Source organism: Allolucifera butyrica (assembly GCF_900476375.1).
GTDB classification, from domain to species: Bacteria; Bacillota; Negativicutes; order Sporomusales; family UPPP01; genus Lucifera; species Lucifera butyrica.
In genome coordinates, this window is record NZ_UPPP01000052.1 from 57,672 (window position 1) to 115,342 (window position 57,671).

46 protein-coding genes and 1 other annotated feature (2 of these 47 cut by a window edge) are annotated in these 57,671 nt (G+C 48.4%); of the genes, 13 read left to right on the plus strand and 33 right to left on the minus strand.

The features are described from left to right. The 5 genes from glgB to LUCIF_RS01250 all read right to left on the minus strand — a co-directional run. A protein-coding gene (gene glgB / locus LUCIF_RS01230; RefSeq protein WP_122626055.1) for a 1,4-alpha-glucan branching protein GlgB crosses the window boundary here: on the minus strand, positions 1 to 1,383 show its 5' portion. It extends 603 nt beyond the left edge of the window; 1,383 of the gene's 1,986 nt are visible here — the first part of the coding sequence; the start codon lies at positions 1,381 to 1,383; the stop codon falls past the left edge of the window. A gap of 139 nt (positions 1,384 to 1,522) precedes the next feature. Then, positions 1,523 to 3,982 (minus strand): glycogen/starch/alpha-glucan phosphorylase, encoded by a 2,460-nt coding sequence (locus LUCIF_RS01235; RefSeq protein WP_122626056.1) that lies wholly within the window; start codon positions 3,980 to 3,982, stop codon positions 1,523 to 1,525. Positions 3,983 to 4,004: 22 nt separating this feature from the next. After that, positions 4,005 to 5,123 (minus strand): glucose-1-phosphate adenylyltransferase subunit GlgD, encoded by a 1,119-nt coding sequence (gene glgD, locus LUCIF_RS01240; protein ID WP_122626057.1) that lies wholly within the window; start codon positions 5,121 to 5,123, stop codon positions 4,005 to 4,007. Beyond that, positions 5,120 to 6,277 (minus strand): glucose-1-phosphate adenylyltransferase, encoded by a 1,158-nt coding sequence (locus tag LUCIF_RS01245; RefSeq protein WP_122626058.1) that lies wholly within the window; start codon positions 6,275 to 6,277, stop codon positions 5,120 to 5,122. The genes glgD and LUCIF_RS01245 overlap by 4 nt, the downstream gene beginning before the upstream one ends. A 207-nt stretch (positions 6,278 to 6,484) precedes the next feature. Then, on the minus strand, positions 6,485 to 7,543 hold the full coding sequence (locus LUCIF_RS01250) for a M48 family metallopeptidase (RefSeq protein ID WP_207856798.1): 1,059 nt from the start codon (positions 7,541 to 7,543) through the stop codon (positions 6,485 to 6,487). A 228-nt stretch (positions 7,544 to 7,771) separates the two neighbouring features. Here LUCIF_RS01250 and LUCIF_RS01255 point away from each other — a divergent pair, with 228 nt between their 5' ends. From LUCIF_RS01255 to LUCIF_RS01265, 3 genes are all read left to right on the plus strand, one after another. After that, positions 7,772 to 8,626, plus strand: coding sequence for a pyruvate, water dikinase regulatory protein (locus tag LUCIF_RS01255; RefSeq protein WP_122626059.1), 855 nt, complete (start codon positions 7,772 to 7,774; stop codon positions 8,624 to 8,626). After that, positions 8,619 to 11,279 (plus strand): pyruvate, phosphate dikinase, encoded by a 2,661-nt coding sequence (ppdK, locus tag LUCIF_RS01260; protein ID WP_122626060.1) that lies wholly within the window; start codon positions 8,619 to 8,621, stop codon positions 11,277 to 11,279. The genes LUCIF_RS01255 and ppdK overlap by 8 nt, the downstream gene beginning before the upstream one ends. Before the next feature lie 236 nt (positions 11,280 to 11,515). After that, entirely contained in the window at positions 11,516 to 13,312 is a 1,797-nt protein-coding gene (locus tag LUCIF_RS01265; RefSeq protein ID WP_165865836.1) for a diguanylate cyclase domain-containing protein, read from the plus strand. 44 nt (positions 13,313 to 13,356) lie between these two features. Here the strand turns inward: LUCIF_RS01265 and addA are convergent, their stop codons facing one another. From addA to LUCIF_RS01285, 4 genes are all read right to left on the minus strand, one after another. Continuing rightward, positions 13,357 to 17,091: a helicase-exonuclease AddAB subunit AddA gene (addA, locus tag LUCIF_RS01270; RefSeq protein WP_122626062.1), complete on the minus strand. Its 3,735-nt coding sequence runs from the start codon at positions 17,089 to 17,091 to the stop codon at positions 13,357 to 13,359. Then, entirely contained in the window at positions 17,088 to 20,546 is a 3,459-nt protein-coding gene (gene addB / locus LUCIF_RS01275) for a helicase-exonuclease AddAB subunit AddB (RefSeq protein WP_122626063.1), read from the minus strand. Before addB ends, addA begins: the two co-directional genes overlap by 4 nt. Before the next feature lie 264 nt (positions 20,547 to 20,810). After that, positions 20,811 to 21,878 carry an HD-GYP domain-containing protein gene (locus LUCIF_RS01280; protein ID WP_126720556.1) on the minus strand — a complete coding sequence of 356 codons (1,068 nt, stop codon included), beginning with the start codon at positions 21,876 to 21,878 and terminating at the stop codon, positions 20,811 to 20,813. A gap of 278 nt (positions 21,879 to 22,156) precedes the next feature. Next, positions 22,157 to 23,839 carry a hypothetical protein gene (locus tag LUCIF_RS01285; RefSeq protein WP_122626065.1) on the minus strand — a complete coding sequence of 561 codons (1,683 nt, stop codon included), beginning with the start codon at positions 23,837 to 23,839 and terminating at the stop codon, positions 22,157 to 22,159. 199 nt (positions 23,840 to 24,038) lie between these two features. Between LUCIF_RS01285 and LUCIF_RS01290 the strand changes: the two genes are divergently transcribed. Both LUCIF_RS01290 and LUCIF_RS25900 read left to right on the plus strand, forming a co-directional pair. Next, positions 24,039 to 24,392: a DUF4870 domain-containing protein gene (locus LUCIF_RS01290; protein WP_122626066.1), complete on the plus strand. Its 354-nt coding sequence runs from the start codon at positions 24,039 to 24,041 to the stop codon at positions 24,390 to 24,392. Positions 24,393 to 24,529: 137 nt separating this feature from the next. Next, entirely contained in the window at positions 24,530 to 24,676 is a 147-nt protein-coding gene (locus LUCIF_RS25900) for a hypothetical protein (RefSeq protein ID WP_165865837.1), read from the plus strand. Between the two features lie 106 nt (positions 24,677 to 24,782). Here LUCIF_RS25900 and LUCIF_RS01295 read toward each other — a convergent pair whose 3' ends face one another. From LUCIF_RS01295 to LUCIF_RS01310, 4 genes are all read right to left on the minus strand, one after another. Continuing rightward, positions 24,783 to 25,085 carry an STAS domain-containing protein gene (locus LUCIF_RS01295; RefSeq protein ID WP_122626067.1) on the minus strand — a complete coding sequence of 101 codons (303 nt, stop codon included), beginning with the start codon at positions 25,083 to 25,085 and terminating at the stop codon, positions 24,783 to 24,785. Positions 25,086 to 25,102: 17 nt separating this feature from the next. Then, positions 25,103 to 26,827, minus strand: coding sequence for a methyl-accepting chemotaxis protein (locus LUCIF_RS01300; RefSeq protein WP_122626068.1), 1,725 nt, complete (start codon positions 26,825 to 26,827; stop codon positions 25,103 to 25,105). Positions 26,828 to 26,992: 165 nt separating this feature from the next. Next, positions 26,993 to 27,406 (minus strand): hypothetical protein, encoded by a 414-nt coding sequence (locus LUCIF_RS01305; RefSeq protein WP_165865832.1) that lies wholly within the window; start codon positions 27,404 to 27,406, stop codon positions 26,993 to 26,995. 136 nt (positions 27,407 to 27,542) lie between these two features. Beyond that, entirely contained in the window at positions 27,543 to 28,898 is a 1,356-nt protein-coding gene (locus LUCIF_RS01310; protein ID WP_165865838.1) for a TrpB-like pyridoxal phosphate-dependent enzyme, read from the minus strand. Positions 28,899 to 28,942: 44 nt separating this feature from the next. Then, positions 28,943 to 29,198 (minus strand) — a binding site (T-box leader). 123 nt (positions 29,199 to 29,321) lie between these two features. On the opposite strand from LUCIF_RS01310, the gene LUCIF_RS01315 reads away from it, so the two are divergent. The 3 genes from LUCIF_RS01315 to LUCIF_RS01325 all read left to right on the plus strand — a co-directional run bounded on the left by LUCIF_RS01315 (position 29,322) and on the right by LUCIF_RS01325 (position 32,730). Beyond that, positions 29,322 to 29,954 carry a TetR/AcrR family transcriptional regulator gene (locus tag LUCIF_RS01315; RefSeq protein ID WP_243638636.1) on the plus strand — a complete coding sequence of 211 codons (633 nt, stop codon included), beginning with the start codon at positions 29,322 to 29,324 and terminating at the stop codon, positions 29,952 to 29,954. Between the two features lie 40 nt (positions 29,955 to 29,994). Continuing rightward, a complete protein-coding gene (locus tag LUCIF_RS01320) occupies positions 29,995 to 31,011 on the plus strand; it encodes an HlyD family secretion protein (protein ID WP_122626072.1) in 1,017 nt (338 codons plus the stop codon). 153 nt (positions 31,012 to 31,164) lie between these two features. Next, positions 31,165 to 32,730, plus strand: a complete 1,566-nt coding sequence (locus tag LUCIF_RS01325) for a DHA2 family efflux MFS transporter permease subunit (protein ID WP_122626073.1) — start codon at positions 31,165 to 31,167, stop codon at positions 32,728 to 32,730. A gap of 71 nt (positions 32,731 to 32,801) precedes the next feature. Here the strand turns inward: LUCIF_RS01325 and LUCIF_RS01330 are convergent, their stop codons facing one another. The 6 genes from LUCIF_RS01330 to ilvD all read right to left on the minus strand — a co-directional run bounded on the left by LUCIF_RS01330 (position 32,802) and on the right by ilvD (position 39,802). Beyond that, positions 32,802 to 33,242 (minus strand): hypothetical protein, encoded by a 441-nt coding sequence (locus LUCIF_RS01330; protein ID WP_122626074.1) that lies wholly within the window; start codon positions 33,240 to 33,242, stop codon positions 32,802 to 32,804. Between the two features lie 85 nt (positions 33,243 to 33,327). Then, entirely contained in the window at positions 33,328 to 33,999 is a 672-nt protein-coding gene (locus tag LUCIF_RS01335; protein WP_122626075.1) for a TMEM165/GDT1 family protein, read from the minus strand. 535 nt (positions 34,000 to 34,534) lie between these two features. Beyond that, positions 34,535 to 35,815, minus strand: coding sequence for an MFS transporter (locus tag LUCIF_RS01340; protein WP_122626076.1), 1,281 nt, complete (start codon positions 35,813 to 35,815; stop codon positions 34,535 to 34,537). Positions 35,816 to 35,900: 85 nt separating this feature from the next. Then, positions 35,901 to 36,542 carry a bifunctional 2-keto-4-hydroxyglutarate aldolase/2-keto-3-deoxy-6-phosphogluconate aldolase gene (locus LUCIF_RS01345; protein ID WP_122626077.1) on the minus strand — a complete coding sequence of 214 codons (642 nt, stop codon included), beginning with the start codon at positions 36,540 to 36,542 and terminating at the stop codon, positions 35,901 to 35,903. A gap of 21 nt (positions 36,543 to 36,563) precedes the next feature. Continuing rightward, a complete protein-coding gene (locus LUCIF_RS01350; protein ID WP_122626078.1) occupies positions 36,564 to 38,102 on the minus strand; it encodes a gluconokinase in 1,539 nt (512 codons plus the stop codon). A 56-nt stretch (positions 38,103 to 38,158) separates the two neighbouring features. Continuing rightward, the gene (ilvD, locus tag LUCIF_RS01355; protein WP_122626116.1) at positions 38,159 to 39,802 is read right to left on the minus strand and encodes a dihydroxy-acid dehydratase; all 1,644 of its coding nucleotides are present in this window, start codon (positions 39,800 to 39,802) and stop codon (positions 38,159 to 38,161) included. A 255-nt stretch (positions 39,803 to 40,057) separates the two neighbouring features. Between ilvD and LUCIF_RS01360 the strand changes: the two genes are divergently transcribed. Further along, positions 40,058 to 40,918: a MurR/RpiR family transcriptional regulator gene (locus tag LUCIF_RS01360; RefSeq protein WP_207856800.1), complete on the plus strand. Its 861-nt coding sequence runs from the start codon at positions 40,058 to 40,060 to the stop codon at positions 40,916 to 40,918. 147 nt (positions 40,919 to 41,065) lie between these two features. On the opposite strand, the gene LUCIF_RS25905 is transcribed toward LUCIF_RS01360, so the two are convergent. After that, positions 41,066 to 41,236, minus strand: coding sequence for a hypothetical protein (locus tag LUCIF_RS25905; protein WP_165865839.1), 171 nt, complete (start codon positions 41,234 to 41,236; stop codon positions 41,066 to 41,068). Positions 41,237 to 41,430: 194 nt separating this feature from the next. Between LUCIF_RS25905 and LUCIF_RS25910 the strand changes: the two genes are divergently transcribed. Continuing rightward, positions 41,431 to 41,586, plus strand: a complete 156-nt coding sequence (locus LUCIF_RS25910; RefSeq protein WP_165865840.1) for a hypothetical protein — start codon at positions 41,431 to 41,433, stop codon at positions 41,584 to 41,586. A 58-nt stretch (positions 41,587 to 41,644) separates the two neighbouring features. On the opposite strand, the gene LUCIF_RS01365 is transcribed toward LUCIF_RS25910, so the two are convergent. From LUCIF_RS01365 to speD, 7 genes are all read right to left on the minus strand, one after another. Further along, positions 41,645 to 42,997 carry a sn-glycerol-1-phosphate dehydrogenase gene (locus LUCIF_RS01365; protein WP_122626080.1) on the minus strand — a complete coding sequence of 451 codons (1,353 nt, stop codon included), beginning with the start codon at positions 42,995 to 42,997 and terminating at the stop codon, positions 41,645 to 41,647. Further along, on the minus strand, positions 42,994 to 43,833 hold the full coding sequence (locus tag LUCIF_RS01370) for an HAD-IIA family hydrolase (protein WP_122626081.1): 840 nt from the start codon (positions 43,831 to 43,833) through the stop codon (positions 42,994 to 42,996). Before LUCIF_RS01370 ends, LUCIF_RS01365 begins: the two co-directional genes overlap by 4 nt. 222 nt (positions 43,834 to 44,055) lie before the next feature. Beyond that, positions 44,056 to 45,477, minus strand: a complete 1,422-nt coding sequence (locus LUCIF_RS01375; protein WP_122626082.1) for a PTS galactitol transporter subunit IIC — start codon at positions 45,475 to 45,477, stop codon at positions 44,056 to 44,058. A 2-nt stretch (positions 45,478 to 45,479) separates the two neighbouring features. After that, positions 45,480 to 45,797, minus strand: a complete 318-nt coding sequence (locus LUCIF_RS01380; RefSeq protein ID WP_122626083.1) for a PTS sugar transporter subunit IIB — start codon at positions 45,795 to 45,797, stop codon at positions 45,480 to 45,482. A 51-nt stretch (positions 45,798 to 45,848) separates the two neighbouring features. Beyond that, a complete protein-coding gene (locus LUCIF_RS01385) occupies positions 45,849 to 46,298 on the minus strand; it encodes a PTS sugar transporter subunit IIA (RefSeq protein ID WP_122626084.1) in 450 nt (149 codons plus the stop codon). Positions 46,299 to 46,318: 20 nt separating this feature from the next. Continuing rightward, positions 46,319 to 49,192 carry a sigma 54-interacting transcriptional regulator gene (locus tag LUCIF_RS01390; protein WP_122626085.1) on the minus strand — a complete coding sequence of 958 codons (2,874 nt, stop codon included), beginning with the start codon at positions 49,190 to 49,192 and terminating at the stop codon, positions 46,319 to 46,321. Between the two features lie 257 nt (positions 49,193 to 49,449). After that, positions 49,450 to 50,253 carry an adenosylmethionine decarboxylase gene (speD, locus tag LUCIF_RS01395; RefSeq protein WP_122626086.1) on the minus strand — a complete coding sequence of 268 codons (804 nt, stop codon included), beginning with the start codon at positions 50,251 to 50,253 and terminating at the stop codon, positions 49,450 to 49,452. 192 nt (positions 50,254 to 50,445) lie between these two features. Between speD and LUCIF_RS01400 the strand changes: the two genes are divergently transcribed. Continuing rightward, positions 50,446 to 50,808 carry a winged helix-turn-helix transcriptional regulator gene (locus LUCIF_RS01400; RefSeq protein WP_122626087.1) on the plus strand — a complete coding sequence of 121 codons (363 nt, stop codon included), beginning with the start codon at positions 50,446 to 50,448 and terminating at the stop codon, positions 50,806 to 50,808. 81 nt (positions 50,809 to 50,889) lie between these two features. On the opposite strand, the gene LUCIF_RS01405 is transcribed toward LUCIF_RS01400, so the two are convergent. The 3 genes from LUCIF_RS01405 to LUCIF_RS01415 all read right to left on the minus strand — a co-directional run bounded on the left by LUCIF_RS01405 (position 50,890) and on the right by LUCIF_RS01415 (position 54,484). Then, positions 50,890 to 51,546, minus strand: coding sequence for a potassium channel family protein (locus LUCIF_RS01405; RefSeq protein WP_122626088.1), 657 nt, complete (start codon positions 51,544 to 51,546; stop codon positions 50,890 to 50,892). An 11-nt stretch (positions 51,547 to 51,557) separates the two neighbouring features. After that, a complete protein-coding gene (locus LUCIF_RS01410; protein WP_207856802.1) occupies positions 51,558 to 52,919 on the minus strand; it encodes a TrkH family potassium uptake protein in 1,362 nt (453 codons plus the stop codon). A gap of 365 nt (positions 52,920 to 53,284) precedes the next feature. After that, on the minus strand, positions 53,285 to 54,484 hold the full coding sequence (locus tag LUCIF_RS01415) for an SAM-dependent methyltransferase (RefSeq protein ID WP_122626089.1): 1,200 nt from the start codon (positions 54,482 to 54,484) through the stop codon (positions 53,285 to 53,287). Positions 54,485 to 54,809: 325 nt separating this feature from the next. Here LUCIF_RS01415 and LUCIF_RS01420 point away from each other — a divergent pair, with 325 nt between their 5' ends. Then, positions 54,810 to 55,139, plus strand: coding sequence for a hypothetical protein (locus LUCIF_RS01420; RefSeq protein ID WP_122626090.1), 330 nt, complete (start codon positions 54,810 to 54,812; stop codon positions 55,137 to 55,139). Between the two features lie 92 nt (positions 55,140 to 55,231). Here LUCIF_RS01420 and LUCIF_RS01425 read toward each other — a convergent pair whose 3' ends face one another. The 3 genes from LUCIF_RS01425 to LUCIF_RS01435 all read right to left on the minus strand — a co-directional run bounded on the left by LUCIF_RS01425 (position 55,232) and on the right by LUCIF_RS01435 (position 56,994). Beyond that, positions 55,232 to 55,465 (minus strand): hypothetical protein, encoded by a 234-nt coding sequence (locus tag LUCIF_RS01425; protein ID WP_122626091.1) that lies wholly within the window; start codon positions 55,463 to 55,465, stop codon positions 55,232 to 55,234. After that, a complete protein-coding gene (locus LUCIF_RS01430; RefSeq protein WP_207856804.1) occupies positions 55,452 to 56,108 on the minus strand; it encodes a hypothetical protein in 657 nt (218 codons plus the stop codon). Before LUCIF_RS01430 ends, LUCIF_RS01425 begins: the two co-directional genes overlap by 14 nt. A gap of 154 nt (positions 56,109 to 56,262) precedes the next feature. Further along, entirely contained in the window at positions 56,263 to 56,994 is a 732-nt protein-coding gene (locus LUCIF_RS01435) for a hypothetical protein (RefSeq protein WP_165865841.1), read from the minus strand. A gap of 228 nt (positions 56,995 to 57,222) precedes the next feature. Here LUCIF_RS01435 and LUCIF_RS01440 point away from each other — a divergent pair, with 228 nt between their 5' ends. After that, positions 57,223 to 57,671 carry the 5' portion of a hypothetical protein gene (locus LUCIF_RS01440; RefSeq protein ID WP_122626093.1) on the plus strand. Its footprint extends 1 nt past the window's final position, so 449 of the gene's 450 nt are visible here — the first part of the coding sequence; it begins with the start codon at positions 57,223 to 57,225; the stop codon is cut by the window's right edge — 2 of its three bases fall inside, at positions 57,670 to 57,671.

Below are 57,671 nucleotides of genomic sequence, written 5' to 3' on the forward strand. Positions count from 1 at the left end.
CGGATGCGCCATCATATATGCGTAAAAAGTGCGTACCCCGGCAAATTTCTGCCAGTAATCGCCCGGCATTTTATCCAGCAGTGACCTTTTGCCGTGAACCACTTCATCATGGGATAACGGCAGGATAAAATTTTCAGAAAAAGCATACAAAAAGGAAAATGTCAGCAAATTGTGATGCCATTGACGGAATAGCGGATCCATCTCCATATACTTCAGCACATCATTCATCCAGCCCATATTCCATTTATAATTAAAGCCTAGTCCACCCAGATAGGTAGGACGGCTGACAAGCGGCCAGGCCGTTGACTCCTCGGCAATCATCAGGGCTTGCGGGTAATTTTCGAACACCCTTTCATTCAATTTACGGAGAAAGTCAATGGCCTCAATATTTTCCCGGCCGCCGTACTGATTGGAAAACCAGCATTGATCCTTCCGGCCGTAATCCAGATACAACATGGACGCTACCGCATCCACCCTGAGCCCGTCAATATGATACACATCAAACCAAAACAGGGCATTGGAAATAAGAAAACTTTGCACTTCATAGCGGCCAAGATTAAAATTGGCCGTTCCCCACTCGTTTTCGCCCCGGCGGCAATCCTCATGTTCGTACAGTGCCGTACCGTCAAACCGCCTGAGTCCTTGATCGTCCTTGCAAAAGTGGCCGGGTACCCAGTCCAGAATCACACCAATCCCCCGTTGATGGCACCGGTCCACAAAATAGCGAAAATCATCCGGTGTGCCGTAACGGCTGGTAACAGCATAATAGCCGGTTGCCTGATAGCCCCACGAACCGTCAAAGGGGTGCTCGGCCAAAGGCAGAAACTCAATATGGGTATAGCCCATATCGGCCACATAATCGACTAATTGTTCGGCCAGTTCCCGGTAAGTCAACGGCTGGCGCTTCTCCGTAAACCGCCACGACCCCGCGTGTACTTCGTAGATAAGCATTGGCTGCTCGTAGCTGGGATTTTGCTGCTGATAATGCTGCCACTTTTTATCCTGCCAGACATAGTGGTCCAACTCATAGACGACGGAAGCGGTTCCCGGACGGACTTCGGCAAAAAAGCCGTACGGATCGGCTTTTAATTGCAATCCGCCCCCGGCGGTGCGAATCTCGAATTTATAAACTTCTCCCGGCGCCAGCCCGGGAACGAACGAAGACCATATACCGGACTGTCCAATTAGTTGTAAAGGATGACGGTTCCCATCCCAATGGTTAAAATCACCAACTACACTGACTGCCGCCGCATTCGGCGCCCATACCGCAAAGCGGACCCCAGTCCGTCCGCCTTCCCGCCGGCAATGCGCCCCCATAAAACGGTAAGCGCGAAACTGGGTTCCTTCATTAAACAAAAAAAGATCCGTATCTGTTATATGCATGAATATTCTAGCCCATTCCTTATTAGTATCTTCATTTCATATTCTGTACACTCAAACACTACTTTATGTCATATTTTTAACCAAAACAAAATTTTTGCCATTCAAAAATTAAGAAAGACCGCTGCTGCGGTCTTTCGCCTTATTTTTTATTCCACAAATCGATATCATCCCAGTCCACAATAATGACCGGTTTAATTTTCCATATACCAATAGCATACTCCGATATGGTGCGGTCACTGGAAAAACGGCCGGCCTGAGCCGTATTGGAAATTGCCATAGACAGCCATTCCCGACGCCTTTGAAATAAACTGTCCACCTTGGATTGAGCCGCCGCATAGGCGGGAAAATCTTTCAGGACAAAATATTCATCGTTGTAGTACAGCAGGGAGTCATAAATATCTTTAAATTCTTCCGGACCGGCTGATAATCCGCAGGCCAGCTGGTCGACCACCGTCCGGATGCGGGGATTGGACAAATACTCATCCTGGGATTTATAGCCGCCGTTTTGATAATAAGCAAGAACCTGATCCGCCGTGAGACCAAAAATAATTATATTATTTTCGCCCATTTCCGCCCGCATTTCAATATTGGCTCCATCCAAGGTACCGATGGTAACTGCGCCATTCAGCATGAACTTCATATTGCCGGTTCCCGAGGCTTCCCGGCTGGCGGCGGATATCTGCTCGCTAACGTCGGCCGCCGGAATAATCATCTCCGCCAAAGATACGCTGTAGTTTTCCAAAAATACTACTTTTAGCTTATCACCAATGCCTGGGTCATTATTTACCACAGCCGCCAGGGTGGTAATCAGCTTAATGATTTGTTTCGCGTAAATATAGCCGGGAGCCGCCTTGCCGGCAAAAATAAAGGTCCGCGGCACAATATCAAGATTCGGATTGACCTTTAGCCGGTTATATAAATCCATAATGTGAAGCACATTCAGTACCTGCCGTTTATAGGCATGAATGCGTTTTACCTGTACATCAAAAATCGAGGCGGGATCGACAGCCACCCCCAGCTTTTCCCGGATAAACCGTCCCAGATCTTCTTTATTCTTCTTCTTGATTCCGGCAAACTGTTCCTGAAACAGGCTGTCACCGGCATACTTTTGCAACTGCCCCAGATCGGTGGGATGATAAATCCAGCTTGGTCCGATGGCTTCGGTGATTAATCCCGCCAATTGCGGATTGGCATTTAAAAGCCACCGCCGGTGAGTTACCCCGTTGGTCTTATTATTAAATTTGCGAGGATAAAATTCGTGAAAATGACGCATAACCTGTTTTTTTAATATTTCCGTATGAATTTTAGCTACGCCATTGACACTGTAACTGCCGGCGACGGCCAAATGCGCCATATGGACATAACCGTAGGAGATAATGGCCATCGAGGCGATCTTGCTCCAATCCCCGGGATACCGCTCCCACAATTTACGGCAAAAGCGCTCGTTGATTTCATTTACAAGCAGATAAATGCGCGGCAATAAGGCTTTAAACATATCTACGGGCCATTTTTCCAGCGCCTCGGGCAAAATCGTGTGATTGGTATATGACATGGTGTTGCTCGTTATTTCCCAGGCCTCATCCCAATCCATTCCCTCTTCATCAATCAGGATGCGCAGCATTTCCGGAATGGCCAACGCCGGATGGGTATCATTAATGTGTATCGCCACCTTATCGGCGAAATCACTTAAAGTCCCGTGCCTGGCCTTGTAATGGCGAATGATTCGCTGCAGCCCTGCCGAAACAAAAAAATATTCCTGCTTTAACCGGAGAACCATGCCGCCTGGATAGCGGTCGTCGGGATACAAAATATGCGATATGGACTCCACTGCCGACTTGTATTCCACCGTCTTCAAATAATCGCCCCGGTTAAAGGAGGAATAATCAGAACCGGCATTAATCGATTCCGCACTCCACAAGCACAGGGTATTTACCGTGTCGTTCTGGTAGCCGGCTATGGGAATATCATAAGGAACGGCCAAAACGGGCTCGTAATTTTCATGAAAATAAGTTAGTCTTCCCTTGATTGTTTCCGTTCGCACCTGCCCGCCAAAACGGACTTCCACCGACCGGTCGGCCTTGCGGATTTCCCAGGCATAACCGTCCTTCAGCCAATTATCAGGTAATTCCACTTGATGCCCATCGATAATTTTTTGTTCGAATAGCCCATATTTGTACCGGATACCGCAGCCATGCCCCGGCAGATGGCGCGAGGCCATAGAATCAAGGAAACAGGCGGCCAGTCTTCCCAGCCCCCCGTTTCCCAGGCCGGCGTCAGGTTCCATATTTTCCAATTCACCCAGGTTGATGCCTAATTCGCCCAGCGCTTCCCGGCAGCGTTCCCGGATGTTCAGATTCAGTAAATTGGAACTCAGCAGCCGCCCCAGTAAAAACTCTATGGAAAAATAATAAATCTGCTTTTCACTGCGGGCCTCATACTGTTGATTGGTCAGAATCCATTTCTTACACATATAATCCCGGACCACACTGCACAACGTCGTGTACCGATCCAGGGAAGAAGCTCCTTCAATGCTTTTGCCGTACATGGTTTGCAGCTTCTCAATAAATGCTTGTTTAAATGCCTCTTTATCCAGATTCACAAAACCCCTCCCGTATGCTGTCCTATACCACCATTCCTTTGCGGACTACCAGGGGAAAATTAATTTCTCCCCGTAGCTTTTTGCCGGCTGTTATATACACTTCCTTATCGCAGATCATGTTTTCCAGAGCGGCATTTTCACCGACATCCACCTTTTGCATAAGAATGCTGTTTCTGATTACTGCCCCCTTATGGACTTTTACCGCCCGGAATAAAATACTGTTCTCGACTTGCCCTTCAATAACACTGCCGTCGGCAATCAAGGATTTTTTAACGCGGGAAGTATCCTTGTATCTAGCCGGCGCCTCATCCTTCACCTTGGTGTAAATCAGTCCGGGGCGAGTAAATAAATTACGCCAGATATCGGTCTCCAGGAGGGCCATACTCTGCTGATAATAACTCCGTACCGAGTGGATGCGGGCCATATAGCCTTCGTGGGCATACCCGAGAACTTTAAATTGGTCCAGATTCCGCATAATTCCGTCGCGGACAAAATCACTGCCGCCGCGGGAAATGGCGGCATCGATCAGATTTAGCAGCACAGCCTTCTCCATAATATACATTCCCATGGCAATGTTGTGACTGATAATTCGCAAAGGGTGCAGTTCCATGCCGGTAACCCTGCCGTCCGCCGCAATCTTAACGGATGTGCAGTTCATAAAATCAGCATCCGGCAGCATTGTTTTATACAGCAGAGTCACATCCGCCTTTTGTTGCAAATGATACTGAAATACGGGCCGGAAATCCATATTGGCAATCATATTGCTGGAACCGATAATCACATACTTCTGCCGGCTTTTTTGAATATAATCAAAATGAGTATAAAAATGACGCAGATCACCCGGCATAATCCCGCTGTTAGAGTGGGAATGGCCGGGCGGCAACAAAAATAAACCGTCCCGCTTCCTGGCCAGGTCCCATTCCTTGCCTGAACGAAGGTGGTCCATCAGCGAACGGTCATTTTCCTTTTTCACAAGGATCCCTACATTAGGAATACCGGAATTGATCATATTGGATAAAATAAAATCGATTAAGCGGTAGCGGCCGCCAAACGGTACGGCGGCTACCGGCCGATGCTCGGTCAACTCCCGGAAAAATTCTTCTTCCTCATTAAGATTAATAATACCCATGACGTCTTTCACGCTTCCCTGCTCCCTTCCCGGCAAATCCTGGCACCTTCCTCAATGACCGCGATAGGCATGGCAGCAATTTCCGAACCCACCCTACATCCTTCTTCCACAACGCTCCTGCGTCCCACAATGGCCCGGATCACCTGCGCGCCGGCACCAATGCGGGCATATGGCATTACTACCGAATCTTTAACCGTAGCTTCCGGACCGATTTGTACGCCGGGAAACAATACCGAGCGCTCCACTGTCCCCTGCACCAGGCAGCCTTCACCAATCAATGAACAAGCGATCTTAGCGGTTTCGGCTACAAAATGGGGCGGACGGGCTGAATTGACGGAATAAATAGGCCAGGCAGGGTCATAAAGATCCAATTGAGATTCATCCTTTAACAGGTCCATATTGGCCTCCCAAAAGCTCTCCACCGTCCCCACGTCTTTCCAGTAGCCGTCGAAATGATAGGCGTTCAAAACTCTTCCGTCGAAAAGCATTTTGGGAATTATGTTCTTGCCAAAATCGTGGCTCGACTGTTTGTCCTGGACATCTTCCTGCAAATAATGCCGCAAAACGTCCCAGGTAAAAATATATACCCCCATTGACGCCAGATTGCTTTGGGGGCTTTGGGGCTTTTCCGCAAATTCCCTGATTCTTCCGTCCGGCCCGGCATTCATAATTCCAAAACGGGATGCTTCCTCCCAGGGCACTTCAATTACGGCAATCGTCGCCTCTGCCCGGCTTTCCTTATGGTAATCCAGCATAAGGGAATAATCCATCTTGTAAATGTGGTCCCCGGACAAAACCAGTACATACTCAGGCCGAAATAATTCGAGAAAATTCATGTTTTGACAGATGGCATCGGCAGTGCCGCGGTACCACTCACCCCCTTTATCTTTTAAATAAGGAGGCAATACAAAAACACCGCCGTTCTTCCGGTCCAGATCCCAGGAAGTACCGATTCCAATATAAGAATGCAGCGTCAACGGCTGATACTGGGTCAATACGCCAACCGTATCAAGGCCCGAATTGTAACAATTACTCAGGGCAAAATCAATAATCCGGTATTTACCGCCAAACGGCACGGCCGGTTTCGCCAGTCTCCGGGTAAGACATCCCAGTCTGCTGCCTTGACCGCCTGCCAATAACATAGCCACACACTCTTTTCTGAGCATACCGCTCCCTTTTCCCCTTTCTCATGGTTGGAATTGTTACTATCATGCATATTCCGTTAAGTAGTAAAAAAGACGTCCCCCTTAAAAAAAAACAAAAATCCCATCTGTACATACGGGGTAAACCAGACAACTACTTGAAACACATCTAACTAAGAAACCTTATTATGAAAAAAACAGCCTCCCAACTTAAGGAGACTGTCTAATCTGTTATTGCGCCGTTTTTTGCCGGGCCGCCCATTCTTTCAGTTTTTGTATGTAAGTATCACCAAGTTCCATCAGGCCCGTACCGGCAGCTGCCGCATCCTGATCGGTCAGGGTACCGATGGCCTGGTCATCGTAATAAATGGTCAAAGTTCCAACGCCATCCGAATCCAAAATTAATTCATCAGGGTTCAAATCGGGCAACTGGGTCAGGCGATACAACCGGCCGGCAATCAGCTCTGCCCGATAAAGCGCCTTATAACCGCCGTAATCCGTCGTCAGCGGCGGCAAGCTCCAATTACCGTCCACAATTTGCGCCCCTTGGTCGGTTTGGACTACCATGGGGTGGATGTTTGCCTCCTTCATGTAACCCGCCACCAGCGCGATCCTGGCTTTGCCCTCGGGGTGGTCCGAAAACAGATCGTAATGATACTTTTGATCCATTTCGGACAACTTTTGCAGACCAATCATCATACTATAAGGATTATAGCCGGCTTTAAACGACTGGAGAAACCCCAGGCGGTCGGCTTCCCGTTCGTCTTCGCGGCTGTAACCGGCGGTAATGGCCTGCATAACCAGGCTTTGCAGAAAAACGCCGCGGTCACCGAAGGCTGCGATAAATAAAAGGTTCATACCCAGACTTTTTTCAATCTGTTTTACCACATGCCGCTTGACCGCATGCCCCAGTTCGTGGCCCAACACTCCGGCCAATTCATCGTCGGAAGGCATCAAATCCACTAACCCTTTAAATACGTAAATGAAACCGCCCGGCAGCGACAAGGCATTGACTTCTTTCGAATTAAGCACTTTAAAGGTATACGGCAGGTTAGGGCGGTCGCACACGGCCACAAGGCGCCGGCCAATGTTACTGACCCGCTCCTGCAAGGCGGCATCGTTCACTAAGCCGTACTCTTTCTCCAACTGCTTGGCCGCATCGCGGCCCATGGAAATTTCGTCCTTTTCACTAATGATGCCGGCGTGAGCTTGCGGCAAAATCCCCAGGTTGATAAACAATAATAAAAATATACAAAAGCCGGTTACCCGCTGCTGCCAAACCAACCGCACCTTAATCACTCCCTTGTTTCCCTGATCCCTGTACCACGAGCCGAAAGACCGCGCCAACGGTTGATGGTAGGAGAATTCGACATTCCACCGGTGATTCCTCCCGCCGGCAATTCTTCCGAGCCTTACTATACTGGACGAAACTCTTAAAGAAATAATTAAAATATCAGAAAATTATTAACCATTTTCCCTAATTATATGGTATAATATTCCATATGAATTTTTTGGAATATGGTGCCAAAGGAGGAATTACTTATTAGCTCGAATTCAACAAAGGTACCGGTCATCTATGTCCTTTCAGACTCGATCGGCGAAACGGGCGAAGCAGTGGTCAAAGCCGCCGCCAGCCAGTTTGATCATGGTCTGGTTGACATACGAAGGGCACCTTACTTAAAAACCATACGGGAGGTGGAAAAAGCATTAACGGATGCGTCAGAAGTAGGGGCTGCCATTGTATACACGCTGGTACATCAGGATCTGAAAAGCTTTTTAGAAAGGACTGCCCGGGAATACGGACTGATTCACGCGGACATTATGGGTCCCGTTATGAACGCGCTGCAAAGTGTCACTCATATAAGTCCCAAAAATGAACCCGGTCTGATCCGAAAATTGGATGAAACTTACTTTTCCAAGGTAGAAGCTATTGAATTTGCGGTTAAATATGACGACGGCAAAGAACCTCATGGAGTATTGCGGGCTGATATCGTCGTTACCGGCATTTCCCGGACGTCGAAGACTCCTCTGTGCATGTATCTGGCCCATAAGGGTATTAAAGCAGCCAACGTACCGTTGGTTCCCGAGGTCAATCCACCGGAAGAGTTATTTAAGGTCGCACGTAAAGTAGTCGGACTTACCATTAAGCCTTCCCATTTGTTTGAAATCCGGAAAGAGCGCCTGAAAACCATGGGTTTGTCCCAAACGGATGATTACGCTAACTGGGAACGGATTTTAATGGAGTTGGATTATGCAGCTTCGATTATGCGTAAAATTGGCTGTCCTGTCGTTGATGTAACCAACAGAGCTGTCGAGGAAACTGCAGCGAAAGTATTGGATTTTTATCGGAAGGGAGCTAAAAAAAATGAGTAAAAATGTTTACCTTTTTCATGAAGGCCGGGCTGATATGAAAGCCCTGTTAGGAGGTAAAGGCGCTAATCTGGCCGAGATGACCAATATTGGCCTTCCCGTTCCCCCCGGCATGACCATTACCACGGAAGTATGCAAGGAATATTACCGTTTGGGCCGCAAATTTCCGGCAAATCTGATGCAGGAAGTAAAAGAAAAACTGTTGTATATCGAAGAAAAAGCCGGCAAAAAATTCGGTGATCCCGAAAACCCCCTGCTGGTTTCCGTTCGTTCCGGCGCCATGTTCTCTATGCCCGGTATGATGGATACCATCCTGAACCTGGGGTTAAATGAACAAACAGTCAGCGGGCTGGCCAAAGCGACCGACAACCCGCGTTTCGCATATGATGCGTACCGCCGTTTCATCCAAATGTTTAGCGATGTGGTTTTGGAAATTCCCAAACATGAATTTGAATATATTCTCGCCCGGCAAAAGGAAGAGCAGGGTGTGAGCTATGACCAGCAGCTTTCGGCCGAATCCCTGCGTCAAATCATCAATGATTATAAGGACCTTGTCCAGGAAAAAGAGGACCGCCCCTTCCCCGAAGACCCCATGGAACAGCTGACGATGGCCATTGAAGCCGTTTTTCGCTCCTGGAACAACGACCGGGCCATCATTTACCGGAACTTACATAAAATTTCTCATGACCTGGGTACAGCCGTCAATGTTCAATCCATGGTGTTCGGCAATATGGGCAATGACTGCGGTACCGGTGTAGCCTTCACCCGCAACCCCTCCACCGGTGAAAATATACTCTACGGTGAATACTTGACCAACGCCCAGGGGGAAGATGTCGTAGCGGGCATCCGCACCCCGCAGCCGATCGCCAAGCTGCAGGGAGAAATGCCTGCCGTCTTTGAGCAGTTTAAAAAGACAGCCTATTTATTGGAGAGACATTACAGAAATATGCAAGACCTGGAATTTACCATTGAGCGGAGCAAACTATACATGTTGCAAACCCGTAACGGCAAACGCACCGCCCAGGCGGCCGTAAAAGTTGCCTATGATATGGTTCAGGAAGGTCTTATTTCGAAAGAAGAAGCCCTTATGATGGTCGAGCCGGGTCAGCTTGACCAGTTGCTTCACCGCCAGATCGACGCCAAAGTGGAACTGAATGTCCTGGCCAAAGGCTTGCCCGCCTCTCCCGGTGCTGCTTCCGGTTCCGTCGTTTTTGATGCCGACGAAGCCGAGCGCCTGGGTAAAGCCGGTCAAAAAGTTCTTTTAGTCAGAACGGAAACCACTCCCGATGATATTCACGGTATTATTGCCGCGCAAGGCATTCTTACCAGCCGTGGCGGCATGACCAGCCATGCTGCCGTTGTAGCCCGTGGTATGGGCAAACCATGCGTCTGCGGCTGTGAGGCTATGAAAATTGACTATGACCGCAAAATCTTCGCCGTAGGCAATACCATTGTCAACGAGGGCGACCTAATTTCAATCGACGGTGCTACCGGCCGGGTCATTCTCGGCTCGGTTACATTAAAAGATCCGGAATTATCCAAAGAATATCTTACTATCCTGGAATGGGGCGACCAGGTTAAACGGCTGGGAATCCGGGCCAACGCCGATACTCCGGAAGACGCCCGCAAAGCGCGCGAATTTGGTGCCGAGGGCATTGGTCTGACCCGTACCGAGCATATGTTTATGGGACAGGACCGTTTACCTTACGTACAAAAAATGATCCTGGCCGAAACGCTGGAAGACCGCCAGGAGGCTCTTTCCCATCTGTTGCCGATGCAGGAGGGAGATTTCTATGGCATTCTGAAAGAAATGCAGGGCTATCCCGTCTGTATCCGTCTCTTAGACCCGCCGCTGCACGAATTCCTGCCGAGTCTGGAAGAACTGCTCGTGGAAACGACGGAACTTAAAATTACCCGCAATGATCCGGCCCGGCTGGAAGAAAAGGAAATGCTGCTGAAAAAAGTACGCTCCTTGCACGAATTCAACCCGATGCTCGGTCATCGCGGCTGCCGTTTAGGTATTACCTTCCCGGAAGTCTACGAAATGCAAATCCGGGCCATCTTTAATGCTAGTGCCCGGTTGGTCAAAGAAGGCTGCAAAGTTCTGCCGGAAGTAGAAATTCCGCTAACCATTGATATATCGGAAATGAAGTTCTTCAAGGAACGGATTGATATTATTGCTAAAGAAGTCATGGCTGAATACGGAGTATCCTTCCATTATGTCTCCGGCACCATGATCGAACTGCCCCGGGCGGCGCTTCTCGCCGATGAATTGGCGGAGGTCGCCGAATTCTTCAGCTTCGGTACCAACGACCTGACCCAAACCACCTTAGGCTTTAGCCGTGACGATGCGGAAGGCAAATTCCTCACGCATTATCTGGAAGCTAAAATACTGAAGGAAAATCCCTTTATCACTCTTGACCGCAAAGGGGTGGGCAAACTGATGAAGCAAGCCGTCGAAGGAGGCCGCAAAACCCGTCCGGGTCTCTTAATCGGTATCTGTGGCGAACACGGCGGTGAACCCAGTTCTGTGGAATTTTGCCACATGATTAGTTTGGACTTTGTCAGCTGCTCCCCCTACCGGGTGCCGATCGCCCGGCTGGCGGCTGCTCAGGCGGCCATTAGCGGTGCTGAAAATACCGGCGGCACTAAATAAGAAAAACCGCTAGCGCGGTTTTAGCGATCCTCTTACTTTCCGCGGACTTAGGATACGGAAAACCCGTCCGCAAGCGATTTTCTTAAGGAACGGCTCCGGATAAATTCCGGAGTCGTTCCCTTTTTCTGTGAATACTTAAAACCGTGGAAAAATTTAGCAGGAAAAAATTATCCTGCGACGAAGAAATGTCCGATATATCCTATTTTCACTTTGTTTTCACGAAGGGCGGATGTTATATGCCGTATGATTCTAGCATTGTGTCGGAAGAACAAGGTCTCACTGTTTTTTACCAATTACTATTTGAACAAAGCGCCGACGCAACGGTTGTATGCGAAATCGATAAAAATGGCCGCCTAAAGCGGTTTATCCGGGCAAATCATATGGCCTGTACAAAATTGGAATACACCGAAGCGGAACTCCTGGGGCTGCATCCGCTAGAGACCGTCAAAACCGATCTTTCTTCCCTTGATAATCTTTTAAAGAAGCTGCTTTTACAAAAAACGGTTAGCGGTGAAATTACCTTTCTCACCAAAACCGGTATTAAGCGGCCCGCCGAGATTAGCGCCAGCCTGCTGACCTTTCAGGACCGACATTTTCTTATCTGCACGGCCCGCGACATTACGCCGAGAAAGCGGGCCGAGCAGTCCCTGCGCCGGGTCCAGACCAGAAATCAGGCCCTGATTAATGCCATCCCCGACTTAATGTTTGAAATCAACAAAGCCGGTCTATTCAATGACTTCAAAACCCGGAACCATTTTGATTTTTTTAATCCCGCCGCGGAAGTGATTCAGCAAAATATTAATCACGTTCTTCCCCCCCCCCTTGCCGGCCAAATCATGCATTTTGTTCATAAAACGCTGGTAACCGGACAGGCCCAGTCTTTTGAATTTCAATTTCCCATTCACGGCAGCCACCACGAATGGGAAGCCCGTCTCGTCCCATCGGGACCGGACAGCGTATTGTCGATTATTCGTGACATAACCGACCGGAAGCAGATGGAAAATCAGCTTAAGTATCTTAGCTGGCATGATTCCCTGACCGGTCTTTATAATCGCGCCTTTTTTGAAGAAGAATTGCAACGGCTGACTGCCGATCCCTGCCAGCCTCTCGGCATCATTGTCTGCGATATGGACGGCCTCAAGCTGGCTAACGATACTTTGGGGCATGCCACCGGCGACGAGCTCCTGCTGCAAGCCGCCAAAATCATCAAAAACTCTTTACGGAATGATGACGTACTAGCCCGCATTGGCGGTGACGAATTTGCCATTATTCTGCCGCATGCCCCGGTTCCTGTTGTCGAAAGTATTTGCCGCCGTATCCGCAATGCCATTACGAATTACAACGTTAAAAATCACGGGCATCACTTAAGCATTTCTATCGGTTTTGCCGTCAGCAGCCATTGTCTGAAAGATTTAAAAATCCTGTTCAAAGAAGCAGATAATAAAATGTACCGGGAGAAACTGTTGCGTAAGCAGACCAGTCGCAATACCACCGTCGAAACGGTAATGAAGCTTTTGGAAGCCCGGGATTTTATTACGGAAGGGCATGCCAACCGTCTGCAGGAATTTGTCGCCAACCTAGGTCTCTCCCTGGAACTGCCCCGGCAAAAAATAGCCGACCTTTGTTTATTGGCCAAATTTCATGATATCGGCAAAGTGGGCATTCCCGACCGGATTCTCTTTAAACCGGCGCCCCTGACGCCGGAAGAAAAGATCGAAATGCAGCGCCACGCGGAAATCGGCCACCGCATCGCCTGCGCCGCTGCGGATCTATCCCATATCGCCGGCTGGATCCTTAAACATCATGAATGGTGGAATGGCAAAGGATACCCGCTGGGACTCAAAGAAAAGGACATCCCGCTGGAATGCCGTATTCTGTCGATTGCCGATGCCTATGACGCCATGACCAATGAGCGTCCCTACCGCAAGGCCTTATCGCGGGAAGATGCGATTGCGGAACTGATCCGCGGCGCGGGACGCCAGTTCGACCCTGACCTGGTTTTTAAATTCATTAATAATGTACTCAACAATTAAAGCTTGGCTGGAAGCCAAGCTTTAATTGTTCCCCTTAATGCCCGTCAGTCCGAAACCCAAGAAGGGCATTCACCATCGGACCCGATCCGTATGGCTTCCCCCGTACTGAACACATAAAGATATTTTTCCTTCACTTTTTCCTTTAGTATGGACTCGGCCGCTTCCCCATAAATGCTGAGCTGCAAAGCGTATTTATCCCTTAATTCGGCAGCGCCTTGCCGGCGGTCGGTCTTATAGTCCACAAGCACCAGTCCGTCTTCTTCCCGGAAAAGACAGTCAATGACACCCTGAATAAAAATTCTTTCGCCGTAGCCGGTCAACTCCGGATAAAAACGTTCTGCCGGCAGCATAAAACTAAAAGGAACTTCCCGCCGCACATTTCGTGCCGCCAACAGACGCCGTCCCAGCGGCCGGGTAAAAAAGGCGAGAATTGCCGTCTGGTCCACGGCGGACAAATACTCCGGCAGCAAAATCTCCCGTGCCACCATTTCCTCCAATTGCGCCTGCAGCCTCTCCGCCGTAATTCCCTGTTCCAAACGGAGGTGCTGCATTACGGTATGCATTAACACACCGGTCTCTGTTGCCGTCAGTTTACTTTTCTGCTGAATAAACCGGGGCCGGGTTTGCAATGAGGATTCCGCCAGTACCGGCCGGCTGTCCCCCTCATACGACACCTCAAAACGCCGTTTCATTTCCGTTACGGACAGCTTGGCGGGTTTACCCACAGCCTGACCACAGGCATACCGCCAGCTCAAAATTTCTTCCACCCAGGCCGTTCCCACCGCTTCCTCCAAGGGTTCCAGCCGGCGCACCTTTTCCAGCAGTTCATCGGTAGACGCCGCTGCCGCCTCGGGCAGCCGGATATCATCGGCCTGGATAATCTGCACACCCCAGTGAACGCCGTCCGCATCCGCCATACACCAGTCCTCTTCCCTGCTGTCCCCGCCATAAGCCCGCAATTCTTTGCCGTCGGCGTGACGCATGACTGCCGGGCACAGCCAATCCAAATAAGTTCTGGCACCGGCAATCAGAGCGGCCGGCAACACCGGATTCCGGCAGCCGGCGCCATAACGCCATTTGGCGCACTTACCGGACAGCTTGCCGGCTGATCCGATCAGCACCAGTTTCTCCCTGGCCCGGGTCATGGCAACATAGAGGATACGCAGTTCTTCTGCTTTGGTCTCCAGCGTCAGCTTCCAGGCAATACCATAGCGGGCGAGGGTAGGATACCTAAGCCGCAGTTCCGGAAACGTGGCATAGGGACCGACGCCCAGTTTTTTATGCCGCAGGACCAGGCCGCGACTGTCCTGTAAATTAATTTGCTTGCCCAGGTCCGCCAAAAACACGACCGGAAATTCAAGTCCTTTACTTTTATGAATACTCATAATACGCACCACATCTTCGCTCTCGCCCAGGGCTCGGGCCACCGACAAATCGGTGCCTTTATCCCGCAGCCGGTCAATAAACCGCAAAAAGCGGAACAAACCGCGGAAACTGGTGCTCTCGTACTGGCGGGCCCGGTCGTACATGGCCCTGAGATTAGCCTGGCGGAACATCCCGCCAGGCATGCCGCCTACGTATTCATAATAACCCGTATCGCGATAAATGCGCCAAATCAATTCCGGCACACCCTGGCGGCAGGATAGATCCTGCCAGTTCCGGAGCAAGGTCAGAAACCGGTTTAGTTTGGCCACCAGCTTATGGTCGGCGTCATTTTGGGCACTTTTTTGCTTTACGGCGTCCCACAAATCACCGCCGGGTTCCGCCAGCCGGACTCCGGCCAGTTCCTCCGCCGTAAGTCCAACAAGCGGAGAACGGAAAACACCGGCCAGATGAATATCCTGGCGGGGATTGTCAATCACGCTCAATAAGGAAAGAATAACCTGGACCTCTACCTCCTGGAAATAGCCGCCTTCCAGTTCAGCATAAGCTGGGATTCCTTCCCGCCGCATAAAATCCAGCAATACACCGGCCTTATTCTGAACGGACCGTAGCAAAACCACCATATCCCTCCAGGCCAAAGGGCGATAGCACTGGGACTTTTTATCATAGACCCGGCGGCTTTGATTCATATATTCCTTCATTTTACGAATTATTAAAGCCGCTTCCAGTTCAAAACCCGATAGTTCTTCCACCGCCGCTACCGCTGTCTCCTCTGCCGTCGTATCGCTGTCAGCAGTTTCTTTTTTAGCATTCTCCCGGTCAATCAGATAAAAATCCACCGCACCGGCCAAATTAGGGTACTCAGTGAACGGAAAGTCCGGTCCGGGATGCAGGCTTTCGGCGTCCCCGTAGGACAGTTCAGCTACAGCAGGATGCATCAGTTGGCGAAACAAAAAATTAACAACCTGTAAAATACCCGGACGGCTGCGAAAATTGCGGGATAAATCAATACGCCGGTTCTCTCCCCGTTCTCCGGCAGGATAACTCCGGTACTTTGCCAGGAAAAGTTCCGGTTCAGCCAGCCGGAAGCGGTAAATGCTCTGTTTCACATCTCCCACCATGAATAAATTAGGCCGGTCGGGACGGGAAACCAGCTTTAAAATGGTTTCCTGAACTTCATTCGTATCCTGATACTCATCAATCATGACCTCCTGATACTTCTCCCGGAGCTCCCGGGCTACGGCCGAAGGAACGGTCTCACCGGTCAATGAGGCCTCCTCCCGCAGAACAGCCAGACAGAAGTGCTCTAAATCACTAAAGTCAACCAAGCCTTTGCGCCGTTTAGCCTGGGAAAAATTCTCCGCGAACTCGGCCGTCAAAAGGGATAACGTCCGTATCACCGGGGCCATGGAACGCATATCCTGCAACAATTCAGCCGCCGTACGGCAAAACAGGCTCTCCTGATATTCTTTAATCAACGCTTTGATCTGATTGCGTTCCTGTTGAAAATAATCCTTCCGTTCCTCCGCGACATCTTTCCCCGCCGGCGCCAGCCGGCTGAACCGTACTTCCTGCAAAGCCGCGTACAGACTCTCCCAGGAGCGGCCCGCTGCCAGTAACAAATCATCCAGTATGCCAATATCGTCGGTAAACGTCCTGGCATAGGCGGACGGATTGCCTTCCTTTTGAGCCTCCGCCGCTAGATGGACCAAACGGAGCCTGGCATCGCTCAATTCGAGAATAAATTTGTCCCGCAGCAGGGTAGACCAGGGGGTATGGTCAATATCTGCATCGTCAGACAGAGCAAACGGTGCGGCCAATTTCTCCAGCCAAACCTGCGGCCAGGGATGACTGCGGGAATACTCGTACAGTCCCAGCACCAACTGATACAAAGACTGGTCACTTTTCTCCTCTCCGTAGTGGTCGACAAACTGGAGAAATGCCGCATCTTGAGCGGCATACTTGGCTTCAAATAATTCCTCCAGCACACTCAGGCGCATTAATTCGAGTTCCCCTTCCTCGCCGATGCGGAACTTAGGGTCAAGATCGAGCAAATGAAAGTACTGCCGGACTACACTTTGACAAAAAGCATGAATCGTGCAGATCGACGCCGAACTTAAGAGCAACAGTTGCCGTTCCAGATACGCCGCCCGGGGTTGCGAGTGCAGAGCGGCGGTCAGGGCGGCTTCCACCCGTTCCCGCATCTCGGCCGCGGCGGCGTTAGTAAAAGTCACTACCAGCATGCGGTCTATATTTACGGGCTCCCTGGTATCCAGCACTCTTTGAATAATGCGTTCCACCAGGACCGATGTCTTTCCCGAACCGGCCGCAGCCGCCACCAGCACATTTTGGTTGCGGGCCTGAATGGCGGCCAACTGTTCCGGTGACCAAGTCATATCGACCCCTCCTCTTTCCCGGCTAACTCGCTCATAATAACCGGGTCCGCCTTATTCTCCAATTGGCGGTATTCATTTTCCGGCAACAGCAGGTCAAATTGACAAACCGGGGCAAACGAACAATGCGTACAGGCTATTGTCTTATCCAGCATGTAAGGAGCTATGTCGCTCCGGCCAGACAAAATGCCCCGGGCCGTATTTTGCAGTAAAAAACGGGCATGAGCCAACAGCAGGCGGAATTCCTCCGCCGTTTTCAAGTACGGGCGCGACATCTTGCTAAACGTGCCGTCCTTATTCAGTCCTACTTTTAGAAACTCAGACGGACCCGCAAGCATCCCGTCAATTTGTTTTACCACTGCCGGATCATCAAGAACCCAGCCGGGCATTTTAAGAGCCTGGTTAATTTTTTTCTCAACCTCGGCGGGCGATAAAAAGGCTGGTTCCGAAACACTGGGATTGCGCAAGAAAAAGTACAAAATTCCGGCAGGCAGATATTCTGCTTTCTCCGCCTTTAATCCCAGGGAGCAAGCCGCCAGTAAATAGATTAAAAGCTGCAATTTAAGTCCGTGGTATACTTCCGGCAGAGTCAGCCAGGCACCACCGGATTTATAATCAATAATCAGAATATATTCCCGCCCGTTATACAGGGCGGCGTCCAGCCGGTCAATACGTCCCGCCAGTTCCAGCCGGATCCCGTCAGGCAGAGAAAAAGCGAGCGGCGGCAACGAACCTTCTTCGCCGCCGAAAGTTTGTTCCAACGCAAACGGTTTAAACAAACTTCCCCGGTCAAACGCCGCCAGACGCTCTACCGCCTTAGCCGCCGTTTTTTGCAGACGGCCCGTTATATGGCGATACTGGCCCGAACTCAGTAAAATTTCATTCTGCAGTTTAGGGGCCAGTTCCTTAATAATGACGGCTACCCGCTCTGCCCGTTCCCGCTCGTCAAGACTCCCCCATCCGCGCCCTTCCGCCAGGATCCGCTCGCCGAATTCTTTCAGAGCGGCATGCAAAAACTGACCGAAGTCAGGCGCTTCCAGCCGGAACATAGCCCGTTCCCGCAGACTTAGTCCATATTGCGCAAAATGTTTAAACGGGCAGGCCTGGAAACTTTCAAACCGGGTGACACTGCCCCGCAAAACATTTTTGCTGACATACAGGGACCGGGCCAGTTCCCGGTCCAAATCGCCCGCCTGATTACAATGAAAAAGTCCCGCCGTTATCTGCGCCAGTTTCTGCTGCCATACCGGGTTCTGACGAGCCCAGTTATAAACATCCCGCCACAAGGAACTAAATGCCCCGCCGTTCTTATAAACCCGGAGACTGGTCGCCAGATAGGCCAGGCTTTGCCGGGGATGAACCAGATAATCCCGAATGCAATCTGGTTCCGGTTCTACGGCCAAACCGGTTACGGGCAACCCGCCGGCCAGTTCCCTCACCCGCTTTATCACATAAGAAGGTGCCAGCGATTTTCCATCCCTGTCGGCCAGCGGGTAGCTTAGCCAAAGATAATGGCTGGCCCGGGTTAATGCCGTATAAACTAAAAATTGTTCCGCAAAGGTGTTGGATAATTGTCCCGGACCGATTTCCACTCCCAAACGCGCCATTTCCTGGCGTTCCGCATCGGTAATCATTCCTTCCCCTTGTGCCCGCTGCGGCAGAATGCCTTCCGTTACTCCCGGAATAAAGACAGCCCTGGCATTGGCGATGCGAGTCCGCTCCAGCGACGACACGGCGACATAATCAAGTCCCGGCGGCACTAGACTCAGCTCCAGTCCCTCAAGCCCTTCGCTTATAATATCGGCATACTCCGCAAGGGCAATTTCCGTTTCGCCGAATGCTTCCACCAGTTGGTCCAACAGTTCCAGAATCCCGTCCCAGACCTGTTTATGTTCTTTACTCTGTTCCAAGTCACCCTTTTGTTCCGCCAATCCGCCCCATTTCACCAAACTGTCGGGAACCTGAAGCGCCGCCAGGAAATCGTAAAGCGCCAGCGTATACTGCCGTACCGTAGCCGCTGCCCGCAGCTTTTCACAGAATCGTACCAATTCGGCAGTACACTGGCGGATGGAATGAATCCGCACCAGCCGTTCCTCCTGGCCGTTGCTGATCTCCTGATCCTCCTCCAGCGAATACCGCCGCACGTAATTCCAGCGGTCGTGCTTCAGCCAGGCATTGCCGCGAATGCCGAATTCCAGCACATAGTTTTCCAGCCGGTCAATCTCATCCCGTTCCACCGGAAAAAAACCCGTTTTCAACGTCCGGAATACAGCCTCGTAATTCCAATTTTCCACCACAACTTCCAGCGCCGACCGCACCAGTTCCGCCAACGGATGGTGCACTCCCTGCCGGTGCCGGTCACTAAACAAGGGAATCTCAAAGTCGGCAAATACCGTTTCCACGACATCGCCATAACTGTCCCCATCCCGCAGCAAAACGGCCATATCCCGCCAGCGCCAGCCTTGTTCACGGGCTAGCCTGATCATCGCCCGGGCCATCCCCTCCACCTCGGTCCGCCGGTTGGCCGCTTCCGCCACCGCAACGCCGGACGGCTCAGCCGGATAAGGCAGCAGCGGCAGCACAAAAAACTGTCTTGCCAAATGGTTAATAAACGGATTCACAAACCGCCTTGTATCCATTAGCGGGATCTCTGTCCATTCACCGCCGCCCTGTCGGACCATGGCTTTGAGCTTCTGCAGGGTATTCCATTGCCGGTGAAACAGGTCGGTCTCCAACTGCCGGGATGGCGACCCGGGCTGGTCAATACATAAAGTAACCGTTACTTCCTCCGCTGTTTCCGTCAGTTTTTTAATAACAGCATATTCCCGTGGCGTAAACCAGCTAAAGCCATCCACCCATATTCTGGATCCCCTAAGTAGTAGAGATTGAGGTATTTTTTCCGCCAACAATTGCAAATCATCTTCCGGATCGTCATACCGTCCCTGCAGGAAGGTCTCCAATCCGGAAAAAATGAGAGTCAGATCACAAAGCTTATCGGCAAGAAGGGAAGGCGGCAAATTGGGCAACGCCGCCTTAAGCTGCACCGGTGAAACGCCATAGTTCTTAAATTCCTGAATCAGACCGGCCAGGGTAGCCGCAAAATTACGTTCTTTGGCAGCCCGCTGAAATACTTTCAATTTCTCCCGATTGGCCAAAAGCAATTGGCGCAGAATAAGGCGTTTACCCATTTCGGTAATACGGGGCCGTAAACTGCCGCCCGTTTCCAGAAAAACCCGGTGGGCGAGACGGCGAAAACCCAATACGTAAGCCCGGGCAAATCCATCAAGACCGGGAGTGTCCGCCAGCTCCCGCTCTACCTGAAACGTGGCCTGTTCCGGAAGAAGCAGGATTAACGGTGCTCCCTCCGGCTCCCTCAATAGATTGTCCCTGATTTCCGTTAAACAAAAGCGGGTTTTTCCCGCCCCCGCCGGCCCGTAAACCAAACGAAATTTTAGCATCTCTACTCTCCACTCTATCCGGCGTGCCTGCCGGCTGCAATTTCACTTTATGATAGTTCGGCAATTTTACGATAAATTCCTACCAACACGGAGGTTAGAAAAACCGCTGACACGGTTTTTCGGCTCGTGGCGCAGGGCTCAGGGCGCGGGAAAACCTCCTCACAATTTTCTCAGGCCCTGGTCCGTAAGAACTTGCAAGCTTTTAAAATTTATAAATTCTGATACATTAAAAAAGGACCTGCCATACCCGGCAGGTCCCTACTTCTAAGTAGTCACCAATTTGATGATTGCAATGTCTTTATATTTTTCCAAGTCCATAAACTGGCCGTCTTCGGTCTTAACTACAGGACGGGATGCCCTGAATGGTCCCATATAAACCACTTCCGCCTGCCGCCCGTCACTCAAAAGGACAACATTACCCACAAAATAATCCCGTACATTATTTAAAAACGTAGTGCAAACAAAAGGGTCAAGCTGACCAAATACCTGATTGCTGATCATTTCCACAACAGTAAACGGATTGTCTTTCTCATGATAGACCCGGTCGGAAGTCATGGCGTCATAAATATCCACCACAGCAATAATCCTGGCAAAATGGTGAATCTGCTCACCACACAATTGGTGCGGATACCCACTGCCATCCATTCTTTCATGATGCTGCAGGATACCGCAGCGAACACTCATGGGCAGTTGCGGCGCATCTTTCACCATTTCATAACCATAGGCGGCATGCTGCTTCATGATCGTCATTTCCTGGTCCGATAACCGCCCCGGCTTATCGAGAATTTCCAGCGGTATTCTGGTCTTTCCAATATCATGAAGCAGTCCGCTCAAAATGAGATCCTTGAGTTCCACACCCCGGTAGCCCATCCATTTGCCCAGCACCCCGGCAATAATCCCGACATCAACGGAATGATGAAACGTATATTCATTCCAGCGGCGGACCAGATGGAGGTGATTAATCACTCCCACTGTATCAATTAGCGGATTAACCGTCTTTTCTACCAGTTCCTGCATTTCCATAATGGGTACTTCCCGGAAAAACCGGACTTGTTCGAAACAATGCTGGATTGCCATAACTGTATCCTCATATTCGCTGAAAAACTGCTGTTGAATCCAGTTTTTTTTTCGCTCCGTTTCATCCGGATTTATTACTTTTTCTTTAACGGGCACCTCGGTAATACCCCAATTTTGCAAAATAGCAATCAGGTTATCCGTCAGTACGGTCCCTTCACACAATACTGTTTTGCCGCACTCGGATATAATCGTTCCCACTTCCATACCGGGCGCCACATCTTCGAGTTTATACTGCCTTACTTGATAGGACGGCATGCTCGTAAAACCCCCGCTCACAGACTCCTTTCCTTTTTTCTTCTTTCGCTAATCTTTGCCAAAATCCTGCCAGTTTCGTCATCTTTTTACAATGAGTCAGCGTATAAGAAAGACCGCTTGGGGCGGTCTTACAATTATAATTTCCAATGCGAGCCTGCTTAAAAAGATGTGGCTACTAGGCGCGGCGAGCATTCGAACGAAGGTGTGCTCAGGCGTACGTTGAGTGAGAACGCGCAGCCGCAACAACGTAGACGCGCTTTTTAAGCAGGCTCAATGCATTAAAAAAAAGTGCGCACTACTCTATTCTTTTCCACCTGTTCCAGATAAGCCCGGCGCAATTCCAGGCTATCCGTGCCCTGTTGTTTTGTCACCCGCTCCGTCCGGGATAAAGCAACATAAGGTACGTGGTATTCCTCCAGGCGCAGCCGCAATGAAGTAAAATCGCCAAAATAGACGGCAAGGGGGGAGGATCGCCGGGCCAAGGTCTGCAATTGATCTTTCACGGCCTGAGTACAATAATAGTTACCTAATGCGTAAGGCAGAGCCACCATTGCTATATTGACCGCCAGTACTACTGCCGTCAGCCGTCCGGCCCGGCGCAGGCCCCGGTGCTTTGCGGATATGGCGCCCAATACAATCAGTACAGGAATCAGCCAAAGCTGGGGGACATACCGGGCCCACCAGGCTTCCGGGTTAACAAGTACGGTAACCAAAACGGCCAAACAGGTCCCGCCGGCTAACGACATAGACTGTCGTTCATAAACCAGTCCGGCACCGAGAATCAAACCGGCCAGCAGCAAAACACCGCCAAACCATGGACCAAATCCGCCGATCCGGACGTCGGCGCCATAAAGGAACGGTTTCAGTTCCGCCGTCGTTACGGTAAAAGGAATTTTAAGAACCGGCCGGGTTTGACCCAATTCATTTTCGCTGTAGGAAAAGAGAGAAATATCCGTTTTTTCCCAGAAAGGCATAGATAGGAATTCCGCCGGAGAGTTGCTGCTCATAATATCCATTGTCTGTTTACCGGCTCCGTATAAAGGATAAAAAGGATGGCCAAAGAAAATCGTATTGGTGACATACGGATTATAACCGGCAAGCAAAATCCCGGCAAGCAAACCGGCGGCGGCGGATTTCCCAAGGACCGCCGCCACCTGTTTACGGCCGCTCGCAAGCAGCCAACCCATAGCCAGTCCGATTCCCAGCACGATATATACCACGCCGGTAAATTTTACATTAACCGTTAGAATAATAACCCAAATAAGATTCCCCATAATATAACGGTCATAGTCAAATACCGCGAGACAAAGCAATGCCAGTAAACATAAGAGAAGTGAGGCCAGTTGGCCGTCCAGATAAAAACTCAGGCTCTGATACAGGCTAACCGGATTCAAGGCTAAAAGGCCCGCACCGAAAAGGGCTTGTTTTCCCGTCAGGCCGACACTCCGCCGCAAGGCAGCATAAGCAAAAGCGGCAGCAGACGTCATTAAGAGGAAATTAAACACTTTACTTATCTCGATTTTACCGGTAACTGAATAAAGGGCTGCAGCATAAATCCAGGGACCCTTCGCATAATGATTCAGAAGAACCGCTGATGGCGATTCCTGAGAACCCAGAATATGCGTCACTGGATTCCAGCCTTGGGCCAGTTCCATTACCGCTTCCTGATGATATACCTGTCCATCATAGGAAATATCATAAACCCAACCGCTGACGGCGGCAAAAACAGCCGCCAATACCACGGCCAATAGAGTAAGCCGGAGATATATCCGGCCGGCTGTGGCCGGAAAGTAGGCCTTCACCGCCGTCCAGGAACATCCCAGAGACAAAACCAGCGCTGCGCCAACCTGCCAGCGGGCAAGATGTCCGCCGGCCAAAAAGGAGAGCGACCCGGCCAAAAGCAGCGCACCTGTAAATGTTATGTAAATTGTCCCCAAAACCCGCGCCATTTTCTCAGTCATACCGGCTCTCCTTATTCTAGTGGTCTGTAAACCAGAAACCTTTCCCCCAACTTTTTCCTTCCATTCCCAATCTCCAACCTCCAATTTCCAAAATCCAATTACTATCTACCATTTACCCATTTAACGATTCGCTTTTTCCGGGCATCTTCCTGCCACTGAAAAACCATGCTACAATATAAGTATGCAAGGAGGTTTTACTATGAATACTGTTACAGGAGAACAAAAATTGCTGGCTATTCTGGCCCATTTAGCGTATCTACTTGGTGGACTGGGATTTATTATTGCCCCATTAATCATTTTTTTATTGAAACGGGATGACTGGTTTGTCTATGATCATGCCAAACAAGCCCTGGTAGCACATCTGGCTATCCTGGCCGCCTCAGTGGTAGTAGGACTGTCGTCACTGCTTCTGGTCGGCCTATTGCTGGTTCCGGTTCTGGTCCTGCTGTGGATGGGCCTGCTTATAACCTCCATAATAGCAGCCGTAAAGGTTTCCAACGGACAATTATACCGCTACCCGCTAATCCAGTCCTTTGTTGATTCATTATCGTAAATTTGGCAGTAAAAGAGAATGCCGCGGCAGGCATTCTCTTTTATTTTTCGGAAACACTATTTTCGGGAGTCCCATAATTTTTTCGTCCAGATGTGCTTTTAAACGTACTCCCCAAATTACTTCAGGAGGTGCAGCTCATGGCCACATGTAAACAAAATATCCACGGTAATTCGCCCAAGGTCACGACCGGCGACCCTCGCAACTATGACACCGAAAAAAGCGACCGAACTACCAATCAACAGGATAAACCCGCTATGCCCTGTAAAAACTCCCTGCCCACATGATAGGAAAGACCGCTTGAAGCGGTCTTTCGGTAATTGGAAATTGGTAATTGGATTTTGGAAAAAGAGACCAGATTCCATAAGAGCTCGTAGGGCAGTCTCTCTTTTTTTATTCGATGACAAACACTTTGTTCAGGCGCGTCAGTTCGATTAATTCTTTGACCAACCCCTGCAGTCCCCGGAGAGTAACCCCGCCGCCATGCTGAAGGGCCCGTTTCTGAATAGCCACTAACACACCAAGACCGGAACTGTCAATATAATCAACACCAGCCATATTCATAATAAAGTTTTTATGGCCTTGATCAATATAACCAATAAATTGTTCCCTCAGTTCGGCGGCATCTTCCACGTAAATGCCGCCGCTTAAAGTAACCAATACCTGGTCTTTGACAACTTGCACCTCTTTTTTCACCCTAATCTCCCCTTTATTTACGATTGAGCGATCTTAAACCGGGCCATCAAATCCCTCAGTTCCGCCGCCATGGCGCTCATCTCCTCGGAACTGGCGGCAACGGTCTGCATGGTAGCTGTCGTTTCTTCCGTAGCGGCAGACACCTCTTCCGCATGCTGCGCCGTTGTTTCAATTCCCGAAGCCACGCCGTTAATCAGACTGACGATTTTATCCGACGTTGCCACTTCATCACTGGTAAGATTCTCGATATTGTTGACATCCTGTACCGACTCGGCAACCGCTTTAAGAATGCTTTCTAATGCTTGTCCCGCCCGGCCGGCAGCCGCCACCCCTTGTTCTACTTCCAGCCGGCTCTGCATAACGGCGCCAACCGCAGCCGCCGTACTCTCGCCTACTTTGTTTACCAGCGCAGCTACTTCCCCGGCGCCTTGATTGGACTGCTCCGCCAGCTTGCGTACTTCTTCCGCCACTACGGCAAAACCCCGCCCGGCTTCGCCGGCCCGGGCCGCCTCAATTGCGGCGTTTAACGCCAATAAGTTCGTCTGATTGGCTATGGCGGTAATGGTTTCGGTAATGATCCCGATTTGCTGGGAATACTCGTTCAATTTCTGAATCAGCTGCTCTGTCGCTTCAGCCTGAGTCTTAATGTTATCCATGCGGCTAACGGTCTCTTCTACCGTAGTCTGACCCATATTAGCCGCTTCGAGGGTTACCTGAGCATTTTTCGCCGTGGAAACAGCCCGGGTTTTTGCAATTTGAATGAGGGAAGACAATTCCACCAGCACCTGGGCCGCTTCCACAATTCGCTCACTGCCGCTTTCCGCCTCTTGAGCCACCCGCTGAATGTTTTGGGCAACCCCCGTAGCTGTCGACGTAACCTGTTCACTCGAACCGGCTATTTGTTCCGCTGCTGCTGAAAGCTCAAAGGCTGCCTTGCGAACGGCACTTACAATATTTGCCTGGTGAGCCACCATTTTATTAAACGCATCCGTTAATTTCCCCACTTCATCCCGGGACTCTACAGTACCCTGTACCCTAAGATCTCCCTCACCGGCTTTCTCCATGAGTCCCTGGACGGTTGCCAGCGGCCGTGCGATCATACGGGCCAGCAATATACCCAGCAGCAAAATCAGAATCACAGCGCCGGCAGTTACTGCCAAAACAGTAGATACTGCCCGGACGGATTGACGCCGGCCGGCCTCAGCGGCCTGACCGGCCGCTTTCGCATTAAAGTCGGAAACCTCTGCCAGCAAAGTATTAATCGTATCCAGTGCCTGTTGCCCATTGGCTGCAAAATAGGCGGCCGCTTCCTGTTGTTTGCCTTCCAAAGCCAGCTCGGCCACTTTTTCCCGTGCTTCGCGATAGGGACCCACCATTTGTTTCATTTTAGCAATTCGTTCCGTTTCGTAAGGCGTTAGCGCTTTTTGTTCGTAGTCGTTCAATAATTTATTAAAATCCGCACCGCGACGCTGAATATCAGCCAAATCTTTTTGTTGGGCGGTTTTATCCACACCCGGTGTCAGCAAACGCATAACATCCGCTTCAATGGCCCTGGACTCGGCCTGCATAGCATTCAAATTTTTTACTGCCAACAAGTTATTCCGGTATAAACCGTTCATGCTTAGGCTTAACTGACGGGCGGCATTTAACCCCACATAACCGACGATAATCAGAAAAACAGCCATAACAGCGGTCAGGCCGGTAATTTTAAGCATCGTACTTTTATTGCGAATCCATTGCATTTGACCACACTCTCCCTTGGTTGCACATCAGTAAAACCCCGGCAATCCGGCTTTACCGAAACAAATATTTACAAAACTTCACCGATTTACTTCCTTTTCGACACGTTCCTACTATTTCCTGTTGCTTATTTATTAATTAAGAAATTTTCTTTCTTGTCATTGGCACTATAAAGGAGATGAGGTGAAATTATGGCTGATAATTCGCGAACTAATTGTTCCCATCCCCGGATGTGCCCCCATCCGGAGTCGTTCCGGCAGCGCATCCGGCAAAAAAAACTTTCCCTCGAGCCGCTGCCCCCCGGTGAAACTAAGAAAGACCGCTAACGCGGTTTTTCGGTCCATGGCGCAAGACTCGGGGCACAGGGAATCCATCTGGAAATCATTTTGAACGAACAATCCAGGCAGAAGGAGGACCGCCTGGTCATAAGCGGAAGTAATTGTCAATTGGAGAATAATAGTAAAAGGCAGGACAGCCAGTCCTGCCTTTTTACTATTTCTTATTATCACGCATACAAAACACTTTACTTTCACTATCGCGATGGTAATTGATGCAGGCACAGCACTTGCCATGCCGTTCACACTGTTTATTGGGGCAGGTGCAATTCTGTTCGTTACAGTTGGCCACTTCTTTCCTCCTCTTCTTATTTAAAATCTATTATTATGGTATCATACGGCACCCAGTTTGCGTAGACCTTTTTACGCGGCCGGAAATATGTTAAACCTTGGGCAAATCCGCCAGATTGGCGGCAAGTTCCGTCTCCTCGCAAGGCGTATCCTCCATTTGCCCGCTGAAATAATGGTCATATGCCGCCATATCAAAATGACCATGGCCCGATAAACAAAACAGGATGGTTTTAGCACGGCCCTCTTCCCGGGCCTGTAAAGCTTCCACAATAGCACCCCGGACAGCGTGCGACGATTCGGGCGCCGGCACAATCCCCTCTGCTTTCGCAAACCCTACGGCCGCCTCAAATACTTCCGTCTGGTTATAAGCCCGGGCTTCAATGTAACCGTCGTGATAAAGCTGGCTTATCAGGGGAGACTCGCCATGATAGCGCAGGCCGCCGGCATGAATACCCGAAGGCATAAAATTGTGTCCAAGGGTATACATCTTCATCATCGGCGTCAGTTTTCCCAGGTCGCCATAGTCATAGGCAAAAACACCCCGGGTTAATGACGGGCAGGCTGTTGGTTCCACCGCTACGGCCCGGATGTTCCTGCCGGCAAACCGGTCCTGCAGGAAGGGAAAAGCAATACCGGCAAAATTGCTGCCACCACCGCAGCAGCCAATAACTACATCCGGATAATCTCCCGCTTTTTCCATTTGCTTTTTCGCTTCCAGACCAATCACGGTCTGATGCAAAATTACATGATTCAGTACACTGCCAAGGGCATAATTGGTATCTTCCCGCCCGGCGGCCTCTTCCACCGCCTCCGAAATCGCCAAACCCAAACTACCGGGCGAGTCCGGGGCGACTGCAAGTACACTGCGTCCGGCCTGAGTGCGGGCTGAAGGGCTGGCTATAACTTCAGCGCCATAAATCTGCATGAACGAACGGCGGTAGGGCTTCTGGCGATAACTGACTTTCACCATATAGACGATGCACTCCATATCATAAAAACTGCAGGCCAGACTCAGCGCGCTGCCCCATTGGCCGGCTCCCGTTTCCGTTGCCAGCCGCTTTATACCGGCTACCTTATTATAATAGGCCTGAGGAATGGACGTATTGGCCTTGTGGCTGCCCGCGGGGCTGGCTCCTTCATATTTATAGTAAATCCGGGCCGGCGTATCCAATGCCTTTTCCAGTTCATAGGCCCGGATGAGAGGAGTCGGACGCCAAATCCGGTATTTGTTAGCCACTTCGTCGGGAATATCAATCCACCGTTCCTGACTAACCTCCTGTCGAATCAGTTCCAGGGGAAAAATTGGCATCAAGTCCTCCGGCACGACCGGTTTGCCCGTTGCCGGGTGCAGTGGCGGCAGCAGCTTGTTAGGCATATCGGCCTGGATGTTGTACCACTGGCGGGGAATTTCCTTCTCGCTAAGTAAAATCTTTTTTTCCGGTTGCATTATCATGCACTCCTCTTTTTACTAAAAATAAAAACTCCCATCCCTCAAGGGACGAGAGTCAACTCGCGGTACCACCCTGCTTGACTGAAAAATCAGTCCGCCTTATCCAGGTACGGGACAATGGTCGCCGATACCCGTTTCCTGTTAACGGAGGAATCACCGGCAGCGCCTACCCCATAACGGCTCAGGCTGCATTTCCCGGGCCCATTCCCCGCATGACCATCAACACCGGTCTTTCCACTCCCACCGGCTCGCTGCAGTCTTTGTCACGCGGATACTTTTCCCGTTCATTAATGATCAAGGTATGCATTTATTGTCTAAATTATAGCAACATAGCCTAGTAATAGTCAATCATTTCCTTTTTGTTTAGGCTGCATTCCCTTAATTTTTATTGACATGTCAACAAAAAGAGGGCTATAATTGGTGTTAGTCGAGACTAACATCGGTTCTGAACAAGAGGTGACATCCATGACGGTTCAGGAAGCAGGAACAGCTGATAAAATTTTAACTGCCGCGCTTGAACTCATGAGCCAAAAAGGGTACCGGGCCGTAACTATGCGAGAAATCGCCGCTGCGGCTGGGGTTTGTGAAATGACGGTATTCCGGCACTTTGGCAATAAAAGGCGGGTATTGGAAGCTGCAGTGTTACGGCATTCCTATGCGCTGCCCATGAAAAAAATTTTTGCTGAAAACATCGTCTGGGACTTGGAACAGGATCTGTTACTAATTAGTCATGTCTATCGCGATTACATCAAACGGAACATCTCTCTCATTTTACTTTTCATCAAAGAATCGGACAGCACTGCCGAACTTCGTCCGTTGGCCCTCGAAAGTCCGCGTCAATTAGCAAGTTATCTGACCGATTATTTTCGAACCATGCAGGCAAAAGGAAAAATAATTCCCACGAATGCCCAAGCCCAAGCCGTTGCGTTTTTGGCGATTAACTTTGGTTTTTATTTTTCAGCCCTATTGACCGGCCGCGAAATTATCAATCTTACTGACGAGACATTCATCGAAACCAGCGTACGGAACTTCTGCCGCGGCTTGCAGGCATAAACAAATTCGAGACAAAAGTTAAAGACAGGAGTGTTTTACCATGCCGGAAAATAACGGAAAGCAAAAACGGATTGTCTTTGTTGCCGCTCTGTTTGTACTGGTGGGTCTTGCCGGCGGCGGCTGGTGGTGGTATCAGTCCACCAAATATGTGAATACCGACGACGCCCGGGTAAGCGGCACCATCGTCAGCGTCAGCGCTAAAATTCCGGGCCGGGTTTCGGAAGTTTTGGTTAAAGAAGGCGATCAAGTTAAAGAAGGGCAGGTAGTTGCCCGGCTTGACCCCAGGGACGTTCAGGCCCAGAAGGACAAAGCCAACGCTGCACTTGCCGTTGCCAGGGCCCGCTACGATGAAGCCTTGGCGGGTTCCCGTCCCCAGGAAATCGCGGCGGCCCGGGCTGAACTGGCGCAGGCAGATGCTTCTTTTGATAATACTTATAAAAATTATACCCGGATGGAGAAATTGTACCGGGACGGGGCGATCAGCTCCTCCCAGCGCGACAGCGCCGAAACGGCTTATCTGGTTGCCAAGGACACGGCGAATGCCGTCCGTCAGAAACTGGACCTTGCGGTAACCGGTTCCCGGGATGAGGACATTCGCGCTGCCGCCGCCCAGGTAAAGCAGGCACAAGCTGAGCTGGAGGCTGCTAACCTCGATACGGAATACACCAGCATAACCTCCCCCGTAACCGGTGTTGTCGCCCAAAAATCGGTCAACGCCGGTGAAATGGTCGCTGCCGGACAAACTCTGTTTTCCGTAGTTGATTCCCAGGACCTCTGGCTCAATGCCCGCATTGAAGAAACCAAAATCGGCCAAATCAAAGTGGGCCAACCCGTTGATTATACCATTGACGGATATCCTGGCAGAACCTTTACCGGCCAGGTTCTTGAAATCGGCAGCGCCACGAATTCCACCTTTGCCCTTGTGCCGACGGAAAACACGTCAGGCAACTTCACTAAAGTCACGCAACGCATTCCCATAAAAATTTCTCTGCCTCAAGACAGTGGCGTTGTCTTCCGGCCCGGTATGCAGGCGGTTATTGACATTCATCTCAAGTAGAGTCTGCTTAAAAAGATGCGGATACTAGGCGTGGCGAGCATTCGAACGAAGACGTACTTAAGGCCGTACGTTGAGTGAGAACGCGCAGCCGCAACAACGTAGACGCGCTTTTTAAGCGGACTCGAGTAACAGGGTAGACGGAGGAAATAAATTATGCTAATACCCCGTTTGAATATCCCCGATTCCCGCTATCGCTGGTTCGCTTTGGGAACCACCTTAATCGGCGGATTTATGAGCATATTGGATACCAGTATTGTAAATATTGCCGTGCCCAAAATGATGGCCGCCTTTTCCGTAGGTACGGATGATGCTCAGTGGATCCTCACGGCCTACATGCTGACCATGGGTGTCCTGCAACCGGCCACCGGTTATCTTTGCAACACCTTCGGTGCCCGCCGCATGTACCTTTTAAGCCTTTTCACCTTTGTTGTCGGTTCCGCTTTATGCGGTATGGCCTGGAGCAACGACAGCATGATTGCCTTCCGGGTCTTTCAGGCGATCGGCGGTGGGCTGATTATCCCAATTACCATGTCGATTGTTTATCAGGAATTCCCCCCGGCCGAACGCAATATAGCCCTTGGCATCTGGGGTATGTCTGTAGCCATGGCGCCGGCAGTAGGGCCGACTTTAAGCGGTTATCTCGTTGATTACTGGGATTGGCGCTATATATTTACTATTAATATTCCGGTTGGAATTCTCGGGTATGTTGTCGCTTCTCTGGTCCTAAGAGAAACTACATTAATAAAAAATACGAAATTTGATTATGCCGGCTTTCTCACTTCCTCAACCGGCTTATTTTGTCTCTTGCTGGCCTTAAGCAAGGGAGTGGATAAAGGCTGGGATTCTTTTTACATTGTTTCCCTCCTTTATGCGGCTTTTGCCCTGCTGACTCTCTTCATTCTAATTGAGCTCTCCACGGACAATCCCATGCTGGATTTAACCCTTTTCAAAGACTGGAACTTTACGGTCGGCAGTATATTCGTATTTATTACAACCACCATTCTAATGGGCAGCATGTTTATGGTGCCGCTGTTTTTGGAAAATCTTTTGGGACATACGGCTATGCAATCAGGCATGCTGTTGTTGCCGGCTGCTCTGGTCGGAGGCTTTTTAATGCCGGTCGCCGCCAAACTGGCCGACCGGTTTGGCGCTAAACCTTTCGTCATTCTGGGTGCTCTCTTTGCACTGGGCGGCACCTTTCCTTTGATGTATATCGACCTTGACACCAGTTCGCAGTATGTCGTTTTTGTGCAAATACTGCGGGGAGTTTTTATCGGCCTGGCGATGATGACGTGTACCGTACTCAGTATGAATAATGTCCCCATGGCCAAAGTAAGCCAAGCCTCGGCTATTAACAATACGCTGCGGCAGGTAAGCGGTTCTTTCGGTATTGCCGTACTCTCAACAGTGCTGCAAAACCGCCAAATTTTTCACACCGCCCAGATTGCCGCCGCCATGAACAATACGTCTCCCGCCGCGCGTACCATGATTCAATATGGTGAAAAACTTTTTGCTCACGCCGGCAGCACCGCCAGTGTGGCCCATCAGCAGTCCCTGGTTCTGCTCAACAGCCTGGTCCAAAGGCAGGCTATTATTTTCACTTATGATGATGCTTTCTGGGTACTTGGCGTTTTTGCCATTTTAGGTGTAGTTGCCGCACTCTTGCTGAAACAAACGAAGGCGGGACATGGCGGCCAAACCGTAGTGGCGATGGAGTAAAAAACAAAACCATGTATGTAAGAAACGGCTCCGAAGAACCTTCGTAGCCGTTTCTTACATACATGGTTTCATTATGGACGGCTCGTTGTTTCGTCAAATCCGGTGGCATCCGCTTCGGGAAGCTGGGGCAGCGGCGCTTTGAGAGTAATCGTAAAGGTATGATTCGTCGCGTCAATGTTATTTTTGACAAAAGTCACTTCTTTCGTGACGGCACTATTACTTAAAAAGTCCAGCCATAACCGGAACTGGTAGCCTTCAGGCACTTCAAACTTCAGAGTTTGTCCGGAAGAAGCGGGTAAAAGGGTTATTTTTTCCCCCATGCCGGATATGCCGATGCCGTCAAGCTGCTTGCCGGCAAAGGGATATTGCCAGAAATAATCCGGGTTTTCAATCGTTAAATGAACCGTTACGGTAATCAAATCATTCTGTGGTGCCGCTTCTATGATCCGTCCGTTCCCGACCGCAAAAAATACCAACAGCAGACATAAAAACAAGCATTTTCTGGCAAACATACACATTCCTCCTATATTAATCAAATATTACATACAATTTCTTTTTTTCCAAGCGATTTCCTCCTATAAAAAAGACGCCAAACTCTTATAGAGTCCGGCGTCGTAACGGAAATTCAATTTTTTCCCGGCGGCTTATCTTGTATATCAGCCAGCCAAGCAACACCAGGCCGCCGGCTATCACCGGCAGGGTAAGCACTTGCTGCGGCAAGGAAATGTATAAACTGCCCAGACCAAAAATAATAAACACGGTTGCCGCCAGCCATTTCACAACTTTCGCCGGTATTTTCCGGCCCAATGTTGCACCCGCAAGAATTCCCACGCCGTCGGCAATGATCATGCCGGTGGTTGTGCCCAGCCAAACCGGTATGATTGTATTAAACTGAGCTGCCAGGGCTACTGTAGCCAACTGGGTTTTATCGCCCATTTCGGCCATAAAAAAGCCGGCAAATACCGTCCAAAAAGGATTATAACTGCATTCCATTTCCCCGCCGCCTAAATCATCGCCCCGGATGGTCCATAAACCAAAACCGATAAAGGATGCGGCAGCGGCTATTTGTATATATTCCATAGGTATCCAGTGTGTTAGATAACTACCAATGAAAACGGCAAATAAATGATTAACAAGGGTTGCGGCTAAAACGCCCCCCATGACGGTCTGCCAGCGATAACACGTTGCGAAAGCTACAGCGAGTAATTGGGTTTTATCCCCCATTTCCGCCAGCACTACAAAAAACAATGAAGTAAGATAGGCAGTCATAGATAATCCCCCTTTGTATTTCAACCCGGTCCGAGCCTGCTTAAAAAGATGCAGATACTAGGCGCGGCGAGCATTCGAACGAGGCGTACTCAGGCGTACGTTGAGTAAGAACGCGCAGCCGCAACAACGTTAGGTCCCACATTTCGCAATATGTCAGGTGTTATAGGACTGCGAAAAGTGGGATTGATGCGCTTTTTAAACAGGCTCAATCCCATAAAAAACGAGACACATTAGTATGACTTAAGTCATACCAAAGGTCTCGCTAATTGGTCACTGCCAACGATAAGGCCAGGTGGCACCACCAGTATGTTGACCTTATCTTGCAAGCTACTCCCCTTAGGTTAATAACATTCTGTTAATTGCAGTATAATATAGGTTTTATCCGCTGTCAATCGCTCCTATCCGGAGCTCCGGTTTCCCAGGAGGCAAATTTCATTAGTGTAATCTTATATTGTCGCCTTAGAAGAAATGGCATCGAAAAACTCCCGTTCGCTTCGATAGCTGACGGGAGTTTTTCGACTACCTTATTAACATTCTATTCTTCGATCGGCACTATATCTCCCAGGATAAAAACATAAGACAAAATACCGAATAGAATAAGCACACCGGCAATAACAAAACCGGTATTGAAGGAACCTGTACGGTCAATGAGAACGCCGGTAATGATCGGTGCCAAAACCCCCATTAAATTATTAAAAAAATTCATGATGGCTCCTACTGACCCCACCATTCCCTTCGGAGCAATAAGAGCTGGAATCGACCAGCCTACCGGCGCGGAGAATGCCAATCCGCCCAAAGCAATGGACAAGTAGGTAACTTGCAGCGTCGGGTTCGACGTAGTCGGCTCCAGTAAAATGAATGCGCCAAAGAGCATACCCAGGATAAGTATGGTTTTTCTCACTTTGTTAGGGTCCTTGCCTTTACTGATAAAGTAATCGACTGCCCAGCCGCCGATTAAAATGTCTGTAATTGTAGCTACAACCCAGGGGATGATGGTATACCAGCCGCCTTTTACCATACTTACATGCAATTGCTGCGTCATATAATTAGGCAGCCAGGTTAGAAATAGATAGAAAGAATATCCATAGCACATAAAGCCGATCGTCAGACCCCAGACTTTCCGGTTTTTAAACAGAACCAGAAGATTGTCCAAAAAGGCCCCGCTGGCCTGCCCCTGAACCTGCGCCCCATTTTTCTCAATATATTCCCGTTCCTCGGAACTAAGTTTCTCATGTTCCCAGGGCTCACGGTAAAAAATCCAGAAAGCAATGGCAAAAACAAGATTGATAAGACCGGTAACGATAAATGCGCCTTGCCATCCCCAGTTAAGAATTGCCCAGGTAGACACACCCACACCAATTACATTGGAAAATTTAGCGGCCCCGTCAAAAAGCGAGGTGGCCAAACCACGCTCTGCCAAAGGAAACCAATAACCCGTTGCCTTTGAATTTGCCGGAAAAGCCGGCGCTTCCGCAATTCCCAAAATCATCCGCATGATAAAGATGCCCGCAAAACCTCCCAGCAAAGCCGTAAGCAGCGTTGCAATCGACCAAAGAAGCGTACCGACCCGGTTAACCCACTTTACGCCGGTTTTGTCCAAAATCGCACCAACAGGAATCTGAGCTAAGGTGTAACTCCAGAAGAAAGCCGAGAACAACATTCCTAACTCGGTGTGACTCCAACCGTATTGCTTAGCCATGTGCTCCCCGGCTACCGAAATGTTCACGCGGTCGAGATAATTGACAACAGTTCCTGCTCCTAAAAGCAGCCCGATCCCCCATCGCACCTTTCCGGCAGGTTTTTGAGCAATACTCATAATAAATCCCCCTCATATATTTTTGGCGTCTCCTAAGTAGAAAACGCAAGGAACCCAACTTTAGAGCTCTGCCTCTTTCCGGCCTCTATTTTCTGGCTGCAGCAATCGCCGCAACAAATTGTTTTGCTTTGGCGGTAATGGAAGCGTAATCCCCTGTCTTAGCCCCTGCGGTAAGACTTCCCCCCACACCGACGGCCACACAGCCGGCTTTTATCCAGTCACCCACATTATCCAGGGTAACTCCCCCGGTGGGCATAACCTTCGCTTGCGGCAATGGTCCTTTCAAAGCTTTTACAAAGCCGGGTCCCAGTAATTCTCCCGGAAAAAGTTTTACAATATCCGCGCCCGCCTCCATGCTTGCCACAACGTCCCGGATGGTCATTACCCCCGGCATAACCGGAACACGGTAACGGTTACAGAGTCTTACCGTTTCAACATCGAGGGCAGGCGACACAACATATTGAGCGCCATTAAGGATAGCAATCCGGGCGGTTTGTGCATCGAGGACCGTCCCGGCCCCTAATAAAATTTCTTTTTCGTCATAACGCTGCGCCAACTCCCGGATGATGTCTTGTGCTCCCGGGACCGTGAAAGTAATTTCAACAGCGGCAGCTCCCCCGGCTATACAAGCCTCGGTAATTTTACGGCCTTGCTCCTTTGATTCGGCCCTGACAACAGCAACCAGGCCGGCCTCACAAATCCGCTGAATAATCTTTTCCTTCTCCACATTTCCACCTTCTTGTTTTTTTTAGCTCCAGGCGCGCTGAATTTCGGCTATTTCCTCAAATTCTTTCTGTAAATTCCAATATATGCGTTCGTAAATTCCAAACAGCTTCTGATACCGGTCATGATTGGTCTCATCGGGATAATACCGCTCTTTAATATTGATCAGATCATTTACCTCTTTAATGCTGTCAATGATCCCTAAGGCAAACATTCCCAGTATGGCCGCCCCAAACGCCGCTCCTTCCGGTTCCCCGGGAACAGTAATGATGCGGCCAAATACGTCGGCCATGATTTGGACCCACAAGCGGGAACGGGTAAAACTGCCGCTGACGCGGACTTCGTTCGACTTGCCGGCCACTTCTTCCAAAGCCCGGAAAACGCTGAACATGCGGTAAACGATGCCTTCCATCGTAGCCCGTATCAAATGGCGCTTGCCGTGATTCAAGTTGAGGCCGAACAAAACGCCGCGGGCATTGGCATTATAATAGGGCGCCCGTTCTCCGGCCAAAAACGGCAGCATGATCAGTCCGTCGGAGCCGGCCGGTTTTTGTTCGGCATATTTGCCTAACAATTCATAAACATCCAGCCCCAGTTTTGCCGCTACCTGCTGCTCCGTGGCGGCAAATTTATCCCGAGTCCAGCGAAAAGCAATTCCGCCGTTGTTAATTGCGCCGCCAAGCACCCAATAGTCTTCCGTTAAATTGTAGCACCAGGTACGGCCCTTTTCGTCAATCTGCGGCCTGTCCGTAATGATCCGCAAGGCGCCGCTGGTGCCGATCATTGCTGTAACCTGCCCGGGATTCACTGAGCCGGAGCCGACATTAGAAAGAACGCCGTCACTGGCGCCGACAATTAAGGCAATGCCGGCGGGAACCTCTAATTGAGCCGCCATTTCAGCCTGCATTCCCCATTCCACATGGGTAGTCGGAACCACAACCGACAATTTTTCCGCATCAATTTGCAGCATCGCCAACAGGTCCGGGTCCCAGGCCTGCGTATTAATATTGTACATTGCCGTCGTCGTGGCAATCGATTTATCCACAAGGTATTTGCCGCAGAGACGGAAAAAAATATATTCTTTAATACCAACGAATTTGGCTGTCCGGGCAAAAATTTCCGGCTGCTCCTCCCGGAACCACATTACTTTATAGAGGGGATACATAGGATGAACCGGACAGCCGGTTTTATTGTAGATTTGGCCTGCATCCCGGCCGAGTTTAATTTCATCGGCAAATTTATGACTTCTTGAGTCGGCCCAGATCAGCATCCGGTACAAAGGCGTGCCTGCCGCATCAACTGGAATCACGCTGTGCATTACTGAACTAAAGCAAATTCCGCCTAATTGTTCCCCTTGTAAACCGGCTTGCAAGGCAGCAGCCCGGGTCACTTTTACGAATGCCTGGAAAATCTCCTCCGGATCCTGTTCCGCCCACGCCGCATGCGGTGTATACAACGGATACTCCGCCGCCTGGCTGGCCAATATTGTCCCGTCATTACGATAAATGACGGCACGGCAGCCAGTTGTTCCGATATCAACCCCCATGATAGCCTGGTGCTTCATACAAAAACTCCTCACTTCTACGATTTATTGTCAGCCCAAAATCCCCTTGCCAACCATTATCCGTTTAACTTCCGGACAGCTCCGTTAGCTGCTGAAGTCGTATTCCTGCCATATAGCGTAAGAAAATCGCTTTTTACATCCGGTCCGGACCGTTTACCGGCATTGTCGCGGCGTTGTTTTAAAGCCTCTTCACTGATATGCCAGTTAAGTAAACGCTGCTGGATATCAATTTCTATCAAATCACCCGGTTCAACGAAGGCGATCGGACCATTGTCCGCCGCTTCCGGCGATAAATAACCAACAGACAGTCCTGCCGATGCTCCCGAAAACCGTCCATCCGTAATTACCGCCACGCGATTAAACCTCGCAACAACCTCTGTGGTCCGGTGCATCTCCCGCATGCCCGGTCCCCCTTTCGGCCCCTCGTTACGAATTATAATCACATCCCCTTCCTGAACCTGCCCGTCTTCTACAGCCTTGATACATTCTTCCTCCGTTTCAAAGACTCGAGCCGGCCCGGAAAATCTCCACAGCTCAGCCGGAACGGCGGAGCTTTTCACGATAGCGCCGTCCGGCGCCAGATTCCCGGTTAAAACGGCGATCCCGCCTTCCGGCGCGAAAGGCGCCCCGAACGGTTTAATAATCTCGCCGTCTGCCGGCGGTGCAGCCGCAATCATTTCATAAAGATTTTTGCCGTCTACCGTCATCCCGTCATGCATCACCGGTAGAAGCTCCTTCATTATGGCTGGCACACCGCCAACCGGGGCAAGGTCGGCTACCGTATAGTCCCTGCTGTTGGGAGCCACCCGGACTATTAAAGGAGTTTCCCGGCTGATCCGGTCAAAATCATTATAAGTTACGTTCAGTCCGCATTCGTGCGCAATTGCCGGCAAATGCAATACCGAATTGAGCGAGCCCCCTATGCCGGCTACTAAGGCAATCGCATTGTAGAAACAAGGCAGCGTCATAATGTTTCTCGGCTTAATGCCCTGTTCCAGGAGCCGCATCACTGCAACACCACTTTGATAGGCCATTGCTTCTTTCCGCTTATCCAGGGCAGGTATGGCAGCCGTCCCGGATAAACTCATTCCTAACGCTTCGGCAATTAAACACATCGTATTCGCTGTTCCTAAGAAGGGACAAACTCCGGCACTTGGGTAATAGGCTACCGTTGCATCAAACAATTTTTCCTCCGGAATTTCTCCCCGCAAAAATTGCTGCCGCGCCGCTTTGGATTCCCAGGGTTTTATTTGATTCACCATCGGGCCGCCCGTTACTACAATGGACGGAATGTTTATTCTCGCTGCCGCCATCAGCAGGGCAGGCACAATTTTGTCACAGGAACCTAACAGCACCATGCCGTCAAAAATACCGTGCCCGTGGATCATTGCTTCCACGGAATCAGCAATCAATTCCCGGCTGGGAAGAGAATATCGCATTCCGCCATGCCCCTGGGCAATCCCGTCACAAATAGCGACTGTATTGAATTCCAGCGGCTGTCCGCCGGAAGCCCGGATTCCCCTTTTTACCTCTTCCGCTAAATGGCGCAGGTGGCAATGTCCCGGAACAATTTCATTCCAGGTGTTAACAACAGCTATAATGGGTTTCTCCAAATCGCGATATTTTATTCCGCACGAACCAAGATGCCCTTTGGCTATGGCCCGTTGGTAAGCAGGCAAATTCGCTATCGCTTTCGTCACAGTTTTACTCCTTTTGATTTTTATTTCAAACGTATAATAAAAATTGAAAATAATTTTCAATTTTTATTATACTGGCCCCTACTCTTTTTTGCAAGAATTTTTAATATTTTTCTAATTTCATTATTTTCATTCAAACTCACTTGCGCAGTCCTCTGTGACTCGCCGTTTTGCAATTACCGCTTTCATTGCAAATTCCGGTTAATTTTTGTTACAATAAACACAAGAGATTAATTTATAATTCGCATGGAGGCCCTTATGTCCGATAATCAACCTTCCACATCCTGTCTGCCTATAGTGCGCAGCATGTATACCGGTCTGACGAAAGCCGAGCAAAAAATTGCCGACTACCTATTACAAAATCCGGCGGAAGTTATTCATATGAGCATTTCCGAACTGGCCGAGGCATCCCAAAGTGCAGAGGCAACCATTTTCCGTTTATCCCGCAAACTTGGCTTCGTAGGGTTTCAGGGTCTAAAAATCGCGCTCGCCGGTGATATCTTTTCTCCCTTGGAATCGGTTTACCAGGAAGTTGCTGCGAATGATTCCGTTGAAATATACGCGGGCAAAATTTTTAATACGATTAATGAGGGGCTGCAGGATACCTTAAAAATACTCGATTTCTCCGCTTTGGAAAAAGCGATTGGCGCGCTCGCCGCCGCCAACCGGATTGAAGTCTACGGCTCGGGAGGGTCGGCGGTTATTGCGGCGGACATTGAGCACCGATTTATGCGTTTTGGTATACCCATACGTTCCTATGCGGACCCGCATCTGCAGCTGGCTTCGGCGGCCTTGCTTCAGCCCGGCGACGCAGTTATAGCCATATCGCACACCGGCGCCAACATCGACGTGTTGAACACCCTTGAAGTCGCCAAAAAAAGTCAGGCTACAATCATCGCCATAACGAGCTATATGAAATCACCCGTAACCAAAGTCGCCGATATTAATCTGCATGGGATGGCGCGGGAAATCAGTTACCGTTCGGAAGCTATGGCTTCCCGTTTAATTCATTTGGCAATTGTAGACCTTCTCTACACCGGCATTATGCTAAAACACCCCGACAGACTAATTGCCAATATGAATAAAGTCCGCCGTGCCATATCCAGCCGCAGACTTTGATCTTTCGGTCCATGCGCAGGGCTTAGGGCGCAAAAGACCCCATCTAAAAAAACATTCGCTCAGACAGAAGGATCGTCTTAGTTGCCAGGAACAAACAAAAACGGAATGACTGAAAATCCCAGTTATCCCGTTTTTGTTTGCGAGAAATTATGCCCCTTCTTCCCGATTGGACTCAGCAGCAAGACAGCGAATGGCCAGCTCCTGATATATCTTGCAGGCTTCCGAATTCATTCCCCCCATGGCAGAAATACATTTATCATCCAGTACCTCATAATAATCACAAACCTCTCCACTAAATTCCCAGGCATCCTCTACCATAGCATCCTCCTTAAAATAAATTATCTATTCAATAATAATTAATTTCCATATAAATTATAACAACTCATTTTATTCAAAGCAAGCTTTGCCGTTATTTATTCGTTTCAGGCAGCAGCTCTTTAAACGCATACTATAATTTGGCTTGTTTTTTAATTTTCCCGCTATACATACTACCTATTGAGGAGGTGTTGTTTATGTTTGAAAAACATTGCGACCGACAGCATAAACACATGGGTATAATGGGTTTGGCACTGTTATCGACAGCCATGACGCTTCCTTTGATTTACTATGCCATGGACATTGCCCATTCCCTGCGCTCTATAGCACAGAATGAAAATGACGTGCCGTAGTCTCCTCTAAAAAACCCGTCCGTAAATTCGGACGGGTTTAATTTGGTCTTTCTTATCTTTAATAATAGATATCGGTAATCATTGCCACCGTATCTTCGAGAATCCCCAGGTCCTCCAACAGTTGCAATACACCGTACCGTTCCCGGATATCCTTGGCGGTGATAAGACTCAGCCGGAAGGATTCCCGGTCCAGTTTCAGGTCCGCCGGAGCAAGAGTTGACCCTGCCCTTGCCATCGTCTCCCGGTAAAACTGCGGGGAAGGCATCGCTAAAAACACGTTTTTTCTAAGCAGCTCCCACTTTCCCCGGATATGTTGTGCATTTTTTTCCCGCACCGCTTCTTCAAAAGAAAGATAGGCTTCCTTTCTCCGCATGATTTCCGGTGCCACATCGCCAAACAACTGCACCAGATTCTTGGCCCACTTTTCCCGCGTAACGGCCTGGTATTTTTTTGCCCGCAGGACTTCATCAATGTTTAGTTCTGCCAGGTATTGATAAATATGAAGAATAATCTCCGTGCCGATGGCCACTTGATTGCCATGCAGGTGTGTTTCCCGGCCGTGCATCAGTCCCAGCATTTCCCAGTCATGGGATAACAGATGCTCCGAGCCGGAAGCCGGCCGGGAACTTCCGGTCATACCAATGCACATTCCCGATAAAACCAAACCCTCAATGATATTGCCGATGGCCGCCGTACTTCGCTCCTTAATACCCGCTGCCGAGGAAACGCACTTTTCAATCGCCTTTTCAACCAATTCCACCGTTGTTTCACAATAATATTCGCCATACAAAAGATTCGCCATCTTCCAGTCGGCCAATGCCGTATACTTACCGATAATATCACCAAGTCCGGCATGCAGCATATGCAGGGGCGCCTTTTTCATCACCGCAATATCGGCAACGATGGCATACGGATAAACGGCTGGATAGGTCACTTTTACCCCATTTACAATAAGCGGGGAAACCATCGAGGCATAACCATCCATAGATGGCGCTGTACAAACAATAATATAAGGAATTTTGGTTTTCCAGCTCACGTACCGGGTCAGGTCGTTCAACGTTCCCGAACCGACGGCAACCATGGCCGTCGTACTGGAATTCACTGCTTCTTCCAGACGATGAACCGCCTTTTCATCGGGAACAAGATGCTTGTCGGGAAAGATTACTTTTTGTAGACGGAAAGCTTGGCTGAGAATGGCTTCAACTTCCTTTCCTCCTGCCTCATAGGTGTTGACGTCGGCAACAAGCAATACCGTGTCATTGGCAAAAGACTGCAACGGCTCGGTAACGGCCGCAAGAATATTGCTGCCAATCCGTACATTTTCTATGTCGACAGTATGAGTTTTACCGCAGGAACAGGGAAACTTCAGCTTGGTCATCTCTGCTGCCGTCCGTTGTAACAATTCATTCATCCTTCAGTCACCTCTGGTTTCTTTTCTATTCGTAATACCGTTGTCAATTCTTTTAAAGAAGGAAAAGTAAACATTGGCTGGATTGCCGCCTCCGCTAAATCCTCCGGCTGAGTCTCTCCTGATAAAACAAGAATGGTGACCGCCTGAGTACCCTGGCCAATGGCAATATCCGTGTATAGCCGGTCACCCACAAAAGCAATTTCATTTTCCTTAAAGCCCGTATTTTGCAAAATATATTGCAGGGTATGAAAGGACGGTTTACCAAAGTACTCCGGTTTAACACCGGTGGAAGCGCTAATCATTGCACAGATCGACCCGCAGTCGGGAATAAAACCGTTTTCAACGGGACAGTTTAAATCCGGGTTAACTCCCAGGAAGACAGCTCCCTGCCGGATAAACCGGCAAGCCTGGGCGACCCTTTCATAGACCAGCGAGGTATCAAAGCCAACCGCCACCACGTCCGGCTCTTCTTCGACCACCCGGATGCCGGCAGCAACAAAATCACTTTTCAGATATTCATTGCCGAGAACAAACACTTTTTTGTCAGTCATATTCTTTTGCAAATGATCGATGATTACCTGATTCGAGATAAGCATCCGGCTCTCGTCGGTACTAAAACCCATGCCACTCAGTTTTCTTATGTAAAAACCGGCATTTTTCGAAGAATTATTAGTAAAAAATCTAAATTGGATATTGCTTTGTTCCAGCATTTTCAGAAACTCAATGGATCCATCCAAAACCTCTTTCCCCAAATAAACCGTTCCATCCAAATCCAGAATAAAACATTTAACCTGTTTCAATATCTGTAGATTCTTCACGTTGTGCTCCTTCTTCATCGCAGACTTTTCTCCCTGTAAGAAAGACCCAATGGGTCTTTAAATAGAAGGAAAGTATTTTACTTTTCGGCATTCTAAGCAAAAACATGCATTTTGGGGAGATAGCCCGAAAAGTTATACTTTCTGATCCCACAAAAAATTGAGGGATTTCCATTAGAAGTTAGCCATTTTTATGAAAATCCCTCCTGAATGCGAAATATTTACCATTCATTCCGGTTGTCTTTACGCACTTACCCCGGCATCTGTTTCCGCCGCCGAATTTTTCATGGCCTTCCGGTCTAAGTAGTTATAAACAGCCTCTCTATTGGTTCTGAACAAATAATAGAGAATTAAATAAGCTCCTGCCGCTAATCCAATTAAGAGCGGCGACTGACTTAAAAATGCCAAAAAGATCAATCCCATTAATGGCTTTCCTAATATATTGAAACTGGTGATTAACAAGGCGCCTACCGGCAAATGTACCCCCACGGACGCGGCGATTTGCGTAAACAACGGAGCGGTATAAGAGCACATGTACAAGCCTGCACTAAACCAAACCGCACCGGTAATCAGGACCTTCAATATATTGCCGTTTACCAGCGGCACAATCCCCTGAACCATAAAAGGCAGCGCCAACAGGTCAACGACCGGCAACACCTGATTGCCCGGTAAAATAAGCGCCAACAATACCATAACCGGAATGAGTATAATACCGGAAATTAATGTAGCCGATTCTCCGTAACCGGTTGCGTCATTGATACCAAGGAACCACTGGCGGGCTTTCGCATCTTTTTTTACGGCCTTCCGGGCGGCTTCGGTTATCGGCAAAAAAGCCTGGGCAAACAGACCGGCTACCCTGGGGAATATAGCCATGATTGCACTGGTTGCAATGCCCATAACGGCTACCTGCCCCCAGGCCGCCAGTGTATTTAACTCTTTGAATTCTCCCATGATGCCGATGAACAGGCCCAGCAGCAAACCGAGCGAAACCGGCTCGCCAAAGAACCCCAATTTTTTTTGCAATTGTTCCGGACTTAATTTCACTTTATTTAAGCCGAATCGATTCAAGAGCGGATCGAAGACGACGGTGAAAACGGCTGCTTCAATATTGTGCATTGAAATAATAGTACAATTAGGGTAATTATAATAAGTTGACCATCGCTTCGCCATCAACTCGGCGATTAGCAAGCTGTACAGGTTCAGAAGAATCATACAACTCAGCGCCAGTACCATATTCTGCGTAGCGAGATAAATCATTGAGCCCCATACCATATAAGAATAATTGTTCCATAAATCCGCCGGCTGAAACACGGTGGTCCATTTCGTCAAAAACAACACGGTCTGTACGCATAGCCCAATCCCAAGAAACAGCATGCCGGCCTCGGTGGAATAGGCCACCAGTGCCGTTGCCTGCCATCCCACATCAAATGCCGGCAATTGAATTCCCGTACTTTCCACCATTTTCTTTACCACCGGCGTTATAATCGGGGTAAATGCATTCAGCAAAAGGGTAAAGCCTTCCAGCCCCACTCCGGCATACAGGGCGGAAAAGAATGCCTTCTTGTTGTTCACCTTTAATATTTTGGAAATCCCAAAGATAATGACCGGCACAAAGACGGGAGCACCAAAGGTATCAAATACCAGTTTTAAGGTTTGTAAAAACATGTTTACCCCTCCTCTAATTTGCTCGTCAGTTCTTGAATCACCCGCATCACTTCATCCAAAAATTCTTCTTCCCCGAAACCCGTAAGGAAACCAACCGCATTAATTGTGGGAATACCATAGGGGGCAGGCGGCAATGGGCTGGTATGAGTAATAAAGTCAAACTTGCCGCTTATGGCCAAATTCAATGCTTCAGTGGGTTTCGCTTCCGTAGCCGTAATCTTAATCCCGCGTTCTGCCATTGCATCTTTTAATTTTTCCGCAATCATTGATGATGTCACCGTACCGGAACCACACACAGACAAAACAGAAAACCTTCTCATTTCATCACTCCTCCGCTGATTAAAATTGGATAATTTATCAGTTTGTCCTGACTACAGGTCAAGACTACCTAATAACCGGGCAACCTCCTCACTGGTCCCAGCCCTTTTCAGTTTGATTAACAACTCCCTGTTTTGAAAAACGGCCATCAGATTTTTTAGCAGTTGGACTTGCGAAGCCGGCTCTTTCACGGCCAATAAAAAGACAAGGCTAACATCTATTTTCTCGCCGGGACTTACCATTAAATGAAACACCGCCGGGCTTCTGAGGCTGGCCACAGCGATCTTTGACTGGTTTACATGAGCGGAATCCGTATGCGGAATCGCCACTCCCTGGTCGCCTATCAAGAGTCCGGTCGGTAAATTCTTTTCCCTTTCCAACACGGCAGCGACATAACTATCTTTTACATATTGTTTGGCGGCCATTAATTCGCCTAACGTCTTAATCACTTCAGCGGCCGTTGCCGCTTTCAGATTCAGCTTGATCAAATCCAGATCCAACATAATGGTGTCCTCCTCCAGGTTTAGCAGCTTTTTATTTTAGACAAAAGCATTGCCTTGAACTCGTTCATATCGGTCTGCTGCCTCAGTTGTCCGATGAACGTCAGGTCCAGAAACGGTTTTAAAACCCCTTTAACAATTTTTTTATCATTGATTTTTAATGCCGGCAAACAAACCAGATCGACCTCACCGGGACCCCAGGCAATTGCCCTTTTCAACTTAATAACAACCAAAGCCGATTTTTTAACACTAAGAGAATCTCCATGCGGAACGGCAATGCCGCCTTTCAAAAAGGTAGCCGCTATTTGTTCCCGATTCATAACGGACTGCAAAAATTCTTTTTTTACATATCCCGCATTAATTAGCTGTGAACACATGAATTCCAGCAGTTCCTGCTGCGAAGCAAGGGGGGACTCCAAAACAATTAGGTTTTCTGCCGTCAATCCGGCTAAATCGTTTTTCTTTCCCGTATTTAAAATGAAATCCAGTTCCCGCAGCCCGCTGTTTAATAAATGAGGCTCATAGACAATAAAATTAACGCCCTCAATTTCCGGATTGATCGTACCAATAATGGTGACGATTTTAAACTTTTTTTGAATTTCTTTGATTTTAGGCTTTAACTGATCATCCATAATACCCAATTGAAATATTGATACACCGGGATATTTCTTTTGAATTACTTCTTTGATGTGGCAAGCCGTTCCCTCGCCGGTAAGGCATACAGTGATAATCGCTAACGGCCGGGTCGTATCTTCTATATTTAACAAGGGATAATGGAACCGGGTTTCGATTAGACTGGCATAAATTTCATCCAGGTCCGATTCGGGCAGGAATGCTTTCCGCACGGCTTCAATTACAGTCAATAAATCTACGCGGTCCAGCGTTTTGGCCGGTATGTTCAACTTGTCCGTGACAAGCTTGCCAACGCTGAGCAGGGATCCCATATCTACTAAAAATAGAATTCCTTTTCCTTCATCAATGATTGGGGAAATGCCGATTATTTTTTCATAAATTGCGGCCGGATTTTCCCTGAGGGGCATATCAATTGCTATGGGAAAACTAACATTGAGCAGCTCTCTGACCACATTCACAATTTCGGTCGCAATCCGGCCATGCGAAACAACAACAACGGCTACTTTATTTTTCACTACATTACTTTGCTTGGCGGCATTGATATACATGGCAATAAAACCAATTTCGTCCTCCGGCAGTTCGATTTGCTGCCAACTCTTAAACCAGCCGGCGACCTCAACAGCCAGGTTATATTCTTGCGGATAGTCTTTTTTTATTTTTGCCAAGTTTATGTTAATAATTGGCTGCTTTAGACGGATTCTTTTTATGGTTTCATTCAAGTGAATTGCTAAATAGAGAAAAATGTTTTCATTCAGTGTGTTATGACCATATTCTGTCATTAACTGTAACCGTAATCGCTTCACTAAATTAATAATTTCTTTGTCTACTACATTCATCAATTCCGTTAGAGAAAGATTCTTTTTATGACCCGCGGTTGTCTCTAAATCATTAAATTTATTAACAATAAAGGTCCATAGAATTTCTTCCAATTCGGAAAAGTTCATGCTTAACTTGGATAGTTCATGATATTTATTTTCAATTTGCTGATAAAAATCTTCCGGCATTAAATAAGGCTGATGTTGCCTCCTGTTGTCTCTGTTTTTTATGAACGGCAGGAAAAGCATATCCTGAATATAGTTTCTAACTTCTACAATGTTCAAATCCTCCAGGATAAAATCATGCTGGATACTGCTTATCTCCAATATATCTTCATACCCTATATTGATAATTTCCTGTTCCCGGCCAATCTGTTTCATAAAAGCTCTGGCGCAAATCACTTGAATTGAACTTTTCAATTGACCAATATTCCCGCTAAACCGTCTCAGGGTTAAGATCTCCGTCACTTTCGACTCCACAAAGATTTTGGCGTGAATCCGGTTGCATTCGTGTTGAAAAGATTCGTAGATAATTTCGACTTTTTCCGCAAAGGGCCGCTCATATAAGGATGGAATCGGAATGATCATGGGTATACGCCGGCGAAAACTTAGCAATAAACTGGATTCCACATTTTCCGTGGTAGCGCCAATAAACCTTATTTTAACGTTTCGTTCACTTTTGGTCTCCCCTAATCGTCTAAATTGCCCCCGGTCCAATATGGAAAAAAGAATTTCCTGTCCCTTGGGCGGCAGCCTGTGAATTTCATCCAGGAATAAAACTCCCTCATGGGCCTGCTCCACTAATCCCTCCGTATCACTGTCGGCACCGGTAAAGGCTCCTTTTTTACAGCCGTAAAGCAGTGACAACAAAAGCTGCGGATTATCGCCATAATCGGCACAGTTGAAAACAACAAACGGAGCATTCTCGCCGATAACCTTTTTCTGCTTGGCAAAATGATACATACATTCGGCAAATTGGGTTTTTCCTACGCCGCTTTCCCCGATAATCAAAGTAGGCAAGCCAAAGGGAGGGTATAAAATTGCCGATTTGGATTGCGTAACGCTTTTTTCCAGACTGCCGCCATAACCCACCAAAACCGCAAAAGGGTCTTGCTCCCCGGTTTCATTTTCCCGGACTGCGATGCTATCCGAGCTGATCCCGCTCAGAATTTCTTCCACCACATGCCGGGAGATATCAAAACCGGATTCTAACAGCTTCCTGGTAATGTCGCTAACATTCACCGGTTCATTTTGTCTTACTATGCTTTCGACTGCTCTTTCTAAATAAGGCTGGCGCCTTTCCCGGGAATTACCAATGCTTAATTCCCGGCGTAAGACAGTAATGGTTTCCCGTGTGGTGGATAACAGTTTAGCCAGTTTTGCATCGGTAAACGGATTTTTTTTATTTTCCGTTTGTAAAATACTTACTATCTTCTCTTTTAAATCCATTTCAAGGCCCCTCTTCTCTTAATTTCGCAATTTCCATGCCATACAAAAAATAAACCGGATTTCCTTTTACACGCTGCCAATTCTCCCGTCCTACAAACGATTCTACCATTTTCTGAAAATGGTATTACATTATAGAAAAATCATAGCGTGGTTTTTCGGTAATTGGAACTTGGTAATTGGAACTAAAAAATCCGCTTTCATTGCTTGATGAATCACATCAAGCAATGAAAGCGGACAAATAACCTGCAAAAAAAAAATCAAACCTTGGGTATATTCTTTCCCGAATAAATTTCAGCCATTTCCTTTTTCAGGCGCTGTTTAATTTTCTTCTTTTCCCCCGGTAACAACTCTTTCTTATCGGTTCCAAACAAATAATTATCCAAATCAAATTCCTTTAACAGCATCTTGGTATGAAAAATGTTTTCCTGATAAACATTCACATCAATCATTTGATACAGTTCCCGGATATCTTTACTGATATAATTCTGGATCGAATTGATTTTATGGTCAATAAAAAACTTCTTGCCGCTAATATCACGGGTAAAACCGCGAACCCGGTAGTCAATAATCACAATATCGGAACTGAAACTGTTAATTAAATAATTTAAAGCTTTAAGCGGTGAAATTTCCCCGCAGGTTGAAACGTCAATATCGGCCCGGAACGTGCTGATCCCCTTGTCAGGATGACTTTCCGGATACGTATGAACCGTAATATGGCTTTTATCAAGATGGGTGACCACAGCGTCCGGCATCGGTTCCAGATCCGGTAAAGTTCCTTCCTCATTCACCTTCCCCTCGGAGATCAGCATAGTTACGCTGGCGCCTTGGGGATCATAGTCCTGCCTGGCTACGTTCAAAATATTAGCACCGATAATATTGGCCACTTCCGACAAAATTCCCGTAAGCCTTTCGGCGTTATACTCCTCATCAATATAAGCGATATATTCATTCCGATGCTGCGGAGTTTTGGCATAACAAATATCATACATATTAAAACTAAGCGTTTTCGTTAAATTATTAAAACCGTAGAGTTTAAGTTTTTTAATTGATTTTACTTCCATGCTTCGTATCTCCTCTAGTCATAATATGGTAATTTTGATACCCAAAAATCCCGTTCCGTAAAACTCGTTTTCTTGCTATAATATTACATGATAGTAGAAATAATCGCAAGTATAGACTTGATTACCATGTAGTGCCTGTTTTTATACTATCTTATCACATAGTCGTTGATTATCACTAAGGAGTGACACCAAATGATTAAATTTAAAAATATGGAATATCATTGTTCTATGGAGCTTACCCTTGCCCTGATCGGCGGAAAGTGGAAATCGCTGATTCTCTGGCATTTAGGTGAACAAACATTGCGTTTCAGTGAATTGCGGAAACTCCTGCCACAGGTTACACAAAAGATGTTAACGCAGCAGCTCAGGGAATTGGAAGAAAATGGTCTTGTTCACCGGTTTATCTACACTCAAATACCGCCGAAAGTAGAATATTCGCTTACACCAGCCGGCAAAAGCCTATTGCCGATTCTAGCCACCTTATGCCAATGGGGACAGAACTATGCCAACCAGGTGGAATCCAACGGGGATAAGACTCCCGTGACCAACGGCTAAATAACCCTATTAGACAGGCAGGAAAGAACCAGCCGGAAGAAAAAATACCGTTAAAACGCGTCTGACGTTTTGACGGTTTTTTTAAAAGTACTTCTCTTCAAACCGCTGGATCCCGCTGCCTTCACCCACTAAAATCAACTTATCGTCCGGCAAAAACCGTTCACCCGGATTGGGGGACAAGGTCATTTTGCCGTTGCGCCGGATTGCCAGCACGGTAATTCCATAATCGGCCCGAAGGTTGGTGTCCAGCAACCGGACGTTAAGCAATTCCTGCGGCACGTCCACTTCAATAATACCTAAATCAGGCGCTACTTCCAGATAATCAATCACGTTGGTAGACATTAAATTATGGGCAATCCGCTGTCCCATATCCCGCTCGGGAAATACCACTTTATCGGCGCCGACCTTTTCCAGCATCTTGCCATGCAAGGAATTATCCGCCTTGGCCACAACATAATTAACACCCAGCTCTTTCAGCAGGAGGGTAGTCAGGACACTGGCCTGAACATTTTGACCAATGGCTACGATGACAATATCGAAATTCCGGATTCCCAGCGATTTCAGTGTATTTTCCTCCGTTGAATCGGCTACAACGGCATGGGTAACACAATCGGCAATCCGCTGTACGCGGTCCTCATCCGCATCAATTGCCAATACCTCATGTCCGGCATTGACCAAAGTCAGCGCCACACTATTCCCGAAACGCCCCAATCCTATAATTGCGTATTGTTTTTTCATATTTCCTCCCACTACCCTATAATAAACTTGCCTTCGGGATATTTTATGGCAGCCTTATGCGGCCGCAAGGCCAGGGCCATAAGCAGGGTAATTGTCCCCACCCGTCCGGAGAACATCGTTAAAATAATCAGAGCTTTCCCCGTTTCGCTCAACGTCGGCGTAATCCCCGTCGATAAGCCTACCGTGCCAAAAGCGGATACCACTTCAAAAAGAATTCTGATAAAAGGCACCTGTTCGGTAAATGTCATGACCAGCGATACGCCCGTCACCAGCATGAGCGAGATCATGACGACCGTAAAGGCTTTATAAACCGTCAACTGCGAGACCTTGCGCAAGAATATCACAGGGTCCTTTTTACCGGTAACGGAACTAATAATCGCCGACGTGAGTACCGCAAACGTTGACGTCTTAATACCCCCGCCCATGGAGGACGGCGACGCGCCGATAAACATCAGCACGATTAGCATCAATAAGGTTCCTTCGCGCAACGAGCCGGTATCAATCGTATTATATCCGGCTGTCCGGGCTGTCACCGACTGAAAAAAACTGGCCAGAATTTTACCGGACAGCGTGAGTTCCCCCAGGGTGCTGTTATTGGTATATTCCGCAGCAAAAATGAATACGGCCCCCGTCACAATGAGACCCAGCGACGTGGCAATGACCACCTTGCTGTGAAGCGAGAAATGCTTACGAACCGGATAATTCCATAAATCGGCAATCACCGGAAAGCCAATACCACCGATAATAATCAGCCCGCCAATGGTGGCATTTACCACAAAGTCATTGACATAACCGGTAATACTGCGAAATTGGCCAAAAAGGTCAAAACCGGCGTTGCAAAAGGCGGAAACGGCATGCCAATAACCAAAATAAATTCCCTGCCATCCCAGGTCCTGATAAAAGTGGGCGGCCAAAATCGATCCCCCGATAAATTCTACCAGTACGGTCGCCTTCACGATATACAGGGTAAGCCGGACCACACCGGATAAGTCCAGTTGATTTGTGGCTTCCTGAATCAACAGCCGCTCCCGTAAATTGATCCGTTTCCCGGTGATGACAACTAAAAGAGTGGCCACCGTCATAATGCCCAGTCCGCCTATTTCTATCAATAAGAGAATCACCGTCTGGCCAAAAAAAGAAAAATAAGTTCCTGTGTCGGTCACCACCAGCCCGGTTACGCAGACTGCCGAAGTGGCCGTAAATAAGGCATCAATAAAGCTAAGACTGGAACTCCGGACCGAAGCAAAAGGAGTCATCAGCAGCAACGCGCCGAATACAATCAAAGCGGCAAAACTGAGGGCAAGCATTTGATAAGTAGTTAACCGCCAATGCAGCGGATTCAGCAGCCGGTACCATCTGTTAAAGACATCCAATAGCCTCTCTCCTATCCATTTACAGTATAAATGCGATTTCCATCCTATGAATTATTGAATTAATACCGCTAAATTTTATCATACAATACCCCGTCGAAATAGAAACTTGTAAATAAAACAATCTCGATACATATACTACCACGAATCTTTGATTCATTTCAATATGTCTTGCAATCGCACCTATTCTATTTATATTGCTATCAATCTTCCTTTCTCGCAGAATTAATTATTAACCCTTACTGCCAAGCTTAATCTTGTCCATCCACACTGCAGAACCAACGGAATAAAACACGCTATAAATAGAATAACCTATAGCCGGCCTATTCGTCACCGGCTACAGGTTACACCTCATACAGGGTCTATTTCTATTCTTCGCTATAAACATCCTGCCAGGTAAGAGGCAATGTATTATTCAGCCCTTTGGTAAATACCAGTTGATGAATATCCAGCCCTGATACCCGGAAGGACGCGGCGCAGCCTTGCAAATAAAGTGACCACATACGGACAAAACGCCTGCCGAATTTTTGCTCCACTTCCTCTTTATACCGGGAAAAATTCCGGTACCAATGTTCCAGCGTCATAGCGTAATGAAGGCGCAAACTTTCCGCCTGGAGCAAATGAAAGTCATAGTCCGGCAGCAAATTGACAATTTCCCTCAGCGTAGGAACATAACCGCCGGGAAATATATATTTACGCATCCAGGTATTGGGCTCATGTTCGATTACGTTAGTAATGCTATGTAATAGTGATGTGCCCCCCTGAACAAGCAGATCATGTACTTTCTTCATGTAAACCGGCAGGTTTTTCTGACCGACATGCTCAAACATGCCAATGCTTACAATCTTATCAAACTGATATTCCGCTTCATTAATGTCCATATAGGATATAAGCTTCACATCCACCTGGCCGGTTAATCCGGCTTCCGCAATCCGTTCCCGGGTTTTGTCATACTGTTCCTGGCTGAGCGTTATCCCCAGAGCTTTTACTCCATATTGCTGCGCGGCCCGCAAGATGAGCCAGCCCCAGCCGCTGCCGATATCCAAAAGGCGCTCACCCGGTTTAAGACGCAATTTTTTCAGTGCCAGGTCGATCTTTTGCAGTTGGGCATTAAACAAAGAATCCGTCGCCTGCTTAAAATAGGCACAGGAATAAGACATGGTCTTATCCAGCCACAGGGAAAAGAAATCATTCCCCAGATCGTAGTGCTGCTGAATATTTTTCTTATCCGTTAATTTATCGGCTACGGAGTTTACGGCCCTTAATGCGGAGTTCCAAACCTTCTTGCCCAGTTCATCCGTCTGCTGCCGTTTGGACCAGTTCCATTCCACCAGACGGATGATCTCATCCAGACTGCCTTCATAATCAATGATTCCGTCCATGTAAAATTCAGCGAACGTTAACGTAGGATCCTCCAATCCTGTTAATATGGACGGTTCTTTAAGAAAAATGATTTTGGCCTGGGGCGGGGCGTCACCATACCGAGTCTCTTCCCCATCCCAATACCGGACAGCGATTCCTCCCCGCTTTACTTGCCCAAACACCGTTTGCAGCAGTGCCTTTTTCATTTTTTGATCATCTCCATCCACTAAGATCAAAAATCGATGCCTTTAGCGGCCTTATTCCGACTAACTAGTCAATTAAAGTTCTATTTATGCTACGGCTTTTCGGTAGTATAATAATTTTTTCCAGGCATTCCCTTTTCTTATGTTATATCACACAACACGACGGAACGCAATTACCTTATCTTGAATCAAAACTTTTTCTACCGGCCGGAATGCATACTTTTCCGTATTGTAAGCATACTCTTGGTTGTACAGCGCCGGCCTTTTGAAGCAGCCTTCCCTTGCTGGGAATCCCAATATGCCAGAAACCTGATAGGAGTAATTCAAAATGACAAAAGCAGATTTAATCCGATTCATTGAAGAACTGCCGGAAGAAAGGATGGCTGAAGTTCTGTCGCTGCTTAACGCACCGTCAGATTACAGTATATTTAAAAATGAAGTTAAAGTACGGGAAGAGGCTATCGAAAATGTAAATTGCTTCCTGGCGGATTTATCCGGCTCTATCGCAGCCGCTTTATATGATTTATCGAATGAAGCCCAAAAGGAAAATAACAATATTTTGGCCAACCGTCTGCGGTTTTCTATGAAAAAAATCAAAGAATCATGGACCGAATATAAAACAAAACAAAAACCGTATACCAGTCAGCCAAAATCCTGACATTTATTTACCCCGTTTAAAAATACGCATAATAAAAAGCTGTACTTTTCACAGTACAGCTTTTTATTATTCTGGCACCGGACGTCTAAAAGCTAAAATAATTTCAGCCGGGTCCAGGAAATCCCTGCCAGTAAATTATCTTTGGATTCTTTGCTTTTTTGCTTGATATAGGAAAAAAAGCTTCCCAAAAATTCTTCCCAAATTTTCACGACCTCGGCTTTTACTGTCGGAGATTGCCGCCTAAGTTCAATACTCATATCCACAGCTTCCTCTAATTCCCGGCCGGCGCTTTCAATTTTTTGCCGAAGCATTTCAATGGTAATCATTGGTTCCTCCTGGCACATCGGGCGGCGGCTCTGCCTCTCCGCCTTCTGTCAAACTCTCTTCCACCGCATTATCCAGCGATTCCTTTAACCGCCCAAACTGGGCTTCACTAACCAAATCTTCAATATCCTCGCGCACGCCGCTAAACAATCCTCTGGCTTGCTCTGTCAGACCCAAGACGCCCTCCACCGTTTTTACCGCAATGGGCCGCAGCTTCTCTCTGACACTGGGCAACAGTACCGCGCCTACAACCGCAGCACCCAGCCAGAAAGTCATGTCCTGCCCTGTACGTGCTTTTATTTCGTGGGTTAAACGGTGCCGTGCCCTTGCCAATCCATTCATATCCGGACTTTGTTCCACTAAATCAGTAAGCTCTGCCAAATACAGCAGTTCTTTCCGCTCTTTGCGTATCATCCGCTGTAATGTCCGCCGGGCATACGGATCGGATATTGCGGCTAACCGCTGCTCATAGGTGCGTATTGCGGCCAGCTTCGCTTCAAAAACCTGTTCCAGTCCGGAAACCGTTTCTTCATTATTTGTTTCTTTGGCTCGTTCGCGAAGCCGCCGGCCGCGCTCACTGCTTCTTTGATTATCATAACGGGCTTCCTGTTCCTTCCCCGCTACTTGCGCTTCTGCCTCGGGCATTCTATCTCTCCTTCTGATTTTTTCTGAATATCTCAATAACATTTAGCCTTCCCATGCTTATCCATATTATGCGTAACTTTCCTGGCATAAAAAAAACCGCTACGCGGTTTATCGGCTCACGGCGCAGGGTTCAGGGCGCGAAGAGAAAGCTGATTTACACAGCTTGGGAAATCAAATACAAACTTTTCTTAACTTGACGCGCCGGCTTATAGGCAGAGTACATAACCTCGGCAATCTGCCGTGTGCAATTGCGCGCCAGCCGGTCATAAAAACTGAAAATGACTCCGTCCAGCATTTTTTCAATTTCCTTTATACAACGTTCGCGTTGCGCCGCCGGATGGCAATCAACAATTCGCAGTAAAGCCATCCCCCAATTCAGTTCTTTAGATACTTTTTGGATAAACCAATTAAAATGGAATTGGTCAAGACTTTCATCACACACTTTTTTCGCTATATTCGCTATGCCTTCGGTAACTATTACCGTACTTATATATTGCCTTATCAAACCCCTTGAACAATCCGGAAAATCGACCGGATCTATAGAGCAGCAATTCAAAGCGGCATCCGTAGATTCCCGGGAGATATGCCAGCGAGTACTGATCCGGAAAGCGATTCCTTGCAATAGTGCATTGATTTCGGCTTGATTTATAATGCGGCGCACGAAAGATTCTGTCCGGCAGCCTTCCCTGCCTGCCAGCAAATCGCTTGCGAACAGTTTACTCTTTTTCCTTGCCCCTTGCAACGATGCGGACATAACCGAATGGATCAGAATCCGGCACTCCTCAACTGCCGCGGTAAATTCCAGTTCTTCCTTTCTTCGTTTGGCTGCTCCGGCCATAAGACGAAGTTCATCCGGACAAACGGTCACTTTTTCAGCAAAAAGCATGGGGCGGTTAAATTGGTTACAGCGTCGAATTCTTTTCCGTTTTATCATTGCGAGGGCAAGACTCATCCGGTTCACCGACCTTTTTCTTTCTTCTTCTTTAGTGTAACTAAAACCGGCGTTTTCTTGGTTAACAATAAGTTAACTTTATGTTAATTTTATCCCGATTTTCCCAACGTATAAACAAAGTTATTTCGGGAAAAATTAGATTTATGTAAAGGAGGTATCGGCATGGACATTTTAAAAATTGGTTCACGCATCCTTGGCGGGAGTTCTCCTTCCCTGTTAGTCGCCACCGGTGCCGTACTGGCACTAACGTTTCCGCCCGTACGCCGGGGACTACGCGCCGCTGCCGTAGTCGCGACAAAGGGAGTATTAGCAGTAAGTGATAGAGTCACAAACCTTTCCACCGGCATACGGCAAGGGGCTTCCGGTATCATCGATGAGGCAAGAGAAACCGGGCCTATCGACGGAGTCAAGTCAATCCGGGCCTCTGCGAAAACTAAAGGACGCCGGATTGCTGTGGCGACAACTGCCGGGGCACTGACATTGAAAAAAAAGGCAACATCAATTCGGGAAGGATTTAAAGGCATTGTCAATGAAGCGAAAGAAATGCATGCAGCCCGGCAAGCAGAATCACTGCCGTCAGGGGAAGCAAACCCTGCCGAAGCCCCCTCATA

What these genes read in the sequence shown, in the direction of transcription:
- LUCIF_RS01245 (WP_122626058.1), bottom strand. Translation starts at nt 6,277, where the DNA reads ATGCTCAGAAAAGAGTGTGTGGCTATGTTATTGGCAGGCGGTCAAGGC.
- LUCIF_RS01255 (WP_122626059.1), top strand. Translation starts at nt 7,772, where the DNA reads ATGGTGCCAAAGGAGGAATTACTTATTAGCTCGAATTCAACAAAGGTA.
- ppdK (WP_122626060.1), top strand. Translation starts at nt 8,619, where the DNA reads ATGAGTAAAAATGTTTACCTTTTTCATGAAGGCCGGGCTGATATGAAA.
- LUCIF_RS01265 (WP_165865836.1), top strand. Translation starts at nt 11,516, where the DNA reads ATGCCGTATGATTCTAGCATTGTGTCGGAAGAACAAGGTCTCACTGTT.
- addA (WP_122626062.1), bottom strand. Translation starts at nt 17,091, where the DNA reads ATGACTTGGTCACCGGAACAGTTGGCCGCCATTCAGGCCCGCAACCAA.
- addB (WP_122626063.1), bottom strand. Translation starts at nt 20,546, where the DNA reads ATGCTAAAATTTCGTTTGGTTTACGGGCCGGCGGGGGCGGGAAAAACC.
- LUCIF_RS01280 (WP_126720556.1), bottom strand. Translation starts at nt 21,878, where the DNA reads ATGCCGTCCTATCAAGTAAGGCAGTATAAACTCGAAGATGTGGCGCCC.
- LUCIF_RS01285 (WP_122626065.1), bottom strand. Translation starts at nt 23,839, where the DNA reads ATGACTGAGAAAATGGCGCGGGTTTTGGGGACAATTTACATAACATTT.
- LUCIF_RS01290 (WP_122626066.1), top strand. Translation starts at nt 24,039, where the DNA reads ATGAATACTGTTACAGGAGAACAAAAATTGCTGGCTATTCTGGCCCAT.
- LUCIF_RS25900 (WP_165865837.1), top strand. Translation starts at nt 24,530, where the DNA reads ATGGCCACATGTAAACAAAATATCCACGGTAATTCGCCCAAGGTCACG.
- LUCIF_RS01300 (WP_122626068.1), bottom strand. Translation starts at nt 26,827, where the DNA reads ATGCAATGGATTCGCAATAAAAGTACGATGCTTAAAATTACCGGCCTG.
- LUCIF_RS01310 (WP_165865838.1), bottom strand. Translation starts at nt 28,898, where the DNA reads ATGCAACCGGAAAAAAAGATTTTACTTAGCGAGAAGGAAATTCCCCGC.
- LUCIF_RS01320 (WP_122626072.1), top strand. Translation starts at nt 29,995, where the DNA reads ATGCCGGAAAATAACGGAAAGCAAAAACGGATTGTCTTTGTTGCCGCT.
- LUCIF_RS01325 (WP_122626073.1), top strand. Translation starts at nt 31,165, where the DNA reads ATGCTAATACCCCGTTTGAATATCCCCGATTCCCGCTATCGCTGGTTC.
- LUCIF_RS01330 (WP_122626074.1), bottom strand. Translation starts at nt 33,242, where the DNA reads ATGTTTGCCAGAAAATGCTTGTTTTTATGTCTGCTGTTGGTATTTTTT.
- LUCIF_RS01335 (WP_122626075.1), bottom strand. Translation starts at nt 33,999, where the DNA reads ATGACTGCCTATCTTACTTCATTGTTTTTTGTAGTGCTGGCGGAAATG.
- LUCIF_RS01340 (WP_122626076.1), bottom strand. Translation starts at nt 35,815, where the DNA reads ATGAGTATTGCTCAAAAACCTGCCGGAAAGGTGCGATGGGGGATCGGG.
- LUCIF_RS01350 (WP_122626078.1), bottom strand. Translation starts at nt 38,102, where the DNA reads ATGAAGCACCAGGCTATCATGGGGGTTGATATCGGAACAACTGGCTGC.
- LUCIF_RS01360 (WP_207856800.1), top strand. Translation starts at nt 40,058, where the DNA reads ATGTCCGATAATCAACCTTCCACATCCTGTCTGCCTATAGTGCGCAGC.
- LUCIF_RS25905 (WP_165865839.1), bottom strand. Translation starts at nt 41,236, where the DNA reads ATGGTAGAGGATGCCTGGGAATTTAGTGGAGAGGTTTGTGATTATTAT.
- LUCIF_RS25910 (WP_165865840.1), top strand. Translation starts at nt 41,431, where the DNA reads ATGTTTGAAAAACATTGCGACCGACAGCATAAACACATGGGTATAATG.
- LUCIF_RS01365 (WP_122626080.1), bottom strand. Translation starts at nt 42,997, where the DNA reads ATGAATGAATTGTTACAACGGACGGCAGCAGAGATGACCAAGCTGAAG.
- LUCIF_RS01370 (WP_122626081.1), bottom strand. Translation starts at nt 43,833, where the DNA reads ATGAAGAAGGAGCACAACGTGAAGAATCTACAGATATTGAAACAGGTT.
- LUCIF_RS01375 (WP_122626082.1), bottom strand. Translation starts at nt 45,477, where the DNA reads ATGTTTTTACAAACCTTAAAACTGGTATTTGATACCTTTGGTGCTCCC.
- LUCIF_RS01380 (WP_122626083.1), bottom strand. Translation starts at nt 45,797, where the DNA reads ATGAGAAGGTTTTCTGTTTTGTCTGTGTGTGGTTCCGGTACGGTGACA.
- LUCIF_RS01385 (WP_122626084.1), bottom strand. Translation starts at nt 46,298, where the DNA reads ATGTTGGATCTGGATTTGATCAAGCTGAATCTGAAAGCGGCAACGGCC.
- LUCIF_RS01390 (WP_122626085.1), bottom strand. Translation starts at nt 49,192, where the DNA reads ATGGATTTAAAAGAGAAGATAGTAAGTATTTTACAAACGGAAAATAAA.
- speD (WP_122626086.1), bottom strand. Translation starts at nt 50,253, where the DNA reads ATGGAAGTAAAATCAATTAAAAAACTTAAACTCTACGGTTTTAATAAT.
- LUCIF_RS01400 (WP_122626087.1), top strand. Translation starts at nt 50,446, where the DNA reads ATGATTAAATTTAAAAATATGGAATATCATTGTTCTATGGAGCTTACC.
- LUCIF_RS01405 (WP_122626088.1), bottom strand. Translation starts at nt 51,546, where the DNA reads ATGAAAAAACAATACGCAATTATAGGATTGGGGCGTTTCGGGAATAGT.
- LUCIF_RS01415 (WP_122626089.1), bottom strand. Translation starts at nt 54,484, where the DNA reads ATGAAAAAGGCACTGCTGCAAACGGTGTTTGGGCAAGTAAAGCGGGGA.
- LUCIF_RS01420 (WP_122626090.1), top strand. Translation starts at nt 54,810, where the DNA reads ATGACAAAAGCAGATTTAATCCGATTCATTGAAGAACTGCCGGAAGAA.
- LUCIF_RS01425 (WP_122626091.1), bottom strand. Translation starts at nt 55,465, where the DNA reads ATGATTACCATTGAAATGCTTCGGCAAAAAATTGAAAGCGCCGGCCGG.
- LUCIF_RS01430 (WP_207856804.1), bottom strand. Translation starts at nt 56,108, where the DNA reads ATGCCCGAGGCAGAAGCGCAAGTAGCGGGGAAGGAACAGGAAGCCCGT.
- LUCIF_RS01435 (WP_165865841.1), bottom strand. Translation starts at nt 56,994, where the DNA reads ATGCTTTTTGCTGAAAAAGTGACCGTTTGTCCGGATGAACTTCGTCTT.